The following is a 57,671-nucleotide window of genomic DNA, read 5'->3' on the forward strand; positions in this document are numbered from 1 at the left end:
GAAGGACCGGAACGAAGAGGAGGACCCTGACCGGCACGCGAAGGGTTGCGGGCTGCCGCGGCGGGTCTAGAAGGGAGTGCCGCCCGCCCCGCGCCACCGGGAAAGGCCAACAGACAAACCGCGCCGCCCGCAAGGGCGGCGGCCGTCACAGCCCGAAGGGCTGCCCACGCCAAGGGGCGAAGCCGAATGGCCGAGACCGCCTGAGCTTGCCGAAGAAAAGCGGGCTCGGTTCACGAGCACCCGGTGCGCGCTGTAAGGCGCGCGGGCACTCCTGTCAGCAGCATGAAAATGCCTGGAAACCTTCTGGTCGAGTCTCATCGACCGCGGTTTCGTCCGTGCTTCCAGATCTATTCAGAACGAGGGTTGAGTAAATCGGCCGGCTCGATTCCGAGCACTCTGGCGAGTTTTGCCACAGTATCAATACTGGCGGCATAGACCGAGCGCTCAAGTGCGCTGACATATGTTCGGTCGACGCCAGCTTCATGCGCCAGCGCTTCCTGGGACAGTTTCTTTTGTTGGCGGTGCCTACGCAGATTGCGGGCAAAGACCTCTCGGATTTCCATGCACGAGAAGCCACCCTCTTGTCGAGGATCTCACCACGGAGTATTCTCTACAAACATCAGAGGCAACAAAGGGGAGCGGCTGCACGGCATCATTTTCGCGAGGGCAAATCCCGATGAGCCGTGAACTCAAGGAGGTAAATCGTGAAGTTTGACAGCCAAACAAAGCGTAACGCCATCTACAGGTCACGTGAGCGACGCATTTGTGCCAGAAGCTCGCAAGGATCGATATCGAGAGCCTGGGTAACGTCGAGAAACTCGATTACGTCCAGCCGACGCTCACCACCCTCGTACTTGATTGTGGGCGCATCACCAACTGGGTCTGGGTGACCCCTTTGGTTTTGCGCGCCGCAATCAGCCGTTTTAGCAGCCGGCGCTGGCGAACTGATCGAAGGGATTTCGGAACCAGACGAACCGGCCAAGAAGGAACCGGCTCACCGACTAATCCCAGTTTCGGATTATCCCATTTCAGGATATTGTGCTGTGCGCGGGCGCGGAATAGGTCTTAGGCGAGACATGAAATGGTAGACAGATTGTTCCAACCTGCTGTTGCCGACGAGGTCCCATGGGCGGAGAGCCTGACCGCTTACGACGATGAGCACTTTACGACATATTTGAAGCTCTTAGACGCATGCGCCGGCAATGCCAGCGAAGAAGAGATGGCGCAGGCGATATTGGGCATCGATCCAGTGCAAGAGCCGGCTCGCGCCCAAAGGGCGGTTCGCAGCCATCTCGCGCGCGCCCACTGGCTGGTGATCGCGGGGTACAAAGAGCTGTTCTCTGGCCAAAAGGCCTGATAGTGACGATCGCTATAGAAGAAACCGCTTATACCCACCGTTCATAAGCGAGCGCTCGCGTCTGACTGCGCGGCGGACGCTGTCGCGAAGATGGTCACCGGGGTTCGGCCCAGTCCTGCTCGACGCGGGCTCTGCCGAAGAGGGCAAAGCCGATTTCGTGGTGTGGTGCGCCAGCGATGGAGCCGTCGAGCGCACGCAACACTCGGCGCAATCGCGAGCGACGGGGCTCGGCCGGAAAGAATCTCGGTGGCAGCCTTCCGGTCGACCAGAGGCCGTTCAGACATTCCAGCCCATTCAGACGCTGCTTTAGTTCCTCAGGCGACCAGAGGACGGAGGATGTCAATCGCACAGGTTCGAGGATGCTGACGCCGGAGGCAGCAAGCTGCAAGCTCCTGCCACTGTCCTCGGCCAGGAGGTGCTGATGCCCGTCCCGCGTGATGAGTATGGAAATGCGGCAGGAGCGCGGGGCGAGATCGAGCAAATCGACTCCGCGCGGCCGCGCCGCCATTTCGGCAGCAACGGGCAAAACATGCGGACATTGGCAGGGCCACCAAAAGAAGCTCGCATCAGTTCCTTTTGAGCTTGCAAAACAGAAGGCGCCACCGCGAGAGATCAACAGTGTTCGAAGCAGGCTGATAATGTCCACGGACCGGGTTCGTGCGTTCGGCACCGCGTAGCGCGTTCGCCAGATCCTTCTGGAAGTCTGGATTGCGCCTGAGGAATTCCCAGGCCCAGCCGCGGCTGGTGAGCTGCTCGACATAACCATAGGCACGATCATCTTGCCTGTCCGGCCAAGCAGGGCCAGGTCTTGTTTCGTCCATTGCAACATTTCCAGAAAGGGTTGGATTGCAGGCTCAGGCGATCTTCATGACCGGTGTCCACAGCACCGCGCCTTTGAAGCCGCCATTGCGATGGAGGGCTTGCAAGCTTTCGGTGGAGACGTTGAGATGTCCGGCAACGGCGCGCGTGTTGCCGATAGTCTGCGGATCGGACAACCGTTCGAGTGGCCAGCCAGCGCGACGCAGGATCCGCTCTACACGCAGATCCGTCAGGTGACGATGCTGCGCAGACGCGTGACAAACCAAATTCGACCATCCCGGCAAACAGCTCGTAGGTGCCAATAGCGATGCCGCCTGTTTCGGCGCGGCAGCCGGAAGATCAAGCGCAAAACGGCTGCTTTCCCAAACCCGTGGATCTTCCGGCGCCGAACGGTCTCCAAGCAGAGCGGAGAAGCTGTCGCGCAACATCGTCGGTCCGGTGGTCGGCAACAGGCGCACACAGCCGTCGATGCGCCCGGTCGGCGCCCGCAGCAACAGATAGTGGGGGCGCAGCGCATCGAAAGGATCGATCTCATAGCCACCGCTGACCGAAACGTCCCAATCAAGTCGATCCCTGAAGACGCGATGCCGCAAGCGGTGCATCTGGTTGAATTCGTCGGGGAACTCAGCGTAGCAATCCGGCGTGATCAACTGCATCATGACGGCCTTCCCTCGCATGGATAACGCCTGCGATTGAAGGCAAAGGCCGGAGTTGATACAACCTGTGCATGTGCACAGGTTGGGGAGGTTAAGTGACGTCCGATGGCCTGGATAGTGCCAGCCGAACAGCTGCCTGAATAGTTGTTGGCGCGCCAAGCTTAATCCTGGCGTTGTCACGATGATAGGCTGCGGTGCGCTGACTGATCCCCAGGATGCGGCCGATCTCCCACGCCGTTTTGCCGCGAGCCGCCCACTTCAGACACTCGATTTCCCTTCGGGACAGGACAACGCCATCTATGATCCTGCCGTCGCTCAGCTTCCGACGGGCATGGAGATGGAAGAAGATCGCGATGAGCTCGAGCGCGCGTTCATATCGGTCGATCACGCGGAAGAACAGTGGTTGCCTCTCATCGGAGGCGAAGGTCAGTGCTGCAAACAGGCCGCCGCTGTCATGGATCGGGATCGTGAAGCCGCAGCGAATGCCGAATTGCGTCGCCTCATCCATCAATTGTCGCTGTAGCGTCGTCAGTTCGAGATCGCTGCCGTGCGCATCCCAGCTGAATGTTTCCTGACGACCACGCGCCTGATGGATCACCGGGTCGAGCTTTTCATACCGACTGTGAAGGTAGTGAGATGTCCAGGGTTGAGGGTAGGTGGAAATCAGGCGCACCTTGCGGCCCTTGCCAGGCGAAGGGAAAAGATAGGCAAAAGACGGCAAATCGAGCGAAGAGGCAATCTCGCCCAGAGCGTTGCGCAGGTCCGTCGCGTCGGCGCTGTCTGCGATTTGCTCCACAAATCTATGAAAAACGTCTTGCATAGCCAAACTACTGTGAACGCGCCCACAGCCTCTGGCCGCACATAACCGAGCGCAGGCGGCTCGATCAAAGCGCACCCATTCGGGGAAGAAGTGCCCGGCAGGAGACTGAGCTCGCTGCCGGGCCGGTGCGCCTTGGGAGGGCGATATTGCGGGCCTCTTGGAGACCTATCATGCATGAGAAGCTCAGTCTCACGGTTGGTCACTTATCAAGCGGCGGTCGGAAGAGCGTCTCCTTTATGATTTTTGCAGCAGGCCGGCATTCTATGTCGTCACCATCTCGATCGCGAAGGCGGTAATGCGTTCGAGATTGGCGTCGCATTTTGCGGCATCGCGTCGCACACCCTGACGCAACTGCCGTAAAAGCGATGCGGGTCGCTTCGGGCGGCGCCAGTTCATGACGCCATAGGGATCTTGCTCCTGGACGGCATATCCTGGTCGACCCGAATGGAGGGCGTTCATCCGTCACGTCAGATCATATCGCGCCCTCGGCCTTCAGCGCGCGATAGGTCGTATCGACCGATTTCGCAGTCGCATCGACGATGATGTCGATCTCTTTTCGGGTAATGATCAGAGGTGGGGCATAGCCGAGAATATCGCCGTGCGGCATAGCCCGGCCGATGACACCATTCTCAAACAGAGCAGCGGCGGCGCGCACGCCGACCTGAAGTCCGGGTTCAAATGGCACTCGCCCTTTAGGATCCCGCATCAGCTCCACGGCGGATAGAATGCCGACGCCGCGAACCTCGCCAACGATGGGATGTCCCTCCAGTTCGGCTTTCATGCGGGCATGCCAGTACGGTCCGACATCCCGAACATGTTCCAAGATATTTTTTTCCTTTAGCAATTTGATATTGGCAAGCGCGGCCGCCGCGCAAAGCGTGTGACCGGAATATGTCCAGCCATGGCCGAGTGGGCCGTGCTTCTCCGTTCCTTGTTCCAAGACCGACCAGACGCGGTCGCCGATAATTGACCCGGAGATGGGGAGGTAGGCGGAACTCAAGCCCTTGGCGATGGTCACGAAATCCGGACTCATGCCATAAAGATGGGAACCGAATTTCTCACCGGTTCGAGCAAAGCCGCAGACCACTTCATCGGCGATCAGAAGGATATCGTACTTGTCGAGCACCTCTTGAATCTCGGTCCAGTATCCCTTCGGGGGCGGAACGATGCCTCCGGTCCCAAGTGCCGGCTCTCCGATGAAGGCTGCCACCGTCTCTGGGCCCTCAGCAAGAATAAGGGCTTCAAGTTCGTTAGCACAGCGCCTGGAGAACGCTTCCTCGCTTTCGCCATCAAGCGCCTGGCGGTAATGGTGGGGCGCCGTCGTATGGCGCACCAAATTCAGAGGCAGGTCGAAGAAATCGTGAAAAAAGGGAAGGCCTGTCAGGCTCCCGGTGACCAGCCCGGACCCGTGATATCCGCGATGCCGCGAGATGATCTTCTTCTTTTCAGGGCGGCCGAGGATATTGTTGTAGTACCAGACCAGCTTGATGTTGGTTTCGTTGGCGTCGGAACCGGAAAGGCCGAAATAGACCCTTCGCATGTTCTGGCCGAAGTATTCGACGACCGCCTCCGCCAAGACGGCAACCGGCGCCGTGCCTTGGCTGGCATAGACATGCGCGAACGGCAGTTCATGTGCTTGCCTGGCAATGGCGTCGGCTATCTCGGAGCAGCCATACCCCATATTGACGCAATAAAGCCCGCCGAAACCGTCAAGGCTCTTTCGGCCTTCCGTATCCCAGATGTAGACGCCTTCTGCGCCGGCCATAATCCGGTTTGGCGTTTCGCCGCGACTGTGCTTGGCCAAATGCGTGGACGGATGGAAGACGAAGCTTCGATCCTTCTCCCGGATTTGCTCGGTTCCCAGATTGCTCAAGCGCATCGTCCCTCTTCTTCTCGCGACCAGGCGGCGGAGAACACTCGGCCAGCCGCCTCTTTAGCAATCAACATACCGGCAAACACCTCTTGAGTTTCACGGAAATTTACGTCTTTGGCCGATGAATTCGCGGAATCGGCACCAATCGCCGTGGAAACCAAGGCTTCGGGAGTTTACCGTTGTCGTAGTGCGGACAAGGGGATCGGTGAATTGGATTTCACTGGTTTTGTCACGACAAGGCTGTAGTATTGATCGATACCCAAGCCTGCCTGCAGCAGTCCCTCCATGAAATCCTGATACGCAGCCATAGAAGGGGTTGAAACGCGCATCAGATAATCGATGCGCCCTCCTATAGCCCAGCAGTCGAGGATTTCCGGCAGGTCTTTGATCGCAGCCTCGAAATGTCGTTGGTCCTCGAGACGGTGACGATCAAGAACCACCTCCACCATCACAAAAACAATGCCCCCTACGAGGGCTGGACTTAATCGCGCGTAGAACCCCTCAATGATCCCTGCGGCTTGAAGCATACGAAGCCGCTCCGAACAGGCCGAAGCCGAAAGGTGAACACGTTTTGCGAGCTCGCTTTTCGAAATCCGACCATCTGACTGAAGCTCTGAGAGAATCCGGACGTCCCAAGCGTCTAGTCGCATAGGGTCGGGCTTCGACTTCATGACCTTTGCTCTCAAGCCGTGGTCGACAGCGCAATCAGTGCCAACCAATTCTATCATTAATTCAAGTGATCGAATGTAGTGGACGGCACCATTCTCGGCCCGCAATGCGCCAGATCGTTCGAACCATGGAAAGGCTGTAGAAGCATTGGCTATTCTCCGTCGACTAACGGAGGTGATGCAGCTGGAGAGGTAGAGTCCGCTTTCGGCGGCGACCTCGTCGTAAATAGATAACGCACTTTTTTTGAATCTCCGCTGCTTTACCTGATTGCCACCCTCGACAGCACCCGAGCATCGATCGCGTGAACGGCATGGTCTATGCAGTGTTTGCATCGGCGCATTTGGCTTCGGATAAATTGAAGGCCTTGAGGAGCCTGTGCACCGCAAATGCCCCTCGTGTTGCCGCTACTGCCAAAAGTCCGGGCGCCCAGCCCGATGTCGCGACATGGCGTATGGCCGGATCGCCCGGCCGGGAAGACTCAAACGCCGATGTTGCGTGCGATGCTGTCCGCCGCCATGCGCTTACGCCACTCAAGAGGCCCGGAATTGTGAATGCAGTTTCCCTCAACATCGACGGCCATGATGACCGGCATATCCTGCACCTCGAATTCATAGATCGCCTCCATGCCTAGATCTTGAAAGGCAACGATCCGCGCCGCCTTGATCGATTTTGAAATCAGGTACGCAGCGCCACCCACCGCGGTGAGATAGGGTGTCTTGTGTCTGACAATCGACTCTATGGCAGCCGGTCCCCTCTCCGCCTTACCCAGCATCGCCAAGAGCCCGGTCTCGGCGAGGATCTTTTCAGCAAAAGCGTCCATCCGGCTGGCGGTTGTTGGGCCAGCCGGTCCGACGACCTCATCCCTCACCGCGCGGACTGGTCCGACGTAGTAGATCACGCGTCCCCGCAGATCGACCGGGAGCGGCTTGCCGGCATCGATCAGGTCGACCATTCGCTGGTGGGCGGCGTCACGGCCCGTCAACATCTTTCCGGACAAAAGGAGGGTTTCCCCGCAGCGCCACGATGCCGTCTGTTCCTTCGTGAGCGCATCGAGATTGACCCGACGGACGCCGGTTGCATGCAAGTCCTCATGACCGATTTGGGGCCATTCGGAAAGATCGGGCGGTTGGAGCTGTACCGGTCCTGTGCCATCCAAGGTAAACTTCAAGTGCCGGTTAGCGGCGCATTGCGGGATAAGTGCCACAGGCTTGGACGCCACATGTGTAGGATAGGTCGCAACTTTGACGTCAACCACTGTCGTCAGACCACCGAAGCCCTGGGCGCCAATGCCGAGCGCGTTAATTCGCTCATAAAGCTCGATCCGCAGTTCCTCCTCCGGGTTTGAAGACCCCCTGGAAAGCAGTTCCGACATGTCAATCGGCTCGTTCATGGCCTCCTTGGCAAGCAGCATCGCCTTTTCAGCGCTACCGCCGATGCCGACCGAGATCAGGCCGGGTGGGCACCATCCGCTGCCAAGGGTCGAAACAGTGTCGACCACCCAGTCGGCAACGGACGCGCTGGGGTTCAGGGTGATGAAACGCGCCTTGTTTTCCGACCCGCCGCCTTTTGCGGCGATGGTGATCTCAATCTCGTTACCGGGCACGAGGTCGATGTGGATGACCGCCGGCGTGTTGTCACGCGTGTTCACCCGCCCGGCAAGCGGATCAGCGACGATCGATGGCCTAAGTGGGTTGTCGGGGTCCAGATACGCCCGACGGACGCCCTCATTCACGAGGTCGGCGAAACTAACCGTTGATTTGATGCGGGCGTCCATGCCGACCTTGGCAAAGACAACTACGAGACCGGTATCCTGGCAGATCGGACGCCGTCCGAAGGCGGCCATGCGGGAGTTCAGCAGAATCTGCCCGATGGCGTTCTTCGCCGCCGGGCTCTGTTCGCGCGCATATGCCTGCGAAAGGGACCGGATATAGTCGGGAGGATGGTAAAACGAGATGTACTGAAGGGCGTCTGCGACGCTCTTTGTGATAGCCTCCCCGGCAATGGTCGATCTTGTCCTATTCACGAAATTCTCATCCGAATGAACCGAACCCGTTGACCAGTTTCAGGCTCTGGAAGCTCCGCAATCCCTGCTCGCCCCCCTCATATCCATAGCCGCTTTGTTTGACGCCCCCATATGGTGCATCCGCGGAAACTCCTTTCAGGTAATTTACACTGATCGCGCCTGCCGCAAGACCGCCGATGAGCGCCCGTTTGGTATCGTCAGCGCCAGTGAAGAAGTAGGCGGCCAAGCCATAGTTAGTGGCATTGGCTTCTTCGATCGCCTCTTCGATCGTGTCGAACGGTGCCACGGTGAGGATCGGGCCGAACGGCTCGTCATGAAGCACTTTCGCATCCTTTGGTACCCCTGTCAGGATGGTTGGTGGCCAATAAAAGCCCGGCTGGTCGAGGCGGGTGCCACCGATTTCGACGCGGGCGCCGCGATCGACAGCATCCTGGATCAGACGCTGCATGGCCTCGAGTCGCCGCGCGTTTGCCATTGGGCCCATCTCCGTCGCTGGGTTCTCCGGCGGGCCGATCTTGATCTTGCGAGCAGCTTCCGTCATCCGGGACAGAAATTCCTCATAGAGAGGCCGCGCGACGAGGATCCTGCTGGGCGCATTGCAGCTTTGGCCCGCGCACTCGAATTTGTACTCCGTGAGCGCCGGTATAGCCGTTGCCAAGTCAGCATCCTCGCACACAACGACCGGGGAGTGCCCACCGAGTTCGAGGATGCACCGCTGCAAGTTATTCGCGGCGAGCTTGGCGAGCTGTTTTCCAACCTCGGTGGAGCCCGTGAAAGTTAGGACCTTGACGATCGGCGAGCTGAGGAGATGCCGGGATATTTGCACCGGAACGCCAAACACCAGATTGACCACGCCGTCCGGGATACCCGATTGTCGCAAGGCTTCGACGAAATGGACAGCCGCGCTTGGTGTCTCTTCAGCCCCTTTGAGGATCACCGGGCAGCCTGCCGCCAAAGCGGGGGCGAGCTTGCGGGCGATGAGAACGGCAGGATAGTTCCAAGGCGTTAAGGCTGCAACGACGCCGAGGGGCTCCGGGACGATCATCCGGTTCGGGCCCATAGGAATAGGGGCTGTCAGCTCTTCGGCGTGGGTGCCGTTCCACTCCAGTGTTTCGACGGCGCGCGCGTACTCACCTGTCGCTTCGGCAATCGTCTTTCCCTGTTCGGTCGACAAATCCTTCGCTGCGTCTCCCACCTTTGTGGCAAGGATCCTTGCGGCTGCCACAAGGATCTCACCACGATCTTTTGCAGACCGTGAGGACCAAGCCCGGCGGCTTCGCTCCGCAGAAGCGAGAGCCTCATCCAGATCGGACGCCGAAGCCGCAGCCACCGAGCCAAATACCCTCTCTGTCGCCGGGTTGGTCACGGGCACAGTAATTCCCTCACTACCGGCTCGCCACCTGCCGTTGATGAAAAGCTGGTAGCTGGTGGCGTTGGACATTGCATGCTCCATTTGAGTGAATTCTTGCCAGTGCGAGGCCAGCCGGTATCCGGACCATGAGCTCGCTCTCTGCAATTTCATCGCTATGGTCGGGTCCGGTCAAATATTGAATATCGCCCAAAACCATCTGGAATCCAGATTGATACGGCTTAGCCAGCCGCGGAAGAGTGGAAGCACAACTTGGCTTGAAAGATGTGCCTAAGGCCGGTCCGGAGCCGTGGCTGACCAGTGCTTGCTCTCGATCAATGTTTTCACGACCTTGGGGATCAGCTTGCGGACGGCAGAGACGGCTGGAGAGCGGTCGTCTTTCGGGTTGACGGCAAGGACAACGGAACGGGTGATCACTGGATCAATGATCTTAACCGTTCGGACTTGGCCTTGAGACGCCTCTTTCTGAATGGCCGATGGGGTAAGGATGGAATACGCCTTTCCTTCCATGACCATATTGATGATCGTAGAAAGGGAGTCGACTTCGAATCTGACGTCCAGCACACAACCGTGTTGCGCAACGACATCAGCCACCGAACGCCGGACATTGTTGTTGCGCATTGGAACCGCCAGCGGGAACGCGTGCAGGTCGGCGAGCGGTATCGAATCTTCGAAAGGCGGTTCACCCGGCGGCACCACCAAGCAAAACTCTTCACGGGCCAGCAACGTCATTTGCCCCACGCTCTCAGCAGTGCGGTATAGGACAGCCAGATTGAAGCGGCCAGCAGCCATCCACTCCTCCAGCGGTCCCGTCATGCCCTCGATCATCTTAAGCGAGATCCTTGGCAATTCGCTTCTTACCGATTCAAGCAGGGGACCGCTAAGGACGCGAGCGGCTCCGGACGGAATGCCAATGGTCACCTCTCCGGAAGGAGCAGCCACCGAGTTGGTCAGTTCCGCCTCAGTGAGCTGAATTTCCTTCAGGATGATCCGCGCGCGCTCCAGCAGCTTGCCCCCGGACGCCGTGACGCTAATGCCGGTTCTGTCGCGTACCAGCAGCTGGGTGCAGAATCCTTCCTCCAGTTGACGCACATGCAGGCTTAGAGCGCTTTGAGCAACGTTGAGGGTCGCAGCTGCCTTCGTGAAGCTGCCGGCTTCGACGACGCCGACAAAGTACCTTAACTGCCTGATGTCCATGATGACCAACTCTAACCGGGTCATGTTCCCCAGTGCTTTCATATCTATCTCGAAACGAGATGGGAGGCAAGTAACAAACCGTCGGTCAATGGCTCGAAAACCAGCCTGTCCGACCGCTGATTAAAGGCTCAGCTAATGTTAGCGAGAGCCAGGATCTCGTGGGCGCGCCGCACCACTGGCGGATCAACCATCTTACCATTCAACGAGAATGCAGACAGTCCACGCGTGGCGGCATCATTCTCCGCCGCAACAACGCGATCGGCCCACTCGACTTCCTGTGCGCTTGGCGAGAAAGCCTCATTGAATATGGCCACCTGTGTCGGATGGATCGCCAAAGCTCCGGCAAAGCCAAGCCGCCGCGCATGCATCGCGGCTTCACGAAGTTTATCAGTGTCCGAGAACTCACCGATGCTTCCTATGAAGCCTAGCGGGAGCAAGCCGGCCGCGCGGGCGGCAAAAAGAACAGAAAGGTTTGGCGTTAACAGAAGGTCGAACTCCGGGGAGCCGCCAACAGAGGCACTGAAATCTTCAGGACCCAGCGCCATTGCGACCATCCTTGGATGCGCCGACGCAATGGCCGCGAGCCTTTGCAAGGCGCCAGGGGTCTCGATCTGTGCAAGGAACCGGATGCGTCCCAGCGGAAGATTTCTTTCTCGTTCAAGTTCCGAAACCGCATTCGCGATCTCTACTACCCACTCTGCAGAATCCGTCTTCGGAAGAACCAGTGCGTCGACACCCGCCATCACGGCTGCATCGAGATCGGCCGCCGTGGCGCGAAAACCACGATTCACGCGGACCAAAACAGATGCGCCCTTGCGCGCCACCTTTACCACGGATTCGGGAAGCTGCCGCCGTGCCTCGCCCTTCTGATGCTGGGGGACGGAGTCCTCAAGGTCGAGTATGACACCATCTGACCCGCGCTGATGAGCCGCCAACACAAAGCGCGGAATGTGAGCGGGAACGAAGAGCAGCGATCTCCAGCGCGGTACGGACATCGGGCTTTCAACGGCGGGAACGGTGCCCCTGATCATGGAGTCGCCTCTGCAATCGATCTTAGCGAGCGTGGCGGCAGTGTGCATGCCGGATGGCCGATGCGCTGAGATGACGCGACATATTCACGCTCGCTGTACATCGCGAGCGCACTCACCTTACCGACAAGACGCGCGCTCACGCTGACGCAGCTCTTTCGCGCAACAGCCTCAGAACCTCTTCGCGGACAGCCTCGGTGTGGGCGCCAAGAGCCGGAACTGGGCGTAACGAGGGATGTTCCGAGTTGAAGATCGCCGCCGGCGCTATCGTCTCGACCGTTCCTTCAGGTGTGCCAACCTTAACCCTACGAATGTGTGGATGCCTTGAAACATCCACCACTTCATTCAGTCGGCCATATGCCAGGCCGGCCGCCTCAAGCTCCTGCATTGCTTCGTGGCAGGATAGTTCAGAAAACCGCCGTTCAATGATCTCATCGAGTTGCGCGCGATGACCGAGGCGCTCCATATTGTCAGCAAAGCCAGGTGCGCGTGTAAGCCCGGGCTGCTGCAGGAATTTCTCGCAGAAGTTTACCCATTCGCGGTTATTCTGAACTGAAAAGATGACCTCTTTGCCATCGGCACAACGGTAGGCGCCGTACGGGGCAAGCGACGGGTGTTTCACGCCGGCGCGTACCGTGTGGTAGCCGCTGTAGTCGCTTTGCAAAACCGGAACATTCATCCAGTCGGCGACGGCATCGAACAGTGACACCTGGACGCTGGTGCCTTCACCGGTGACCTCGCGGTGATACAGCGCCTGAAGAATGGCGCTATGTGCTGTCATGCCCGCCGAGATGTCACAAACCGAGACCCCTACACGCGCGGGCCCTTGTTGGGTGCCGGTGATCACGCACAGGCCTGCTTCGGCCTGGACGATGAGATCATAAGCCTTCAAATGGGAATACGGCCCTGTGTCCCCGAAACCAGAGATGTCGCAGGTGATCAGCCGCGGATATCGTCGACGGAGATCAGCAGACGCGAAACCCAGTTTTGCGATACTGCCCGGCTTCAGATTCTGGATAAAGACGTCAGCACTGGCAATGAGCGTGTCCAGGACAGCGCGATCCGCCCCCAACCTCAGGTCCAGACAGACCGACTCCTTACCACGGTTGAGCCAGACGAAGTAAGCGCTCTGTCCCCGCACCAGCTCGTCGTAGTTTCGGGCAAAATCACCTTCGGGCCTTTCGATCTTGATCACCCGAGCGCCGGCGTCCGCGAGGCGAGACGAAGCGTAAGGCGCAGCAACGGCCTGCTCCACGGCGACGACGGTGATCCCCTCAAGAGAGTTCTGCATGCGACACCGTGTTTTCATCCAACTTTTTCGTTTTGAGCCCGACGACGGTTCAGCATCGCCAGCAACCGGTTTTGTTCATTCCCAACAATTGAGAAGGCCTCGTCGACACCCATTCCGGGCTTTGCAAGCATCATGTCGGCCTGGGTTGCCACCGATACGTGGACACAGGTCTGGGCGGAGAGATCAGTCTCGGTACAGCTTCCCCCGACATACGCTCCGACCTTGTTTTCCTTGCAGAGGAGAACTGCCCGCGCTGTATCGGCAATTGAGCCGACATCGGGCGTCTTGATTTGGACGAGATGGGCGGCCTTCGCTTCGGCAAAGAGTCGGATATCCTCAAGCGTATTGCATCTCTCATCCACGACAATGCGCGCGCTGGAACCCCGGTTGTCCAAAATCGATACGATCTTGGCGTAGTTCTCAATTTGAGCTTGCGTCGAACCAAAATCCGCTGGGGATTCGATGTTGAGCGTGAAATCTGGGACGGTATCGGCAACCTTGCAGATAAAGTCGGCGATGCGTTGCGGCTCCAGGCCGATTTCCTCGCCGATCCAGCCATAGACATCGAAATGCAGCACCGGGTGATACCCCGGGCGGCCGATTTCGCGCGTGCGCGCCGCAACCCACTTCACGAATTCCATGAAGGTCAGGCCGCCGGCGCCGAATTTCTGCCGAGAGTTGATCAGGCCGTGGGGAAGGATGTCCACCGCTTTCAGGATCATTTTGTCGACGTTAATTTCGCGAGCGTCACCACTCTGGCAGTAAATTGGGACGCGGCACGTCGGTAGCGGCAGATCAAATTCCGCGCATATGATCTCCGCTATTGTCTTGCGCTGAAGGTGGGCGGCTGCGCGAAGAAGAGCTTGGCTCACGCCATACTCAACAGCCAGAGGTAACCGCAAATGCTCGACGGGTTCAAAAACCCTCGTGCAAGAATCACGAAACCGAGAGGCATCGACATCAAAAAGCCGCGGCGCGACTACGCATGACGTTAGATTTGAGATTTGGTTGGTGTCGAACAGAGGATCGCGTCCACCGGCACCAGAGTACTGCACATTCATCATGTCGCCCCAAACAACGGTCTCGTCCGTAAAGACGAGCCCGATGCTGAGCGAGGATGCCGGAATACGAATGGACTTAAACCCGGGCGTTTTCGGTGCGCCGACATAAATGAAGCCGTCCTGGATTGCGCCGGACCTAATGGCTTCCTGATCGTCATAGAAAAATGCGCCATTGCCAGGCGCAAGGAGGACGTCTTTGATCTGCACTTCACTTCGCTCGATTCATCTTAGAGCCATTGACGGGCGACGCACTTCCACCGGCTGCCCGCCAAGTATGTGCCATTTGGCGTTGGGTTCGCCAATATAATGTCCAGGACGGAACTATCGCGTTTTGAGATGGCCGGTACCTTCGCATACGGCACCGCGGCATCGGATGCGCTACGTCTCTACAGCTCTGTGGTGATGTCCGTGCTGCATAAGGGCAATGGACAGTCCGCGTCAGGCTCGCAATTTATGACGCAGTAGTACTAAGATGGGGTAACGTGATTCTCAGCGATTTAGCGGTCGCCCAAGGAGCACTATACATTCGTCGACTTTGACATAACCTCCGGATCGAATGCCGCAGACGACGGATGTGCCAGGCGCACGGATATCAGTGGAATCGGCCGACAGCGATTCCATCGGATGCACAATACCGATGAGATCTCCCTGCTTAACTACATCCAAGATCGAGCAGCGAGGTTCGAAGATGCCACTCGCAGGCGATTTCAGTTCATCGGACGGGCGCCGCGTTTCAAGGGTCTGGCTGGACTTCTGTTGACGGAACGTCGGAAACTCGGCTTTTCCGTCGACGAGTCCGAGCGCGATGAGTGCGTTGCGTACTCCAGCTTCGTATATCGCAAGAGCTTCGGCGCCGATCGGTCCGCCGCCGAGTTCAGGACAAACGAATACCTTGCCCTGGTTTTGGGCTAAGGTATCGAACATTCCAGGCGTTTCTGGATGTTCCCAGACCAACGTCATGGGTAACTTGAACGCTTCTGCCATCTTGATTGTCTTGGCCATGAGCTCGGGATCAGCAACGGGATGCGTCGTGGTCGCCGGTGGAAATTCCCACCCTGGTCCGTAGCTATGAAGATCAAATACCGTGTCGGCCATTGGCAACAATAGGCGCGAAACTGCATCCGCGATTCGTTCGGATAGCAACCCGTCGGCGCGGCCCGGAAACACTCGATTGAGATTCAACCCGTCGACCGGCGTATTGCGGCTGCATGCCTGCACGGCCGGTGGATTGAGCACGGGTACGATGATAACTCTTCCACAAGTTTGCGCTTCGGGCAGCCACTCGACAAGCCGTCGCGCAACAATCGGCCCCTCCAATTCATCGCCATGACATCCGCCCGTGATCAGAAGCCGCGGTCCCTCCCCTTTGTTGAGGCTGAAGACCGGGAGTGAAAGAGCTTCGCAATCGGCGCCTTTTGGGACAATAAGATGCCCTTTGCTCATCCCGGGCTTTTCGAGGTCGAACGTAAGGTGTGGTGCTTCGCTCATCGTTCAGCTTTCATTGAAATAGAATTTGCGAGACATCGTCGGCGCGTTCCGTCCAACTTGGCGCAGGGATGAAATAACCTGCGTCAAGTATTTCCTTCTCAGTGCGTAGTCTGAATTTTCTTCTCGCTGCAGTTGAACAGCGCTTATCGGTTAGATGAATACCGCGAGAACGCTCATCCGAACTATGATCCGTCGCGGCGACCGACGTCAAATTCAGTTTGCGGATCGTCGCCATCTCGTTTTGAGATAAACTCAGAGCGGCCGTAACTCCTTAGGGGAATCGCCGGGCCTGTGTCCGCCTGCGGTTGAGCGGCGCGAAAAAGGGGCGGTTTAGGCTTGAATGGGTGGGCCGTTCGGCTTCTGGTTCGCCAAAATCCTGCCCGTAGACTATTGCCAAACCCGCCATTGATATCCGCAGTCCGAATCTGCATGACCATGTGCGCACCGTAGACCCCCGCGCATCCGATGGTCGGCAAGCGAACTCACCACCGACACGGTGAAAGTGGGCGCAACGCGAACCCCGGCTCGATATCTGTCCGACAGAGCATCCGCATTGCTTCTGTCCAAGAAGAGCGCACGCGACGACGATCAGTTGACAAGCTTGACGGCGCTGAAGATCGCTAGGGCAAAGCAACTCCCGATCTTCGCGTCCGTGCGCTCGTGCTGTCGGCAAACGACGTCGAGTTCGTTATCCCGAGGAAGGGAAGCAGTACCCGGTGGATTTCGATTGATTGGGCGCGAGCATCGCATTCTGTTTTCATTGCACTTTTCATTGCACTGCTTGGGGTGAGGCAGCGGCGGGAAATGGTTACTCACAGACAGCTTTGCCTTTTCATGTGGCAGCAGGTCCCGGACACCTCGATGCGCCCTTCCACCGAGACATACGGCAGTGGGTCAGATTCGGTTGCCGATCGACAGCTCATCTCGATGAAGGTTCTCGTCAAGCTAGCGTGGTCGGCTACGGGTAGCAGGTTTCAAGGCCACTTCCGGATCTTACAGCGCAGACGATGGACGTAGTAGGCGCGCGAATGTCAGTGGAATCAGCTGACAGCGAATCCATCGGATACAGGATGCCTATGATATCTCCCTGCTTCACTTCATCCAGCAGCGAGCAGCGATGTGCTGGCGACTTCAGTTGCTCAGACGAGAGCGTGTCAAGTGTCTGGCTAGATCTAATTGACGGAAGGCCGATACTCGGCTTCTTCCGCACAAGTCCTAGCGCGATGAGCGCGTTGCGTATTCCAGCTTCGTAGATCGCGAGAGCTTCGGAATTGACCGTGCCGCCGCCAAGTTCCAGGTGTGTCGTCGCATTCCCAGACCGATATCATGGGAAATTTGAATGCTTCGGCCATTCTGACCGTCTTGCCCATCAAATCGGCAGCAGCAAAAGGATGCGTCGTGCTCGACGATGGAAAATGCCACGTTGGTGAGCTATACAGATCACATAAGGCGTCAGCCATTGGCAACGATAGGCGCGAAACAGCATTCGCGATGCGTTCGGTTACCGATCCGTCAGCGCGGCCCGGAAACACCCGATTGAGATTCAAGCCGTCGACGGGCGTATAGCGGCTCCATACCCGCACGGCCGGCGGAAATGAGCACTAGAGCGGAATGAATTGAGGCTGAATCGGCGGGGATTCCCTTAGGCTTGCAAATCTGATTCAACCTGCTGGCTGGGTCTGGAGGCCAGCATGGATGGGCAAGCCTTATTCGATGGATCTTCGCGAACGGGTTGTTGCGTCAGTTGAGCAGGGTGGCCTGTCGCGGCGGCAGGCGGCAGTACGCTTTGAGGTTGGGATCAGTACCGTCATGAGATGGGTAAGCCGGTTGCGCGAGACGAGCAGTTTTGCGCCCGGCAAGGTGGGTGGGCACAGACCGAAGAAGATTGCCGGAAAGCATCGGGAGTGGCTGCTGCTGCGCTGCCGGGCTGCGGACTTCACGCTACGCTTGTGGCCGAACCTGGCGATCGCGGTCTGAAGGTCGAGTACCGTTCGGTGTGGGAGTTCGTCCACGCCGAGAAGCTCAGCCACAAAAAAAGACGCTGATCGCGGCCGAGCAGGATGGCCCGGATGTAGCACGCCGGCGGACACAGTGGGCAAAGTATCAGGATCGCATCGATGCTTCTCGTCTGGTGTTCATCGACGAGACCTGGACCAAAACCAACATGGCCCCGCTCAGGGGATGTGCGCCACGCGGCGAGAGGATCAAAGCCAAGGTACCGCATGGCCATTGGAAAACCATGACCTTTCTGGCAGCGCTGCGCCACGACCGTGTCGAAGCACCATGGCTGATCGACGGACCGATCAACGGCGAGCGCTTCCGCTCTATGTCGATGAGGTTCTTGTCCCAATTCTCAAGCCCGGCGACATCGTCATCATGGACATGTGTGGACGCCCCCATCGATGCAAGAAGAATCTTCTACAAAGACATCGGAGCGTGGTCGGGTGCTGACATGTGTCCGGCCTCTGATGCGACGTTCGACATGCCGCGGGCCCGTATGGGAGTTCGCGGAGCGGGTCCAATTCAATCTCGCGTGCTCAACGCACGTATCCATGATCTGGTTTTCCCGATCCCGTCTCGTTGACCCTTGCGCCATACTCTCGGTTTGACCTTCTCACACTTTCGAGGCCTTCTGGCCGAGCGGAACTAACCCGCCACGGCTGGCGCCCGATAAGTTCCGCCTTTCGCCTTCAGTGCCCAGACGATGCGTGCAGTTTTGTTGGCAAGCGCGAGGATCACCAACATGGGCGGCTTGCGGCCCAAGATGCGCATGAGCCATGGGTCCGCAGATTTCCCCTTCCGCATTGCCCAGCGGTACGGCCGCGCTGGCCCCTATGAATCGCAGCCTGCGTAGCGTTCGCTCGCCCATCCGAGACGTCTCGCCGAGCTTCTGCTTTCCGCCCGTGGAGCGTTGCAGCGGCGTAAGGCCAAGCCAGGCCGCGAAGTCGCGCCCTCTCTTGAAGGTCTGAGCCGACGGAGCCAACGCGGCGAGAGCTGTCGCGGTGATCGGCCCTATACCGGGGATCGTCATCAGTCGCCTGGCTTCCGTGTCTTCCTTGGCGCGCCGGGCGATCTCGCGGTCGAGCAAAGCCATCTTCTCGTCCAACGAGCGCAATTGCTCCACGAGCAGGCGCAGGATCGAGCGGGCGACTTCGGGAACAGCGGAACCCTTGTCCTCTATCGCGGCCAGAAGCTTGGCCAAATGGAAGAGGCCTTGCGCGGCCACCATCCCGAATTCGGCAAGATGGCCGCGTATTGCATTGATGGTTTGGGTTCGCTGCCGCACCACGAGATCGCGGCCGCGAAAAACAATGGCCGCAGCTTGCTGCTCTTCGCTCTTCACCGCCACGAACCGCATGGTCGGCCTCTGTGCGGCTTCGCAGATCGCCTCCGCGTCAGCCGCATCGTTCTTCTGCCGCTTCACGAAAGGTTTGACGTAGCCCGGCGCGATCAGCCGGACGCTATGCCCAAGCCCTGAAATCTCCCGCGCCCAGTAATGGCTGCTGGCGCAGGCCTCCATCGCAACCGTGCAAGTCGGCTACTCGGCGAGGAACCGAAGCACCTGATCACGACGCAATTTCTTGCGGAACAGGGCGCTCCCGATGGATCCGCACCGTGCGCCTGAAAAACGTTATTCGCTAGATCCAACCCGATTATGTTAACTTCCAACATGGACGCCTCCTTCAAGTGATGATCAACGACACCACTTTGGCACAGCGGATGCCGCCAGGGGGCGTCCACCCCATCAATCTCGGCTCGCATAAGGGCAAGGCCGTGCGCCGCGCCATCCGCTCGGCCGGCGCCAGACTGTTCTTGCTGCCCAAATACTCGCCCGACCTGAACCCCATCGAGAAGCTCTTCGCCACGCTCAAGCATTGGCTGCGCAGGCCGCAAGCCGAACAGTTGAGACCGTCTGTGACGCCATCGGCCAAATTCTCGGCACCGTCACTTCAACTGAATGCAGAAATTACTTCACTGAGGCCGGCTATGCCCCAACCTAAATTCATCCCGCTCTAGTCTAGTAGGATGATGACCGTTCGACAGGTTTGCGCTTCTGGCAGCCACTCAGTAAGCCGTCACGCGACAATTGGCCCTTCCAATTCATCGCCATGAACATCCGCCAGGGATGAGTAGACGCGGTCCCTTCCCTCTATTGAGGCTGATGACCGGAAGCGAAAGAGCTTCGCTGTCACTGCCTGACCGCAAGATACCCCTTGCTTATGCCCGGTTCGTCGAGGTCGAACGTAAGGTATGATGTTTTGCCCATTGCTCCAGCCGCCCTTCCAGCCGAGCGCACGGAGCACAAGCAGATTGTCGAGGCATTCGCGGCATATCTCACGTATCAGAGAGGACTCGCGCGGGTACCACAACATGGCAACAGATCGTTCAAATAGCTTTACAGAATCTTTGCAACCGCAAATCGCTGACAATGATACCTTCACCGAAAGGGTCTGAGGTTAGCTAGGAATAAGAAGCCGACTCCTGTTTACGCTCAGACCACCGAACAGCACGCAACGGAGAGTCCACAGCCAATGGCAAGAAGAGCGCTCATCCTGGTTGAAGGCCATAGTCGTATTGGTCTGCTATACGTGAAAGCAGCCCAGCGCCTTGGTGTTCATCCAATTACGCTGTCAGCTGATCCAGCTCGGTACGAGTACCTTGCGGCGGAAGGGAGTGAGGCAATCCGTGTAGATACGGACAATCTCGATGCGCTGATCCGCGAATGTTCGCGGCTACGTGCGACGTATGACATTGCTGGCATTACTGGCTTTGCGGGCGATGACGAGTTGATCTATGCGACAGTTGGCGAGCTCTGCCGGTATTTCGGTCTACCGGGACCGAACCCCGCATCGATTGAACGATGCTGCAACAAATTTACTCAACGTCAGATCCTGGCGGAGGCGGGCGTTCCAATGCCTGCTTATCGTTTGGCAGCGAATGCAGCGGAGGTTGAAAGCGCTGCCGCGCAGATCGGCCTGCCGGTGGTTCTTAAGCCAGTCCTAGGCAGCGGCAGCATTGGAGTCCGATTGTGCCGCAACGTCGATGACTTAGCCGAACATGCGACCTATCTGTTGAGCGGGAGGCACATCTGGCGGTCTTCGCTGCGGATATTGGTCGAAGAATTCGCACAAGGCCCACACTATAGCGCTGACATAATGGGAAATGAAGTCATTGGGATTGAGGCCGCTGAATTCGGCCCCCCACCGCATTTCATCTTTCGTGAGTACACCCATCCAGCCCCGCTGACTGATGAGGAGTATAGACGCATCGCCGATGTTTCACTGAGCTGTTTGCAAGCTCTCGGCCTTGGATGGGGGCCATCCTTCGTTGAATTCCGGTGGACGAAGCGTGGGCCAGTCGTCATTGAAGTCAATCCGCGTATTGCGGGTGGGGCCAATCCTCAGCTGGTTCAGCTGGCTTACGGTGTCGATCTCGTCACCGAGCACATCAAGCTTGTCGTCGGCGAGGCATGGGATTTGCGCAAAAGGCATTCGCAAACTGCGGGCGCGCGGTTCCTAATCGCAGATCGCGATGGCACCCTAGATTGGATCAGTGGCGACAGTCAGGCGGCTGCCTTACCGGGTGTCGTCGAGGTGGAATTGTATGCTAAATCCAAGACGCCGATCGTCAGAAAAGGTGATTATCGAGACCGCATTGGGCATGTCGTCGCTGCTTCACTTAACCGTGCTCCGATCGCGGCGATACTTGAGCGAGCCGTCGACTTAGTTAGTTGGTCGATCACACCTTTTCCGACCCCCGGCGAACAGGAACAATCTGAAGCCCCTCCCCCCGCACCAGCGGTGGTGACGCTACGCAACAGCTGATCGTCGCCAAGCAACAGCTGATCGTCGCCAAACATTGGCGCACTCGAGAGCAGGGGAGTTGCAGGTCAGATGACACTTATCTTCGTTTCTGGGCACCTCCATACTCTCGAAGCACCGCGGTAACGGGTTCATTGCGTCCCCAGCCGTGCCGGCGAGTCGCCCGACTTGTCTCAAAAGCCCAAATTTGAGTCTGGAACATATTCCCGTAAGCAGTGAAGCTATTGGGGTGCGCGAGGCAGCCTCGAAGCTCGCGCGCGCACGTGGAAGCGGCCCCGCTGGGGTTGGGGCTGGGGCCGGGGCTTGAGCACGCTGCCACGCATTACGCCATGAATTTGCGGCACCCGTGGCCGCCTTTACTATCGGCTCGACACTCGTAGCGGTAATCCTCCAGTTGCTCATCCCCCAGCTTCTCGGCCGGGCCATCGACTAGACCTAGACAGCCATCGGGGGCGGTATCTCCGGGGCGGCCGCCGAGGATCGCCACGCCATGCTGTCGCATGGAGCGCGGTGGCGTCGAGCTTGGCGTGCCCGAGCAGGACCTGGATGACGCGGATATCGATGTTCTGCTCCAGCAGATTGCAAATTCCGACGATTAACCGGACACCGTTCCGATCAAAACCTCGCGGTCGGCGAGCAGGCAGCGGATGGAGGCGGCGGGAAACAGGCTAGATAATGGCGCATCAGCTCGCGCATGGTCGCTCGCCACGCTCTTGCGGCGCAGGCGGGCCCGATGCGCAACCCTCGTCGGGCACATCAACGGCACGGCAAGCACCACGCGCGAGCCTCTTCGTCTTGCCGCCAAACGCCTTGGCAATGGCGAATGGCTGATCGTGGCCACCAATCGCCCCGATTCCAAAGCAAGCCCTCAACGACTATCGAAAGAGATGGGGGATCGAATGCCTGTTCGGCGATACCAAGACACGGGGCCTCAATCTCGAGGATACTCACATCACCAACCCTGAGAAGCTCGCAAGCCTCATCGTCGTCGTCATGCTCGCAATCACATGGGCCTATCGATGCGCCACCCAGACCATGGGCATGAAGGCCAGACCGCGCAAAAGCCACGGAAGACGGGAGAAGTCGTGGTTCCGTATCGGTCTCGACGCGCTGAGGAACTGGATACTCAACAGCCCAAAAGCAGCTGCCCAAGCATGGCTCGATAAAGCTCCCCGAAGAGCGAGTACGGTCTCAAAACGAGCCTGAGTCGTGTACTGTGATGCAGGATTGGACATCTCGGTGAAAGAGACGGCGGTTTGCATTGTGGACGAAACAGGCACGGTTGCCGCGAGATGAAAGTCCCCAGCTATCCGGATGATCTTGCGCGGGTGCTCAAAGATCCCGCCTGGCGGCTTGAACGCGTCGGGCTTCAAGCCGGGTCGCTGTCGCAACGGCTGTTCAGCGGGTTGGCGGAAGTCGGATTACCGGTGGTCTGCATCGAAACCCGCCACACCAAGGCGTTCCTAAAGCACAGGTGAACAAATCCGATCGAATTGATGCGCGCGGGATTGCGCAGATGATGCGGGTCAATCTGTTCCGCCCAGTGCATGTGAAAGACATTGATGAGTCAGAAGCGCCGGGCGCTTCTGACCGCGCGGAAGCTGCTACAAGAAAAGGCGATTGCCATTGAGAACGACATTCGCGTGCTGCGCCGAGATCATCGAACCGCTTCTCGACGCTCCCGGCAAGCTGCGGCAGCACATTGCCACCCTTCACCGCAAGCTTCTGGCGATCGTCCGGGATGATGAGGTTTGCCGCCGGCTGACGACGATCCCGGGCGTGGGCCCGGTCGTGGCGCTGGCCATCGACATTCTGGCCCGCTTCCGCAACTCGAAAGCGGTCGGGCCAGTTTTGGGCTTGACGCCGGTGCTCAATGAGTCGGGCGAAAGCCGCGGTGTCGGCCGCATCTCGCTATGCGGTGACGATATGATGCGAACGCTGCTCTACGAAGCCGCGCAGGTCATGCTGACGCGCGTGACGAAGTGGTCCTGGATGAAGGCCTGGGCGATGAACATCGCCAAGCGGCGTGGCCGGCAGAGGGCCATCGTCGCGCTCGCACGTCGGCTGGCGGTGATCATGCATCGCATGTGGAGTGATGGCACACAGTTCCGCTTGACCAGGAAGGAAATCATGCCGGACGCAGTCTAACTTGGTCCGTTAAGAGAAGAAGGAGACAACAGAGTTCCACTTGCCAGTGGAAAGATGTCCTTCGCGGGACGATGAATGAGGTGAGTTCGTACATCAGTTAGTACCGGTCGCACACGCCGCGATCAGGACGACACGCAGATTGTTCCACCTCGTTCTGCGGATTCCCCATACTGGGAGGGCCGAGGCGCCGATCCCGAAGAGAAGCAAGACCCGCGAAAGACGTCAGATGCTGGCAAAGCGGAAAGCTCGAAAGCGCTTGACCTCAACTCGCCGAATAGAGAAGCGGATGTAGTCTCGGCGCGCGTCCTCGGTGAAGCCACTCACGTTCATGTCTTCGATCATGCGCTCGCGCAGCGCGCTGCTGGACGGATGCAAAGGGATCGGTGATCATCGGATGCTCCTCTCAAGCAGAAGGTTGACCCTTCATGCTCGGGAGCGGATCACCTTCCGTCACCCCTAATCATTCGCAGCCTCACCAACGCCGCCGTCTACGCGCCAGCCTCGAAACTCGCGCCCTCCCGCGCGAGCGGGTTCCTTCATTGACCCGATTGAGACGTAGAACGCTCCACCATGGTGTCATTCGAGCCGATGCCGCCCGGCTCGGTCGCACAACTTCGGGGCGCATGGCAACGAAGCACCCAACGTCATGATCTGGGCCGAGAGGCGACAGTCCGCTCTTCGGCAGGAATCGGCGAAAGCTAAAAGTTCTCTGCCGAGTTCTTCAAGCGACTTGGACGTGAACATGGCGTGAAAATACGCGAGTCTGCCGATTTGGCGTCATGACCGATACGCAGGCGCCACCAGCAAACCTGTCCAGATACCGCTTTCCGTCCATGTCAGTGATGTACATGCCGTCACCCCTGCACACGATCAGAAGTTTACGTCTGGGAAGCCGACGAAACACGCCTGTCATAAATCGTCTCCTTGACTTTATGCATTCGCATGACATTAGCAAGAGATAATCCTGCGGGGAATATCTTCTCTAGCATGTGACGACCGAAAGTAATTTATGTTTTTGTGCAAACAGTTCTCTTGAATTGCCGATACGATCGAGCGACTGCGCCAAAATACTTGCTCTACTTTCTTCGAGATGCTTCCTCCACTATTACGGCTGAAGCAGATCTCGGTTTCCAGAGAGCCAGGTTCTCAATCCAGCATCGAATTTGAGGCATGTCGATAATCCCGTCCCCATCGGGCCTCGGTCGAAGACCATATGGTGCATCGGAACCACCAAATCCCAACTCATCTGTTCTGCGCAACGGCTTGCCCTCGGGCGTGCCGGCGTCAACAATTGTGGCAAATTCTTCTAGTAGTAAGCTGAAACCGATCAGTACACAGCACTACCGACTTGTAACTTGTGGTTCTGCGTAATCTACAACAAGTAAACTCTCGATTTTTACAGCCGTCTCTGGAGTAACCTCAAAAACCATCCTCGTCGTGTTATCGTAAATTCTGTCCTCGACATAGAAAAATCCGATCTTCTGATTTTTTCGAAGCGAACGCTTGTTTGTTGGGCGAATGAATCCAGTCACTTTCTTTAGCTTTAAACGATCGAAAGCAAATTGCACTACTGCCCTGCCGGCCTCGACCGCGATCCCCTTCCCCGAGGCCGCAAGGTGGAGGCAGGTTACGATTTCCACGTTATTCGGACCTTCGGGCAGATACGGGCCGCTGCACTTCAATCCACAATAGCCAGCGAATTTTCTGGCTTGGCCTTCATCCTTGACGAACACCATCCAAAAGCCGAAACGATTGTGCTGCCAATGATTGATGAACTGAAGCAGTGCAGCTTTTGACTGCTCTATCGTCGGATAGACTCCATCCCTGATGGCGTTCACCACGAATGGGTCGCTATGAAGTCCATGTAGAAGAAGCTCGTCGCCATGAGACGGCGGCCTTAGGATCAGGCGCGGCGTTTCCAGGATGTGCATGAGCAGATTCCTTTTCTGAGCGGCACCTACAACAAATGTGGGGCTACGATCTCACAGAATACGCGGTCCTTGGGTTAAAGTTTTAAGAAATCTCCCATAATCTTGTTTCCGGCGTGCTAAAGGTTCTTTAATTTCGCTGAGAGGCGCGGCCATTGCACCAAGAACCGCGCCTGATCAGCCCAACCATCTCGACCGGTCCATCCGCGCTCGCCCGGGCTGCGCAACCCTGACCATCTGCGCCCAGCGAGCGCTGACCGACGCGCTACACAAAAGGGGGGTCAAAATTGGGCTCTGACGCACTTTTGGTGGTGATGGAGCCTACGCAGCGCCGATGAGGCGCGCCTAGAGTAGGTTGAGTTTTCCTCGGCCGTACATTTGGCGTTTCACGAGCTTGAGTTTGGTGATCTGCCCCTCAGTTTGGCCATTGGACCAGGGCGATGTGATCGCCGCGCTCACAGCCGCCCGGTCCTTGACGATGCCGTTGGCGAAGGCGGCGACCAGGCCCGATCGAGCTTGCTCCAGCCATGGTTCAAGATCGACGAGAGACTTCTTGCGGATCATGGCCTGGAAGGCGACGATGATTGCTCGGGCGTCGACCAACTGGGGCACGCCGCCCTCAATCGCCGCGACAAGGATGGTTTCGGACTTGGAGAGGTTGTCGCGACCGATGGTCATCAGCCGCGCTATGGTCCGCGCCGAAGGCGCCCGGCTCAAGGCGCGCCATCGACCTTTTCCGCCTTCCGACGGCGCGTGGCCCACTCGGTAACAACCCGAAGACTACCATGGAACCCTTGGCCTTTGAGCCGTCGCCATAGCTCGGCGCCGTTCCGCCGTCCGGCCGACCACTGGGCGTCGAGTCATGGCAGGTGCAGTTCGAGCGAGCTCTCGCGGACACGGAAGATATCTGAGCGTTGACCGCGCATCACGCCACGGACCAGACCGCGGCTGTACCTGGTCCGGCGAACGATCTCCTTGATCGTCACCCCGGTCTTGGCTAGGCCGAGAATAGCGGCGTTGGTGTCTTCACGGCGAAGATATCCCTCATATTGGATCCGCTCAGCAGCGGTGAGCAGGTCGGGATTGATCGTCGCTGCGCCGATCGCGGACCGAATCTGGCGCATGGATTTGCGCACGGCGTCGAGGAAGGCGCGACTGGCGTTCTCCAAAAAGCCAACGGTCGGCCACCTGAATCGCCTTCGGCAGAGCCTTGGCTGCGGCCATTGCGTAGCCACCGCCAGGGTCGCGGGCGATGATGCGATCTGAGGCTGGTCTGATAGCCAGGCCCGAGCCGTCGCTGGTTCCCGGTCAGGCAGCAATGCGATGGTCTTGCGCCGCTCCAGATCGCAGATGAGGGTTCCATAGCGCTGGTTGCGTCGCCACGCCCAGTCGTCGATCCCGATGCGGCTGGTGGAACGAAGCGCGGGCTACCGCGCCGCCGCACAACGCGCAGCAGGGTGTCGTTGCTCACTGGCAGCATCAGTCTCTGGGCGAAGCCCGCTGCCGGGCGCCCGCCCAGAACAAGCCCAAGATGATGGACGATATCGTCGAGGCGAGCGGTTCGCCGCGCCAATGGCGCCATGACGTCCTCGTCAAAACGCTCGGCGAAGATTCGCCGGCCGCACAGAACCGCTTCGCAGTGGAACCGGCGCACCAGAACGACCAGCCGAACAGGCTTTCCAGCCAACGGCAGATCTGCCAAGCGCCGCTGATACCGGCTGTGGATCCGCTCCGATCTCGTTCCGCAGCCCGGACAGCACTCGCCATGCTCAAAGGACGGACTGTGATGAAAGTCGCCTTGGCCTCACTGGCAACATCATCAACGACAAAGCCGCGAGGGACGAGGGTCGAATGCGGCGCGGCGATCAGGATGAGATTCGGCGTCAATCAGGATGAGACTCTGCGGCGGGGGTGTGACGTAGGGAGGGCGTAGCCCGACCGGAGTTACACCCCCGCCGCGGCGTCATTTTTCAGCGTCTGTGATCGCGGTCGGCCCGGTAGCTTCGTGGTTTTCCGAATGGAGATCACCTTTGTGCCGGGTCGCCATGTAACCGATCATCAGACGAGGCTTTTTATGAAGTACCGACAGAACAATTCCATCGAGGCCGCCGCCGCCAAGGCGTCGATCAGCAGGGCGACAGCCTATCGTATCGAGCACCATCCCCGGCTTCCCTCGCAAAAGAAGCAGCCCCGTGAGCGCCGTCGCCCCGATCCGCTTGAGCATATCGTTCCGCTTTTGAAGGCGGCGCCTGGCATTCGTGCCGTTGCGATTTACCAGGAGATACTGCGGCGGCACCCAGACCTGAGCGAGGGCATTCGCCGGACCATGGAGCGGCGCATTCGGTGATGGCGCGCCATCCATGGCGAAGAGCAGGAGGTTATCTTCCGTCAGCTTCACGAACCCGGCCGGCTCGGTCTGTCGGATTTTACCGACATGAGCAGCCTGGGCGTGTCGATCTCGGGCCAGCCGCTCGATCATCTGCTCTACCACTTCCGGCTCGCCTGGTCGGGCTTCGAACACACCCATGTCATTCTCGGGGCGAAAGCTTCGTGGCCCTGGCCGAAGGACTGCAGAACGCGCTCTGGTCACTTGGCGGAGCGCCGCTCTATCACCGCAGCGACAGCCTGTCGGCGGCTTTCCGCAATCTCAGCGCCGATGCGAAGGAGGATCTCACGCATCGCTACGAGGAGCTCTGCGCCCATTATCGCATGACGCCGACCCGCAACAACAAGGGCGTCGCCCACGAGAACGGAGCGATCGAAAGCGCGCATGGCCATCCCAAGGGCGCCATCCGTGACGCCCTTCTGATGCGCGGCAGGAGGGACTTCGACGATCTCGGCACGTACCGCGCCTTCATCGACGAGATCGTCAGCCGGCACAACGCCAATCATGGCAAGCGCATTGATGCCGAGCGCCCTCATCTGCAGGAACTCCCCGATCGGCGGACCAGCGACTTCGAGGAGGTGGTCGTGACCGTGTCGCGGACCGGCGGCTTCACCTTGCGCAAGGTCTTCTACACCGTTCCCTCCCGCCTGATCGGACACCGGCTTCGCGTCCGGCTGTTCGACGATCGCCTCGACATCTTTGTCGGAGGAACACGTCTGATGACGCTTCCCAGAGGCCGCGGACATGCGGATGGAAGGCACGATCAGGTCGTCAACTACCACCATGTCATCCATTCCCTGCGCAGGAAGCCGATGGCGCTCCTCCATCTTGTCTATCGCGACAAGCTCTTCCCGCGGCAGGAATACCGCAGGGCCTTCGATGCGCTCGTCGAGCAGCTTCCCGATAAGCAGGCCTGCAAGATCATGATCGAACTGCTGGCGCTTGCCCACGAGCGGAGTTGCGAGCGCGAACTTGCCGAGCAACTCGCCGACCCTCGACGCCGGCGACCTGCCCGATATCGCTGTCTTGCGAACACTCTTTGGTCCGGATCCCGCGCGGCTGCCGACCGTCTCGGTGCAGCTTGCTTCCCTCAACGGCTATGAAGCCCTGATCGGCACGGCCTATGCGGGAGACGTCGCATGAAGGACGCCCACATCATCGACGAAGCCCGCCTCGGCATCATGCTCAACGAACTCAGATTCCCGACGATCAAGACCCTGTGGCCGCAATTTGCCGAACAGGCCGATCGAGAGGGATGGCCCGCCGCCCGGTTCCTGTCGGCCATTGCCGAGCATGAGTTGGCCGAGCGCGATCGCGCCGGATCGAACGACACCTGGCCGAAGCGCATCTGCCGCCTGGAAAGACACTCGACAGCTTCGCCTGCGGGCGCAGGTCATGGCCATGACGCCGGCGACAGCTGGCTCGCAAAGGGTGCCAATATCCTGTTGTTTGACCCGCCTGGCGGCGGAAAGTCGCATCTCGCTGCAGCTATTGGGCTCGCCCTCATTGAGAACGGCTGGCGCGTGCTGTTCACCCGAACCACCGATCTCGTTCAGAAGCTGCAGGTCGCGCGCCGCTCGGCGTGCCATTGGGCTGTCGTCGCCCGATACTCCAGGCCACCGCTGCGCGTTGCGGCGGTGCGCAGTAACTCTCGCGAGATCGTCGATGCCGATCGACCAAGACGGCGCCCGATCTCCCGCCTCGAAACGCCCTGGACGCGAAGAAGTGCAATCTCTTCGCGCTCCGCAAACGAGAGATACCGCCCGGAAAGCGGTATGGCGGAAGACCTGAACATCTCTGGTGGCATGCCGCCCGCCTCACGGAACGATCTGGTTCCGACAGGCTGCGACATACCCGCAGCCAACGCAGCATCCTCGCTGGTCAATCCCTTCGCAATACCCGACCAGAACCGCTGAAGCTCAATTCGCCCGGCAACCGGCGGCCGTCCCAGTGACGACAATGCCGCTCGTCCCGACTGATGTGATCGTCGCTTTTGAATGCCATCGCAACTTTCCTCCTTCAGGTGTTGCGACGACCGTTTGAATCCGCCCAGTATGTGCCTGGGGTTGGTCGCGGATACGTCTCTGTCCGGCGTGACATAACCTTCCCGCCGCAGCAGCACGTGCAGGCGGCGATAGCCGAAGCGCCGGCGCTCATGCGCGATCACCTTCATCCGCTCCCGCAGGTCACCATCGTCGCCACGGCTCGCCTTGTGGCGAACCGTCATCCGGCAGCAGCCGATGGTCTTGCACGCCCGCCGCTCGCCCATCTCGAATGCCGTTCGAAGATGCGCGACAGCCTCTCGCTGGGCAGCGGGCGTCAGCATTAATGGGATGGTCCGCCCCGTCCTCACGCAGCATCATCTGGGCAGTTACACCAAAGGAGGTTGCAATGTCCCCACGCAATGCGCCGCGCCCTGCGGCAGTCTATGGAGTCGATATCGGCAAGAACATCTTCCACGTCGTCGGCCTAGATGGCGTTGGCGAGCCCATCCAGCGAGCTCGCTTCCGACGCGACACGCTGCTGCAATTCTTTGAACGAGCAGCGCCGGCGATCGTGGGGATGGAATCGTGCGCAGGATCACAATGGATCGCCAGGAGACTGCATGCTCTGGGGCACAAGGTTCGCCTGATCCCAGCGCAGTTCGTGAAGCCCTACGTGAAGTCGAACAAGAGCGACATTATCGATGCCGAGGCCATCGCCGAAGCTGCCACTCGGCCGACGATGCGGTTCGCAGCAACCAAGAGCGAGGAACAGGCTGACCTCCAGGCGCTGCATCGGGTGCGCGACCAGATGATCGGCACGCGAACGCGTCTGATCAATCAGATGCGGGCATTCTGCCTGGAATACGGCATTGCATTGAGACAGGGAGCGGGCCTGTTCAAACTCGACCTGCCACTGGTTCTGGACGACGTGTCGAACGACCTCTCGCCGGCGATGCGCAAACTGCTCACGGATCTGTTCGCCGACCTACGCCGGCTGGAGCAGCGCATCGACGACGTGACGAGGGAGATCGCTGGGATTGCAGAACGAGAAGATGTTGCCCGCCGGCTCATGACGATCCCCGGCATCGGAGCACTGGGCGCCGCCGCCCTTCTTGCGGCCGTCGGCAACGGACGCCAGTTCCAGAAGGCCCGCGATCTGGCTGCATGGCTGGGCCTTGTCCCGCGGGAACACTCGGCCGGGGGCAAGCAGAAGCTCCTCGGCATCAGCAAGCGCGGGAACCGCTACGTCCGCAAGCTCCTCGTTCATGGCGCGCGATCCTGCTTCAGACATCTGGATCGAACCCGGGATCGCCTTGGAAGCTGGCTCGATGGGCTGCAGAGCCGAATGCATCCGAACAAGGCCGTTGTCGCACTCGCCGCCAAGATGGCACGTATTGTCGGGTTGTTCTGACCAAGCCGGGAGCGCTCTACGAACGCAGGGATCCTGCATTCGCCTGACGCTTCCGGCTCGATTGCAAGGCTCGGGAATAGTGATGACGAAACAGTGCATCAGCATGCCGTAAGCCCTGTGCAAGAAAACGGGCTTCGTGCCCGAACCATTTATTGGGAACGGCGTGCGCGGATCTCATCATGGCCTGGCTGCAACAGCAGCCCACTCGCGAGAGGCCGGATACATTTATGCAACTGGAATCGTCATCGGCGATGTCGCGAAGACGGGGCGGACCATACATTTTTTCCGAGAAGATCTTTCAAAGCGGCATTGTCGAGCATGGCGTCCGCCAGGAGCCGGCTTCAGACGAGCGTTCTCATCCTCCAGCGTCTTCAGCCGCTTCGCTTCCGACACGTCCATGCCGCCATACTTCGCCTTCCATTTGTAGATGCTGGCGTCGCTGACCCATGCTTGCGGCACAGATCGGCCACCGAAACTCCGGCCTCGTGCTCCTTCAAAATCCCGATGATCTGCTCTTCACTGAAACGGCTGCGCTTCATTCTCTGGTCCTCGCGTTGGGCCAGAGCGAACTTCAAACCGGAATTAAGCAAAAGGGGCAACGTCACTGGCAGCCACTCAGTAAGCCGTCACGCGACAATTGGCCCTTCCAATTCATCGCCATGAACATCCGCCAGGGATGAGTAGACGCGGTCCTTTCCCTTTATTGAGGCTGATGACCGGAAGCGAAAGAGCGTCGCAGTCGGCGCCCTTGGGACATCAAGATGCCCCGTGCTCATGCCAGGCGTGTCGAGATCGAACGTAAGTTGTGGTACTTCGCTCATTGTTCTGCTTTGATTGATGTGGAGTTTGCGAGACTATCGGCACAATGTTCCGCGCAGTTTGGCGCAGAGATGCGATAACCTGCGCTAAGCATTTTCGGTTCATGAAACGTTGGCATACGGGAGGTCGCGACGCGACTAATTCAATGCGCATCGCAACTTCCGGGCTTTGCCGTCTTCATCGTGATCCGTCGGGCAGCTTTATCACTCCGACGTCGTTCTCAAGTGCGATTTCAGTCCCAAACGGCTCTGAGAGCTTCTGTAGGCGTTCCAGAATGGCCTTAGCTTGCGACCCGGTAGCCAACTGCGGGATGCCACGATTGGCAAATCTCTCCGCGTAGCCGAGCTCAACTGGATATAGCCGCAATTCAGCTAGATGATTTTCCTCAAATCGGCTGACTGTGATGATGCTCTCATAATAGATCGGTGCGGCGAGCGCGCCCACAAAGCCGTCTGCCTTAGGGTATCCTTTCGTCTCTTCGTCGACCGTCACCTCGGCATCCGTGTCGGTTCGCGGATCCTTGCCGTAGAGGGCGAACATATCAGCACCCACGGGCGTCCGCAGGTCGTCGTAAAAGAAATTCCCGAGGCTATAGAGGATCGGCCGGCCCTTGTAGATCTCAATGCCTCGCAACTGGTGCGGCCCGTGTCCGACATATGCATCGGCTCCCGCGTCGATCATCTTACGCGCAAAGGATTGCTCGTAATCCGCCGGTTCCTGGCTCCAGTTTCCGGGCTCGTGACAATGGTTCGTGACGATGCAGAAGTCGGAAAATTGCTTCCCCCGGCGAACGTTTCGCAATATATCAGCGACATCGCCCGCGTCGGGTTCGTAGCTGTAGCCGGCCTTCTCGCCCGATTTGAACGTTACTCCAGCGAGCCCAACCCGGTTCAGGTCCGTATAGTCGGGACTTGTGTTGGGCAGCGAATCCCGCACTTGACGCAGATTTTCGAGCATCATCGGCGGCACTACGATGCTTTCTGCCAAACGAAGAGCATAGAGCCCCGGCCTGCCCGGCGCCTCGCCGGCGGGATCGCCCGCCCGGGACATCGGCGTGAAGGACGTAGCAAATGACACTAGCGCTACCCGACCGCGTGCCGTCTCCAGAAAGCGGGCGGCGCCGGCTTCTGAAAGGCTCTCACCCGCACCTGCATGGATGACTCGGCTTTCATCGAGGATACGGCCGGTCTCGCGCATCCCTTCCAGGCCCCAGTCAAGTGTATGGTTATTTGCACGCCCCATGATGTTGAAACCCATCGCCTTCAGATCGGGTCCGACATCTGGAAGACTGATGTGATACGCACCGCCATGCTCGGCCTGTGGGCTTCCCTTGAACGACCGGATATCGAAGATTAGCGTCTCCATGTTGCCGAACGTTGCATCGCCCTTGCGAAGGATCTCGGTAACAGCGTCGAAGCCGGGGTGCCGGCCTTTCATCAGCGGCCGGGCCACGATGAGGTCCCCAACTGCGACCATCGTGAAGCCGTCTGCAACGTTGGTTTCGATCGAACCGACCGTATCGTAACCATCAGCCCGCCGAGCCGGATGAGAACCGTTATCGTGTGAAATTTCTTCCATCGCTTCCTCAATAGGTTGCCTGCTTACTAATCGCCGAAACGGTCGCAACCTGGGAATTAGCCTCCGCAGCAGGCTGGCCTCGGAGTTCTATGGCCGGAGCGCGGACATGACAGGCCACGACGCGCCCGTCGGGCATCGGTACCAAAGGCGGTAGCTCGTTGCGGCAGCGTTCGACCGCGAGCGGGCAGCGCGGGTGGAACGCGCATCCAGCCGGCGGATTGATGGGGCTCGGCACCTCGCCCTCTACGGGCGCCTCCAACCGAATCCGCGTGGGATCTGGCACCGGAGCTGCCGCGATCAGCGCCTCTGTGTAGGGATGGACCGGGTTCGCGAAGAGCGCCTCGCAAGGCGCGAGTTCCACGATCCGCCCCAAATACATGACCGCAACGCGATGCGCGATATGCTCCACGACCCCGAGGTCATGTGAGATGAAGACGAAGGCGATGGCCATCTGCTGCTGGAGATCCAGAAGCAGATTCAGGATCTGAGCCTGCACGGAGACGTCAAGGGCTGACACCGCTTCGTCGGCGATGATGAGGGAGGGGTTGAGCGACAGGGCGCGTGCAATGCCGAGCCGCTGGCGCTGACCGCCCGACAATTCGGACGGCAGCCTGTGCATCATTTCGGGCGACATTCCGACTTTTCGGAGAAGGTCAGCGGCAAGTGCGTTGCGCTGCTTACGGCTGAGACGCTCAAAGTTCTCGACAGGCTCCATGATAATTTGACCGGCCGTAAGGCGCGGGTTCAGCGACGAGTAGGGATCCTGAAAGACCATCTGCATCCGACGGCGCCACGCGTGAAGCGCGTCCTTCCTGAGACCGGCAATATCGGTCCCGTCGATCAGCACGCGTCCACCCGTCGGCTCAACGAGCCGCATCAAGAGCCGCGCGATAGTCGACTTGCCGCAGCCGGATTCACCGACGATGCAAAGCGTCTCGCCGGCCTCAACGGAAAAGGATACATCCTCCACCGCGCGGATCACCGGAATGGTCTTCCTCAGGAACCCTGCACCCAGCCGATAATGCTTGGTGAGATTCTCGACTTTCAGCAGAGGACCGTTCATGCGCCCATCACCTCGTCGGCGCGCCAGCAGGCCGCGGCATGGCTCGACCCGACATCACGCAGGGCGGGCGTCTTCTCGCGGCAAATATCGATAGCGAACGGGCAGCGAGGAGCAAAGCTGCACCCGACAACGGGCTCGCGCAGACTTGGCACGATGCCGGGAATTTCTGGAAGGCGGCGCTGACGGCCGCGCCGCGGATCCGGCACCGATCGCATGAGGCCCTGGGTGTAGGGGTGCGCGGGACGCGCGAAAAGATCAATTACAGTCGCTTGCTCTACGATCCGGCCAGCATACATCACGATCACGCGTTGGCATGTCTCGGCGACAACGCCCAGGTCATGCGTGATGAACATGACGGCCGTTCCCGTGCGCTCTTTCAGATCGATGATGAGCCGCAGGATCTGCGCCTGGATAGTAACGTCAAGTGCAGTCGTCGGCTCGTCGGCGATCAACAGTTCCGGCGAACAGGCCAGGGCCATGGCGATCATCGCGCGCTGGCGCATGCCGCCCGACAATTCGTGAGGATAGTTGTTGACGCGACGCTCGGGGTCCGCGATGCGGACGAGACGGAGCATCTCTTCGGCCTTTGCCATGGCCACCGAGCGGGACGCATTTGTGTGGATCTGCACCGCCTCGGCAATCTGATGGCCGACCGTATAGACCGGGTTCAGGCTCGTCATCGGCTCCTGGAAGATCATGGCGATCTGGTCGCCGCGGATCTTTCGCATCTCCCGATCGGACAGCTCAAGGAGGTCGCGGCCGTGAAAGCAGACCTGGCCGCCGACAGTCCTGGCGCCCAGCTTCGGCAGCAGGCGAAGGATGGAGAGAGCGGTGACACTCTTCCCGCATCCGGACTCGCCGACGACACCGAGCGTCTCGCCTTTCTTCACCTGAAAACTGATGCCGCTGAGCGCGCGAGTGACGCTCTCTTCGCCGTAAAAGTGCGTCTCGAGGTCTCGCACATCGAGCAGCACGTCGCCCCCTGCGGTTTGATGCATCTGCATGCTAGCGCCTCCGCTTCGCGCGGGGATCAAACAGGTCGCGCAGACCGTCCCCGAGCAGGTTGACGGCAAGGACCGTCACGGCAAGGCAGATACCGGGGGCGAAGATCGTCAATGGAGCGATGGCGAGATACAGGCGCGAACTGGCGATCATGTTGCCCCAGCTCGGAATCTCGGGCGGCACGCCCACGCCGAGGAAACTCAACCCCGCCTCCGTCAGGATCGCGCTGGCGCAGACAGTAGCGCCCTGGATCATGAGCGGCGGAATGGTGCTAGGCAGGATATGCCGCCACAGCACCTTGGGCAGGCGCGCGCCGCCGCAGAGCGCGGCCTCCACATAGGGACGCTCGCGAACTCCCAGAACCACCGAACGAACCAGCCGCGCGACGGCTGGCGTCTCGGGGAGCGCGATGGCGACGATGAGAATGCCGATCCCGGGGCCGGTTAGAGAAATAAGCGCGATCGCGAGCAGAATTGTCGGGATCGACATCAGGCCGTCCATGACCCGCATGACCACGTTGTCGAAGCTGCGGCTGTAGCCGGCGATGACACCGATCAGAACCCCGGCAAGAGCCGCGCATGCCGCCGACATCAATCCGACCATGAGAGAAATGCGGGCGCCGAAGATCGTTCGGGCGAACACGTCCCGGCCCAGATTGTCGCTCCCGAACCACATCTCGGCGGAAGGCGGCTGGAGGCGCCTGAACGGATCCATGTTCACCGGATCGCCGGCGTAGAGCGGGGCAACGATCGCCAATATGATCAGGAGCGCCAACAGCCCTCCGCCTGCAATGACCAGCGGATGCCGCCTTGCCAGACGGGGAAGGTCAGAAAGTCGCGGCCGACCGATCAGCGCGGCTTCGAGTGGTGCGGAGAGGAGGGACATATCAGTACCGGATGCGGGGGTCGATCAGCGTATAGGCCAGATCGACCGCGAGATTGATAAGGACATACAGACCCGAAGTCAGGATGAGTACGCTCTGAATGATGGGGTAGTCGCGGTTGTTGATCGCATCCACGACCAAGCGACCGATCCCGGGTATGTTGAACACCGTTTCCGTGAGGACGACCCCGCCGACCAGATAGGCGAAGCTTATGCCGATAACGGTGAGGATCGGGACGCCGGCATTCTTCAAGGCATGGTGAAAAAGCATGGCATAGGACGAAGCGCCCTTGGCAGCGGCCGTTCGCATATAGTCTTCCGACAACACCTCGAGCATGCTCGCCCGCGTTACCCGGGCGATGAATGCAATGTAGGCAAGACTAAGAGCCACGGTGGGCAGGACCAGGTGCACGAACCATGGTCCGGGGCCACCATCGATCGGCGCATATCCCTGCACCGGTAGCCAGTGTGTCCTGATAGCGAAAAAGTATATGAAGAAATAGCCGATGACAAAGACCGGGACTGAATAGCCAAATGCCGAAAAGGCCGTAAGGAGGCGGTCGAAGAGACCGCCAGATCGCCATGCGGCAAGGATGCCGAAGGAGACCCCGACCGTCACCGAAAGGATCATCGTCAGGATCGACAGGGAGAGGGTCGGCTCAAGCCGCTGCAACATGAGGTCGAGAACCGGTCGTCCGGCAAAGATCGAGGTGCCGAAATCTCCACCGAGCATGTCGCGCACCCAACGTATGAACTGAACCGGCAGGGGATCGTTCAGTCCCAGCTGCTCGCGGATGCCTGCGATCATCTCTTCCGTGGCCGACCTGCCGGCGATCATGGCCGCCGGGTCGCCGGGCGCCAGCCTCAGCAGCAGGAACACGAAGATCCCAACCATCGCCATGACGCCGATGGCCGAGATCGACCTGCGAATGATGTAGGCGGTCATTGCGCCTCAGGCCTTCTGCATGTTCCACATCGGCATGAGGGACGGCATGCCGATAAGGCCAGTGAGCGTCTTGCGGCGCGCGATTGGCGAGACAGCTTCACCCAGCAGAACGGTGCCCACGAAATTCCAATATTCTTGTTGCATCTTGCGGGCCAGTGCCTTGCGCTCTTCAAGCGTTTCGATACCCGGCCATTTGGCGCGAAGAGCCTCATATTCATCGCTCTTCGGCCAGCCATACCAACCCTTCTCGCCTGTCGCGTTTAGAGTGGGATTACCAACCGGATCGCTGCGTTCATAGTCGGACTCGCTCGTGATGAATATGCTCCAGCCGCCGTTCTCAACAGGGCCGTTGTTTGCTCGGCGCGCGACAAGCCCGCCCCAGTCGCTCGGCGCAAGCTCGGCATTGACCCCAATCTTTCGCAGCGTAGCCGCCAGAAGCTGCGAGGCATTGCTGGCCTCCGCCCAATCCGTGGATTGGAGAATGACGACCTTCTCGCCGGCGTATCCGGCCTCCTTGAAGAGCTGCTTGGCTTTTTCCGGGTCGCCACCCTTCTTGAACCAACCGGTATTTTCGTCGTTGGAATAGGGCGTATGGTTTCCAAATATCGAAGTGACGGTGCTGATATATTCTGGGAGGAAACTGGTACGCATGAATGCCTCCTGATCGATCAGGTGGAGCATCGCTTGGCGCGCCTTGACGTTGTCGAATGGCTTTTGCAGACAGTTCATGCGCATGAAAAATACACTGCCCGAGTTGTTCAGAACCTGCAGTGCAAGGTTGGGATCGCTCTCGATCGCCGAGTAAAGATCGGCAGGTGGCCCTGAGACGAAATCGACCTCCCCCGACTGCAAGGCCGCAAAAGCAGTCTGCTGATCGAAAATATTGTCCCAGATGACGCGATCGACGTTCACGACCTTCCCGCCGGCCAATCCGTCGGACGACTCGCTGCGCGGTACATATTTCTCATTCCGATCATAGGTGAAGCTCGCGCCCGGCTTGGCGAGAGATTCATTGAACCTAAACGGCCCCGATCCGATATTCGCAGTCACCTGTTCTGTCGCAGGGCGACTCGCATCCTTCTCGCGCATGATGTACAGGCACGGCGTAGACACTTTCGCCAGGATGTCGGTCAGCATCCCCAGCGGCTCCTTGAGCGAAATCGTGAAGGTCTTGTCATCCTTCTTCGAGATATCCCTGGCTCGCTCCATGATCAGCTGTCCGCCGACCTGGCCCCAACGACGAATCGAGGCGACACAGTCCGCCGCAGTGACGGGGGTGCCGTCGTGCCACCCCAAGCCATCCCGGAGCTCGAACGTATAGGTCCTCTTGTCGTCGGAAACGCCCCATTTCCCTACCATTTGCGGCTGCGGCGTCAACTTGGAATCAAGGGCAAACAGCGTGTCGTAAACCGCCAAGCCATGGTTGGCGGTGATAGTTGCGGTCGTAACGACCGGGTCGAACACACTGAGGTCACCCATCACCATCCGGACCGTTCGCGCTGCAGTTGGCGTTGTCTGTGCTCGCAGGACAGAAGGGATCGATAAGACCGTTCCGGCGGCCAAACCCATCTTGATTATTTCGCGTCGAGAGATTGTCATGCTTCAATTCCCCTTTTTTAGTTTGTGGCGCAAACGATCCGCGCCTATCTTATGGAGCGGCTTTCAGTTCGAGGTCGTCGATCGGATCCTCAGCGCACGGCGTGGACCGGCGTCACATTAGCTTCAATGTCACCTTTCCCTGTCACCACAGTGTCAACGTTCAGGCCTTATGCAAGGATCGCGCCGAGCCCGGGCGGAGTGCGGCTCATGAGTCCCGACGGCAACTGGCCAACATTGATGCGCCTGCGGTTCACGAACTAAGCCCATCTTCTCCTCCACTTTCCAATTGCTTTGCTTTTTAGGTTGGTCGATTTTCAATTGCCGAAGGGCTTGCGTCAAATTCAGTGTATGTATTGAGGTCATCTGGTTTTGAGATGGACGCAGGACGGCACAAGGCCGAATACGGCACGGGGGACCGCTCGGTCTGTATTGTATTGCACCGGTGGCCGGCTGCAGCGGAAAACGCAGGCTCAGCTGCCGGCCGGCCTTCCTGCCCATCCATGTCCTCTCCCGCGCGGCTTGTTCCTCGAGCGGCTCCAGGCGGCCTATGCGGCTGGGCGACTGCGCTTCTCCGGCACACTCGACGGGCTCGGTCAGACCCATGCCTTCACGGCCGCGATCCGGCAGCTCGTCGCAAGAACTGGATCGTCTATGCCAAGCCGTTCGGCTCGCCCGAGCAGGTCCTCGCCTATCTCGGCCGCTATACCCCCCGGTCGCCATCGCCAACAGTCGCCTGTCAGCGCCGACGAGTCCAGCGTAACCTTCCGCCTGCGCGATTGTCGTCACGGCAACGCGCCCAGCTGATGTCATTCCAAGCGAAATAATCAGTACGGAAATTGAGTGCAAATTCCGACGATTAACCGGACACCGTTCCGGTCAAAAACCGGACGCGATTCCGAGAATTAACCGGACGCGATTCCGATTAAATACCGGACAGTTTTAAAGCCTAGATAGTGCCTTTGGGTCAGCAACCTGCGCATGCATTCCCTCGACGGTAGAGGAGAGGTGCATACCGAAGAGAAGAAAGCTGACTATGAGACAATTGAGACAATTGCTACGGCTAAGCGCGGACGGCATAAGCCTTCGTGACATTGCACCATGCTTGGAATTGCCCGCAGCACGGTGCAGGACAACATAGAGAGAGCGACCGCCGCCGGTCTTTCCTGGCCGTTACCAGCGGAGCTGACCGACGATGTTCTCGAACATCGGCTCTTCTCCGACAGGGCGTCAAACAAGGACTGCGCCGGCGCGCCGAGCCCGACTGGGGCGCGCTGGCGGTCGAGCTGAAGAAGCCGGGCGTGACGCTGTCGATCCTGTGGGAGGAGTATCGGGCCGTTCATCCTGACGGTTACGCTTACAGCAGGTTCTGTGATCTCTTTAGAGGCTTCGAGCGGCGGCTGACGCCGACGATGCGCCAGGTGCAGTGTCGCTGGCGACAAGGTGTTCGTCGACTATTCCGGCAAGAAGCTGCCGATCGTAGACCGCAAGACCGGCGAGATCCGCGAGGCCGAGATCTTTCTCGGCGTGCTCGGCGCGTCGAGCTACAGCTTCGCCGAGGCGACCTGGAGCCAGACCTTGCCGGACTGGATTGGCTCGCATGTGCGCATGTTCCGCTTTTTTGACGGCGTCCCACGCCTGATTGTTCCCGACAATCTGAAGTCCGGCGTGAATCGGTCGAGCTTCTACGACCCCGACATCAACCGCAGCTTCGGCAGGATGGCGTCGCACTGCGGCGTCGGCGTTCTGCCGGCGCGACCGAAACGGCCGAAGGATAAAGCCAAGGTCGAAAGCGGCGTCCGTTTCGCGCAGAGCTGCATTCTCGGCCGGCTGCGTAACCACACGTTTTTTTCCCTGGACGAAGCCAATGCCGCTATCCGGGAGGCTGTCGAGCGGATCAACACCCACGTCATGCGCCAACTGGGCCAATGCCGTCGCGACCTGTTCGAGACGATGGAACGACCAGCGCTCGCCACGCTGCCGGCCGAGGAATACGAGTTCGCCGAGTGGCGGCTGGCTCGTGTATCGACCGACTATCATGTCGAGTTCGAGCGCTATTTCTACTCCGTGCCACACGGCCTCATCCGAGAGCAGGTGGATGTCCGGGCAACGAGCCGAACGATCGAGGTCTTCTTCAAGGGCAAACGCGTCGCTGTCCATCAGCGTCGCTATGGTGGGGCCCGTTTCGGAACCGATCCGGACCACATGCCCAGTTCGCACCGCCGCTACGCGGAATGGTCGCCCGAGCGCTTCCGGTGCTGGGCCCGCTCGATCGGTCCACAGACCGAGGGGCTCGTGATCGCCATCCTTGCCAGCCGGCCGCATCCGGAACAGGGCTTTAGAACATGCCTCGGCATTCTCAAGCTCTACCAGGCGATCGACACGGCGCAGGCGGAAGCCGTGTCAGCCCGCGCGCTCGAGATCGGTGGCCTGAACTGCAAAAGCATCACCGCTCTCATCAAAACCCACAAGGCGTCCAGGCACACCGCCGAACCTGCCGCCGTCGGCGAGCACGCCAATCTTCGTGGCCCCGGCTACTTTCATTAAGGAGACAATCAACGATGCTTATCAACCCCACCATCGACATGCTGCGCGAACTCCGTCTTTCCGGCATGGCATGCGCTTTCCAGGAACTGGAGGCGCAACCGGAGGCACGAGCTCTCGAGCACGGCGAATGGCTTGCCCTCCTGCTCGAACGGGAGGCGACGGCGCGCCGGCAGAAGCGCTTCGAGGCCAGAGCGCGAGCCGCCAGACTCCGTCATGACGCCCAGATCGAGAACGCCGATTTCCGCGCAACTCGCGGTCTCGATCGCAATCTCTTCATGAAGCTGACGACATGCGACTGGATCAGACAGCGCCATAGCTTGCTCATGACCGGACCAGCCGGCGTCGGAAAGAGCTGGCTGGCCTGCGGGCTCGGCCACAAGGCATGCCGTGAGGATCTTGCGGTCGCATACCACCGTGTACCGCGCCTCTTCGCAACGCTCGCCCTTGCCCGCGGAGACGGCCGTTACGCGAAGCTGCTCAAGAGCCTGGCCAAAACGGATTTGCTTATTCCTGATGATTGGGGGCCTGAGAAGCTCAACGACGAACAACGCCGCGATCTCCTGGAAATCGTCGAGAATCGCTACGAGAAGCGTTCCACCATCCTCACAAGTCAAATTCCCGTGGATCACTGGTATGACATGATCGGAAATCCGACCATCGCCGATGCCGTTCTCGAATCGCCTTGTTCACAACGCCTATCGCATCGAACTCTCCGGCGAAAGCATGCGCAAACACAGGGTCCTGCCAGTCGCAGACGCAACTGCCGCTTGACCGGAAATGACTTCGTCGACAAATATCAAAAATGACCCTGAGGCGCTCTAAGCCGTCCGGCTTCGCCTCGGAATCGCGTCCGGTATCCTATCGGAATAAGCGTCCGGTTTCGTTTTGGAATCACTGTCCGGTTTCATTGGAATACGCAAATTGAGCGGCTAACCTCGCAGTTCGTAGTGCAAGCGCTATGCCAACTGGAAGAGAGTTTGGTTCAATACTTTGGCTATTCGCGTCCGTGCGAGCGGCTGGCCTGGAATTTGACCAGTTCCTTCAGATCGTTCGCCGAGCGCTGGATGTTCCGGAGTGCGTGCTGAGATCCCGCAGATAGGCATGTAGCACTAAGAAAGTGGTCAGCACGAACGCGACGTCACCTTGGGTCGCCTGGCCGCTCAATCACAGAAACAGGTAAAGCCCGACGCCGGTCTAATCGTTGCTGCGGGGAACGAGACAGCCGAGCGTATAGCGCAACATATGTGGAACGGCCAGCGGGCAACCGCATGGGGGGTGTCTGCCGTGCAGCGGCGGCGAGGTCGTCCTGATCGCTGGCGTGCGCACCATGAGTGGCCAGCATCGCCGCGAGGCAGGATTCTGCGTCGTGCTTCGAGAACGCTACCCGCAGCTTGCTTTCGTCACCGTCTTGGAATGTGAGAAGGATGCCGCGAAGGTCGCCTGGCTGATGCGCCAAGCGCTCGCTGATTGGCACGGGCATCTATAACGCTGCGGTCGGCTCGTATGAAGTGGCTGGGCGCTGAAGGCCGCGGGCCGGGCGCGCGAGTTGGTCGTCATCACCCATGAGCTGACTGAGGAGCGGCGGCGCTTGCTTCGAGAGGCGCGATTGATCACCGTCGACACCAGAATCTGAGTTCGCCGTCCGCACTGCTGTGGCAACGATGGCCCGGCTTCTTGGGCGTGGCACGGCGCAAGAGTTGCCCCATTTCGCCGGTGAACATCCGCTTGATCGAAAACGCCTGCTGAGCGACGACTTGGCGAGGCCCTGCAAAACTTTCCTGTCTGATATCCGACATTGGTCAGACAAAGTGCCAAATCCCCCAACCCGTTTGTTTTAACAAAATTTCCTTTCTGGCACAGTCCATGGATTGTGGCGTGCGAACGCATCCCCAAGACGTCGTCCCGTGATCACGCTCACCGAAACGTCGCCCCGTCTTAAAGACGGTGTTTCCCAAACCGCCGAGCCGGCCGAAAGCCTGCGCATCATGGTCAATGTGGGCTGCGCCGGCTCCAAATACCTGATGGGCCTGGAAAGCGTCTCGCGCGAGGGCGATGCGATCATCAAGAGAGACGGGGTCAACGTGTTTGTGGACGCCGGCTTCCAGCCCCACGTCGCCGGCATGAGCTTCGACTTCGTCACGGGGCTCAAAGCCTCGGGCTTTGTCTTCGACAACCCCAACGCGCGGGGCAAATGCGCGTGCGGCAAGTCCTTGGGCTAGCCACATCACGACAAGGATCGGCCCCGTGTGGGACTACAGCGACAAGGTCAACTTCTTTAACTCGACGAACGCCGGCGTTTTGGAGACCGCCGATACCCTCGGAGAGATCGGTGCGATCGCTTATGGCGATGCGCTCAAACTGACGATGAGCATCGACCCGAAGACTGAGACGATCACCGCTGCGACGTGGCAGACATTCTGCTGCGTCTTAGCGATCGCTGCCTCCGCGGCGTTAGCGACCTCATCGTCGGCAAAACCATCGATGAAGCCCTTCAGAGCACCAATCAGGACATAGCGGACTTTCTCGGTGGCCCGCCGCAGAGGATGCACCCCTCGGTCGACTGCCTCCAGCTGGAGCGCGACCTGAAGTTCATGAGCGAGTTCTTTCAGGCCGTGAAGCAGGCCTTTAAGGAGACACCAGGGTTCTCCCGCAGTCCTCGTCCATGAGCTACGCGATAAGGATCGCCGATGCTCCAGCTCGGCGTATAGAGCGTGCGGCTTTCAGGCAGGTAGGCTCATCAAGGGCCTTCTCCACTCTGAGCCCTGCTTGGATGGTCGTGGCACCGATCAGCTCGACGAGGGCCATGCGGATCGTCAGCATGGCCGAGAAGGCCGTTCTTCTCCGTTTCTTGTTCCAAGACCGACCAGCTGCGGTCGCCTATGACCGACCCGGAGACCACCGGACGGGATCCCTTTTCTCGCGCTCAGTCGTGCGCCGTAATCTCAGACAGCCAGCGCCGTCTCGACCAGGTTCACCCAATAGCCAATGCCATAAGGCAGCGCTTCGTCGTTGAAATCGAACGCCGGGTGATGCACCGGAGCGGTCGGGCCGTTTCCCAGGTAAATGTACGCCCCCGGACGCGCCTCAAGCATATAAGCGAAGTCCTCCGACCCCATGCCCGGCTTGATCTTATCGTCAACGGCTGCAAGGCCAACAAGGCTGCGAGCAGCCTTGACTGCCAGATTCGTCTCCACAGTGTGGTTGAACATGATGGGTTCAAGCCGCCGATACTTGAACTCAATTTCCGCGCCAAAACCCCGGGCGATACCTTGCGCACACGCCTCAATCTGGCATTCTGCCAAGTCCCGCAGGGAGGGTAAAAGGGTCCTAACGGTACCGGCCAATTCAGCGTGCTCTGGAATGATGTTGTATGCTGTGCCGGCGTTCAACTTGGTAACGGTGATTACGAGGGACTCGGTTGGGTCCGTGTTACGCGACACCACCGCTTGCAGGCCGACAATAATTTGGGCCGCAATAACAATAGGATCGATAGTTCGATGCGGATAAGCAGCGTGCCCACCCCTGCCTTTTACGATAATGTCGAACTCATCCAACGCCGCCGACATAGGGCCTTCGCAAAGGGCAAACGTCCCGATCTCCATCCCAGGCGAATTGTGCACGCCAAAAACCTGCGAAATGTCGAACCGCTCCATGATCCCTTCTAGGACCATCCTCTGGGCACCGCGTCCATCTTCTTCTGCAGGCTGGAAGATTAGGGCAACTGAGCCCTTGAAATTGCGAGTACTCGAAAGGTACTTGGCGGCGCCCAACAGCATGGCCGTGTGACCGTCATGGCCGCAGGCATGCATTTTGCCCGGTATGGTCGATAACCAGGGTTTTTTTGAATCTTCCAGGATCGGCAGGGCGTCCATGTCGGCCCTCAACCCGATCGTCGGCCCGTCTCCGCCTTCACCCTGAATCAATGCAACGATACCGGTCTCAGCTATCCCCGTTTCGATGTGATTGATACCGAACGAAGCTAGTTTCTCGGTCACGAACATCGCTGTGTTTTGTAGCTGATATCCGAGCTCAGGATGCTGGTGCAGGTAGCGGCGCCATTCGGTTGCTTCGCCCTGGAGATCCTGGAAAGCCTCAACACTTTGCATATTTTGTTCCCAATTATAGGTTCTTGTGGCGGCTTCGCGCCATCATCTCTGTCTTATGCTTGATGCTAGCCACATGGCGCAAGCACAAACCGTGCAGCTTATGATCTGACCCTGTTAATGGTGATCGGTCAGCTTTCATTGTCGCTCACTCCCAATCGAGCATCATTTGCCGCGGCGCGTTTCGTCAAATGCAGTTTGTATATTGTCATCATCTAGAAGCGAGATGGGGTGAGATGACAAAAGGACGCTGGGCCGCATAGTGGTTGGCTCCCTTGGTGGACATATCAGGCTGCAGTTTTGCCCGTCTGCCGAACGTATCGATCCTCAAAATGTCGCGGACTGAGATATACCACCGCCGAATGCACTCTGCGTTTGTTGTAATTCTCTGCGATGAAGCGAAGATGCTCAACGACATCCTCGTAGAATTGCGAAAGCCATCGAGGATACGGCTTTCACCTTGAGCGTCTTCAAGAAGCTCTCTGCCTGGCCGCTGTCGTACGGATTTCCTGCTCGTCCCATCCGGTCGATCAACCCTGGTCGACAAGGAGTTGCGATGGAGCCCGCAGCGTACCGCGATCCGCGATCCGAATTATGAATGCAGCGTGGTGATGGCTTTCTTCGCTCGATAGTCACCTTCAAGGTTGCAACTATCAGCCGTGCGTCGAGCGACCGCCCGAGCTGACCGGCGGTCAAACGCGACCAAGCATCGAGAGTGTTGGCAACGTGGCGAAACGGCCTGGCAGCGCCATGTAGGTTATATCACCAACCCAGAGTTGGTGTGGCCCTGTCGGGATAACATCCCTTGCTAGGTTTGCGAAGATCGAAGTCAGCGGTGGCGATGAACCGCCGCCTGCTCACGCATGAGATGCCGGATTTTTCTTGGTGGATTACGACGAGACCCAGCGTTGAAGGGCATCGGGCAGGAGTTTGCCGCCGTGCTGTGGACGGAGGGCCTGTCGCGGCACTACGACAACCGACGACAGCTGGCCGCCTACGCCGGCCTGGCGGCGACCCCCCTGGCAAAGCGGCTCCGTCTCACACGACCAGGGCGTTTCGAAATCCGGCAATCCAAGGCTGCGAACTACGCTGATCCAGCTCGCGTGGCTATGGCTGCGCCATCAATCGCAATCGGCGCGCTCCTTGTGGTTCAAGGAGCGGGTGAAGCAGAACGGCGGGCGCCGGTGATGAAGAGCGCCTGATGCCGATTGCCGCTCACCCATGGAATGTGAACTAAGCACTTCTTCCAGGGCCTGATCAGTCCTGGCGGATCCAGGTGGACGAACCGAAGGTTGGGATGGCCTGAAATGCCCCGCCACAAGAATGGTCCCGTCCTCCTGAGCCCGTACCCGCCGCAAGCCGGATGTTGGTGCCGCTGTTTCGAGCAGCGACCGTTATAAGTTGGATTGGGCTCGGATAAACGGGCCGCGTCATGCCATCGGGCTCAGACCATGGATTCCGCAACACATCGAGAAGGTGAAGAAATGTTGCCCTGACACACCCGTTCCGTCTTTACTTTCCTCATATAAGCTCAACCTGACCACTGGCAGGAGCGGCATGATCCTCGATCTGATGATCGAGGCGGGCAATCCGCGCGACAGCGATCGATTGCTGCCGATGCTGGAACGCCACATCGCCTTCTATGGTCACGCGCCGCGGCAGGCGGCGGCCGACGGCGGCCGACTGCGGCTTTGCCAGTCGTGACAATCTGGCTACTGCGAAGACCTTGGGCGTTCGCGACATGGCATTCCACAACAAAGCCGGCCTCAGGATCCAGGACATGGTCAGAAGCAATTGGGTCTATCGCAAGCTGCGCAACTTCCGTGCCGGCATCGACGCCGACATATTATGCCTCAAGCGCGCTTACGGATTGGCGCGCTGCAACTGGCGCGGTCTTGATCCCTTCAAGAGCTACGTCTGGTCCTCGGTCGTGGCTTACAATCTCGTCCTCTTCACGCGCCTCAAGCCGACCTGATGCCGCCACTATTGGAATTGAAGTCCCACCGGCCAAAGCCGGCCTCGCGGCGTGCTCGTGATCGCGCCCACAACGCCTTTCCGTTCGACAGCCAGCCCTCGATCCTGTCCTTGACGCTTAAAAGCGTTCCCGTCGAGGGCAAGCGATTGTAACACTACAGAATACGTGCGTTTGTCGACGGAAACTAGACTAGCCCATTTGCCGATCAACCGCAGGAAGCGCCGGTCTGCAATCGGTGTTCAACGAACCGCGTCATCTCAGCCGTGGTCGATTGTCGTTGAGTCGCGAAATCGGTAACCCTGGTGTGCCGACGCAGTGCTCAGCGACCACTTGATGGATTATGTCGCCCTTTCCAGCGACGTCAATGACGCCAAGGCTGAGGCTGACTGACTGGCTTGCGAACATGGCATTCCTTGAACATGCAACCACCCTGCGAAACCGCAGGTAACCAAAACATCATAACAGATCCTTTAAAGAACTTTACAGAATCTTTGCGACTGCAGATCGCCGAAGATGGTACGTTCAACGCAAGTCTGACGTCAGGCACAGCAAGAGCTGTTGCCTTGTCGACGTACAGACGGCCACACATCACGCAAAGAAGGTCGATGCCAGTGGCAAGAAGAGCGCTCATCTTGGTTGAAGGTCATAGGGGTATTGGTCTGCTATACATCCAAGCAGCCCAGCGTCTTGGTCTTTATCCAATTACTCTGGCGTCTGATCCACATCAGTACGAATATCTTGCGACGGAAGGGATTGAGGCAATCCATGTCGATACTGACAATCTCGATGCGCTAATACACGAATGTTCTCGGCTACGTGCGAAGTATGACATTGCTGGGATTACCAGTTTCACAGATCTTGACGAGTCCCTTTATGCGAGAGTTGGCAAGCTCTGCCGGCATTTCGATTTACCGGGACCGAACCCCACATCGATTGAACGATGCTGCAACAAATTCACCCAGCGTCAACTCCTCGCGAAAGCGGACGTTCCAATACCTGCTTATCGCTTGGCAACGAATGCGGCGGACGTAGAAAGATCTGCCGCGCAAATTGGTCTGCCAGTGATTCTGAAGCCGGCCGCAGGCAGCGGTAGCAGCGGTGTCCGATTGTGCCGCAATGTCGACGAGTTAACCGAACATACGAGCTATCTGTTGGACGGGAAGCATACATGGGTGTCTTCGCCGACGTGTCATCGCCGTTTCACCCAGCCGTGCTCGGACCGAGGCGATACTTCAGCGTGCCGTCGACTTAGTCAGTTGGTCGATCACACCATTTCCGACCTCTGGCGGAGAGGAACAATCTGCAGCCCCTCACCTTCCTGCGCCAGCGAAGGTCGCGCCAGTTAAGAGGTGATCGTCGCCGAACATTGGTGCCATCTAGTGGTTTCCGCTTAACACAAGAGTCCGGCTTGGGATTCCCTTTGGCGAGTGCGCGTGCGAGTTTGGCGCATGCGCACAGGAATATCCCTCACCGTTTCGCCGATTGATCGCCAGCGCCTGAGCGCGCTGATCAGGGATCGCAATGCGCCGCAGAAGCATGTTTGGCGCGCCGAGATCATTCTGTTGAGCGGCGACGGTGTGGGCACCGTCGAGATCATGCGGCAAACCGGCAAATCCAAGACCTGCGTATGGCGTTGGCAGGAGCGCTTCGCCACGGAAGGCTTCGAAGGACTGTTGCGCGACAAGACGCGACCCTCGCGCATTCGCCTCTCGGGCCTGAAGTAGCCGAGCGTGTGGTGGCGCTGACGTTGCAGGATCCGCCTGGCGAGACGACGCACTGGACCGCCGACATGATGGCGGCCCCGGCCAGCATCAGCCCGGAGTGCGGTGCGTCGCATCTGGAAACGCACGGGCTGCAGCCCAACCGCTGGCGCCAGTTCAAGCTCTCCAACGATCCGCAGTTCGTCGATAAACTGCGCGACGTCGTCGGCCTCTATGTCGATCCGCCTGCTCACGCCATCGTTCTGTCGGTCGACGAGAAGAGCCAGATTCAGGCGCTCGACCGCACCCAACCCGGCCTGCCCATGAAGAAGGGCAGGCTCGGCATCATGACCCACGACTACAAGCGGAATGGCACGACCACACTGTTTGCTGCTCTCAACGTGCTCGACGGCACCGTTATCGGCAAGAACATGCAGCGACATCGCCATCAGGAATTCATCCGCTTTCCCAACGCCATCGACGTCGAGGTGCCAACCAGCAAGGCCGTCCACGTCGTCCTCGACAACTACGCCGCTCACAAGCACCCCAAGGTGCGTGCCTGGCTCGATCGCCATCAGCGCTTCACCTTCCACTTCACACCGACCTCTTGCTCGTGGCTCAACGCGGTCGAGGGCTTCTTCGCAAAACTCTCGAAGCGTCGGCTCAAACGAGGCGTCTTCCACTCAGTCGTCGACCTCCAGACGGCAATCAACCGCTTCCTCCAAGAGCACAACCAGCAACCCAAACCCTTCTCTTGGACCGCCGACCCCGACAAGATCATCGCGGCCGTCAAACGCGGGGCACCAAGTGTTAGACTGCATCCACTACTCTAGCACCAGTGTGCGCTCACCCGTCTCGGGGTGGACGCGTACCACGGGATGCTCGGTCTCGATCCTCGTTCCGGTAAGGGTCCCTGCCTAACGCCCATAATGAGCTCCGGGCCAGATGTGAACAGCCCACAGTTCGTCTGCAAGCCGTTGCAGCGGCAGCGGTAAATCGAGATATGCGGTCGCCGTGTTTGACCACACTGTGTCACCGCCGGCTTGTGGGATCACAACACCACGCAGCACCGCAATCTTGGGGTAGGCATCCATGCAGGACCAATCGATGTGCCAAATGTCGGCCCCGATATCTCTGCGTGAATCAATTTCGAAAATCGGCGTCGTTCCCTCCGGATATGGCGAAGGCTTCCCGAAACGAAGAGCAAAGCGCTCCTGCTCAGCGTCGTCGAGATGACCCTGGTCGCGGAAGAAGATAACCTTGTGCTCAAGCACCAGGCTGTTTATCGCAGCGATGGCTTGGTCCGGCAAATCGGCCGACAGCTTGATGTTCCTGATTTCAGCCCCGATGCGCGCTGTGCACTTAACAACGCAGTACGTGAAATGAAACTATCGACCAAATCCATCTCTCTCATAGCGAGATTCTCCCTTTTCGATGTAAAGCTATCCGACCGTGAAACAAAGCATTGGTTGATTGTAACCGATCGATCCCACACCCGATTCTGCTATCGCTTGTTGGAAGATCTTGAGCGCCTTATGAATGTCACTCTGGGGACCGGAGAACGGTCCAACATTCTCAATCAGTGGCACTCTTCCGATATTGTACTTCAAATGCGCCGCGGGATCGATGATTGGGGCTAATTGTAGAAGCGCGCCAACCCGGCGCTTTGCCAAGTACATGTATATCATTCGATCGGGCATTACGGCCAGAGGCTCTCGCGGGCTCGAGCTTGCATACTGTTGCCTCCTGTTCGCTGGGGGTAGTGTTATCGTGTTTACAGTTGCACCGCATCCTACCACTCCTGGTGGGTTGATCTCACCCGGGCGAGATCGGCGTCGACTCGGCTGATGTCATGGATCGTGGTCGAGTAGCTCAGCCATTGGGCTTTCGCCCTCACCGATCCGGGCGGGCGGATTCCCCGCACCCGACTCTTCCCGAGGGTACCTGCGTCATATGCGTGCTTGCGCCCAAGTTCGAGTGATGCGCGGAGTTGGCAGGGGGAAGCGCGCCGTCAGGGTCTCGAACTCCGTCCAGCCCGTGCGCCGGCTTTTCTGGCTGCGCCGTCTCAGACCCGTAGCAATATCCGACGCACTTGCCGCAATGGCGCCGCCGTCGCTCAAGCCGGGTCGCTTCTGGGCTCCCGACAAGCTGCTGGCCATGCTGGCGTCCATCAGCCGATCGGCAATTATGTCGAGTGATCGCTTCTCAAACACCGCAGTCGGCAAGTAATTGCCGCTGCGGACTCAGCATAATCCTGCGCTCCACATATTGCGCAATCCCTATAGCCAGTGGCAAGCCACACCTTCGCCGCTCGGGATCGATATCATCGCCGCTCCAGCACATCCAGGATCCGGCCGAGCGCCTCGCTATCGATGTCACTCTCGATGAGCAGCTGACTGGCACCGCCAAGCTCGATCGTCCGCGTGCTGCCCTTCTTGCGCTGACGCGACAGCTGTTGTTCGAGTCTGCGTCGGCGAGGCTAAGGTGGCCCCATGGTCAAAGCTCTGGAGCAGCCCGACGGCACAGGTCAGCAACACATTCTGGAGTACCCCCCGCTCGACAGGGTAGCCAAACACCCGCAGGGAGGCCCGCCAAGTTAAACTGACGACGCGGATATCCGATCGTCGCTGATGCGGACTACGTCAATCCTCGCGGACCTTGGAGCCACGGATGAACCGACGTCCTTCTTTGGCTCCGCTCAATCCGAAATCGCCTCGACCGAGTTCATGATGGAGCGTGTCGTGTCGGCTGCTGTCCGGCCGCGCCACTACCGGCCGCTGGTCGCGCAGATCATCGCCCAGACCGAGCGGCGGGGCTGCATGGTGACCAGTGAGAAGCCGGTGAGCCTTTTCGAGCCGCATGCCGACATCATCGTCAGGGCCAGCCGCGACATTCAATATGGCCATAAGCTCAACCTGGCCACCAGCAAGAGCGGCATGATCCTCGATCGAAGCCGGCAACCCGGCCGACAGCGAGCGATCTCGTGACCGGCGAAAAGATCGAATATGTTGGATTGGACGGTGCGTTCTTGGCGCATAGTCGGCTCCGGCGATGGCGGATTTGGCTTTAGAGTCAGTGGCTTGATCTAAAGCTTACTTAAAACCGCCGGGCCTTTCCCGCAGAAAAACTGCGATTTCTTCAATTCAGAAGCTTGCCGTTAAGACGAAATCCTGGAAGGCCAGAAAGCCGCGTTCGCGCCCGTGGTCAAGCCGAAAGTTGATCAAGGTGCAGCCCGGCTCGCCTCCGACATCCCTAATCGGCAACCACGTCGAAACGGTCGCAGAGATGCAGCGCGCACCAGAAACTGAAGCTATTCGGTGCGAACTCTGGTTCGCCATACGGAGGTCAGGGATAGCTGCATCGCCCATGACGCCAATGCTAAGGCTGACTACCGGCTAAACTGGCCTTTCTTGAACATCGCAACCCTCGCAAGCGTCAAGACGCACCTTGCCGAACCGCAGGTAGCCAAACGTCGTAACATACCCTTTAAATAACTTTACAGAATCATTACGACCGCAGATCGCTGCCAATAGTATCTTCCCTGCAAGTCTGAGGGTAGGCACGACTAAACAAGCTGATGCCCTTTGACGTTTAGACCGCCAGACAACACATAGAGGTCGATGGCCAATGGCAAGAAGAGCGCTGATTCTAGTCGAAGGTCATAGGAGTAGTGGTCTGCGATACGTCCAAGCGGCCCAGCGTCTAGGTCTTAACCCAATTACCCTGTCGGCTGATCCGGCCCAGTACGAATATCTTGCCGGGGGAGGCGTTGAGGCAATTCGTGTTGATACAGACAATCTCGATGCGCTGATCCGCGAATGTTCCCGGCTGCGTGCTACGTATGGCATCGCTGGCATTACCGGCTTCGCGGGGGAAGACGAGTCGGTCTCCGCGACAGTTGGCAAGCTCTGCCGGCACTTCGATCTACCGGGACCGGACCCCGCATCGATTGAACGATGCTGCGACAAGTTCTCTCAACGTCAACTCCTCGCGAAGGCCGGCGTGTCCGTACCTGCTTATCGCGCTGCAGCGAATTGGATGGAGGTGGAGAACGCTGCCGTCGAGATCGGCCTGCCGGTGATTCTTAAGCCAGCCGTCGGCAGCGGCAGCATCGGTGTCCGATTGTGCCGCAATGTCGATGAGTTAGCCGAACATACGAACTATCTGTTTGGCGGGAAGCACACGTCTTCGCCAAGGATACTGGTCGAAGAATTCGCACAAGGCGCCTTTTATACCGTTCATATGATGGGAAATGAGTTCATTGGGATTGAGGCCGCTGCATTCCACCACCCACCGCATTTTGTCTTTCGGGAGGGCACCTTCCCGGCCCCGCTGAGTGATGACGAGCAAAAGCGTGTCGCCGAAGTTTCGCAGAGCTGCTTGCGAGCTCTCTTCCTTGGTTGGGGGCCAACGGCCATCGAACTCCGGTGGACGAAGCGTGGCCCAGTCGTTATTGAAGTCAATCCGCGCATGAGTGGCGGTCCTCAAGCGGTTCTGCTGGCTTATGGTGTCGATCTCATCACTGAGCACATCAAGCTTGTCATCGGCGAAGAATGCAATTTGCGCAGAAGCCATTCGCACGTTTCGGCCTGGCGGTCCCTGCTGCCTGATCGCGACGGCATCCTCGATTGGATTGATGGTGACAGTCGGGCGGCTGCTGTACCAGGTGTCGCCGAGGTCAAATTCTACATTGAATCCAAGACGCCGGTCGTCAGGAAAGGCAATTACCGAGACTCCATGGGATATGTCATCGCCGTTTCACCCAGCCTTGCTCAAACCGAAGCGATACTTCAGCGTGCGGTCGACTTAATCAGTTGGTCGATTACACCATTTCCGACCGAATAGGAACAATCAGCGACCCCCTTCACCTCTCCGGCATCAGCTCCCGATCTCTACATGCCAGTCCCGACCAGCCCGCCAGAAGCGCCGAAAATCCCCTTGCCACGCAGAGCACGTCATAAATGCCACTGAACTCTGTCATACAGAGTCGATTAGAGTCTCGGCAGTTTCTGTTAGGCCATCGGCCCGGTGTAGCAATAGGTGGAGGCGCGGAGCCTTCGATCAGCGCAGCGTTGGAGCCGGTGATGACCGCGGCATAAGCCGCCGTGTCTGGTAGCTGCGCGAGGAACGCGGCTTGGCGGTGTTGAAGTCCTCCCTCCATTCCGAGGTGGCGCTGCGGGCATGGTCGAGGCCGAAGAACCTCTCGTTCAGGAGCCGTCGCGCATCCCGCGGTTGAAGCGCTCGATGTAGGCGTTATCCGGCATGTTGTTCTCGGTGCCATCGTTTGTTCGGTCGTCAGGTTTCGTTAAGCTTGGCACATCCGGCCTCGGGGCACCGGGAGCACGCAAGTGCGGGCAGGCCGTCGTATGCAGATGAACTGCGAGTTCGAGGAGGTATCTGGCCGCCCTACCACTCGCCCGGATGCGCCGCGAGCGCGGATCCGTATTGTCGTGTTGCCCGCCGGCTCACTGTCTGTGACCAACGATGGAGGGAACCGTGCGTATTATTGGCATGGACATACACCGCGCGGTTGCCGAGATCGTATCGTTACTCGACGGCGAGATTGTCAAGCTCGGCCGAGCGCTGACGACCTTGTTGAGCGAGCGCGGGATCACCCATTACGAGCCGCGACCGATATTCGTCGGCGCCCGCAACGACCGCCTGACTCGTTTCGGAGCGACCCATATGGTGCGGCGTGCGGCCGCCCAGGCCGTAACCATCAGGCCGGCGTTGGCCGACAAGCCCATATCGCCGCACATTTTCCGGCACTCCCTCGCCATGAAGCTTCTCATGCCGACCGTCAAAGTGACGGAGGACACCGCGGCAGGCAGAGCGCGCTACTGGGATCGCATGGCTGGTCGTGTGTGTTCCTGCCTATGCGCTACGCCGATGATTTTGTGGTGCTGGTGTCCGGTACGCAGGAGGATGACTTCGCGGAGAAGACCGCGCTGGCAGACTCCTTACACCGGTCCACAGGCCCTGAGTTGTCGCCGGAAAAGACGAAGGTGACGGCCATGACAAGCGGGTTCGAGTTCCTCGGATTCCGCTTTGTCATGCACTGGGATAGACGCTAGGGCTACGGCCCACGCGTCGAGATTCCCAAGACAAAGGCCGCCGATCTGCGTTGGAAGGTCTAGGCACGTACCCGGGTACGAGTTCCGCCCGGTGCAGTCTGGCTTCCAAGCTTCAGGAGCTCAATCCCATCCTGCGCGGGTGGGCGAACTACTACCGTCACTGTGCTTATGCCGGTCGGATGTTCACCAGTCTCGACTGGTACACTGGCATGCGTATAGTGCGATGGTTGCGGAAGAAACGCCCCAAAGCGCGGTCGTGTCACATCTGGGCCGCCTATCAGCCCAGCAGTCGCCGGCCGACGAGACGGCTCTGGCGCGAGGGATTGGTCGAGCAACACATGCTCGCCTGGACTCCCGTCTACCGCTTCCGTCTCGCATGGATGGATATGCCTAACTTGACCATGTCTTCTGGAGAGCCGGGTGCGTAACGAAAGACGCATGCCCGGTTCGGGGAGAGGCGGTGAGAAACCGGTCGCTGCAAGGCGGCGCGGCGCTTACCGCCTACTCAACTGTCGATGAAAGTGACGGCAGTGTCGATCCGCCGTGAGGGCGAACGGATCTGGCGCCGCGGGAAGTGCGCATCTGATCCCCGGACCATTGCCGAGCTTGTCCGCAAGCGGGCGCCGGCCGCAAGGCGCGTCGTGTTCGAGACTGGACCCCTTTCCGTCTGGTTCTATGACTGCGCCGCGCGCCGAGGGATTGCCAGCCATCTGCATCGATGCGCGCCATGCCAAAGCCGCTCTCGATATGGCGGCGAACAAGACGGATGCGAATGACGCCGATGGTTTGGCGCGTCTTGCTGAAGCAGGGTTCTTTCGCGAGGTGCGCGTGAAAGGCTTCGACAGTATGTTGCCTGTAAAAGTTTAAACTTTATCTGACAGACGGTGTCTTAGGCTGAAGCTTGAGCCAAGGCCGGGCCCGGAGTGGTCAGGGTTCGCAGCGCCCGGCCTCGGCGTTAGAAAGGACACTGACATGACCAAGAACCAAAAGATCATCCGCGCCAAGGTGGGGCTGCTGGAGCTGGCCAAACAACTCGGCAATGTCAGCCAGGCCTGCAAGATGATGGGCTATTCGCGCGACAGCTTCTACCGCTTCAAGGAGCTTTATGAGACCGGCGGCGAACTGGCTCTGCAGGAACTGACGCGCAGGGAGCCGCTGTTGGCCAACCGCACGCCACCGGAGATCGAGGCATGAAATGCGCAAGCTCAGCCACTCAGTCTCGCCGTCGTGGGCGTGCCCGGGGTGTGGCAGCGCCACGATCTGTAGACGATGAAGAAGCGACTGAAGGCGTTGCAGGTGAGGGTCGCCCAGGACGGCATCGTGCTCACCGAGAGCCAATTGGCGGCGCTGGAAAAGGCCAAGCTGGACAAGGAGGCGCATGGTGAGTTCGAGAGTGAATGCCCGGGCTATTGCGGCGGCCAGCACACCTTCTATGTCGGCAACATGAAGGGGGTGGGACGGTACTGTCAGGAATTCTGTGCGTGAGGCCATGATGATGGAAAGGAGAGAATCATCACATGGCAATCGAGAAGGAACTTCTGGACCAGCTGCTTGCCGGCCGCGAATGAGGTGTTTGCCAAGGACGGGTTGCTTGACGACCTGAAGAAGGCGCTTTCGGAGCGGATTCTGAATGCCGAGCTCGACGAGCACCTGGAGGATGAACGTGTCGAGGGCGGCACCAATCGCCGCAACGGCCATTCGAAGAAGACGGTGCTTGTCGAAGATGACGCTATCGATCCCGCGCGACCGGGGGGGAACGTTCGACCGAAGCTGATTGCCAGGTACCAGCGCCGCTTTCCCGACTTCGACAGCAAGATCGTGTCGCCATACGCGCGCGGCGTGAGCGTGCGCGAGATTCGCGGCCATCTGGAGGAGCTTTACGGCATCGACGTCTCGCCTGATCTGATCTCGGCCGTGACAGATGCCGTCCTGGAGGAAGTGGCCGAATGGCAGAACCGGCCACTCGATGCGGTCTATACGCTCGCTTCTTCGACGCGATCCGGGTCAAGATCAGGGACGAGGGCTTCGTGCGCAACAATCTACATCGCGCTCGGC

Annotated in this window: 37 protein-coding genes and 20 pseudogenes (1 of these 57 running past the window's edge); 26 read left to right on the forward strand and 31 right to left on the reverse strand. The window is 59.1% G+C overall.

Annotation, left to right across the window (positions count from 1 at the left end; translation table 11 throughout):
• Positions 1–347 precede the first annotated feature (347 nt).
• Positions 348–563: a helix-turn-helix domain-containing protein gene (locus tag NKH95_RS29560; protein ID WP_352894079.1), complete on the reverse strand. Its 216-nt coding sequence runs from the start codon at positions 561–563 to the stop codon at positions 348–350.
• 518 nt (positions 564–1,081) lie between these two features.
• Here NKH95_RS29560 and NKH95_RS29565 point away from each other — a divergent pair.
• Complete coding sequence (locus NKH95_RS29565; RefSeq protein WP_352894082.1) at positions 1,082–1,357, forward strand: DNA -binding domain-containing protein; 276 nt, start codon at positions 1,082–1,084, stop codon at positions 1,355–1,357.
• Between the two features lie 94 nt (positions 1,358–1,451).
• Here the strand turns inward: NKH95_RS29565 and NKH95_RS29570 are convergent, their stop codons facing one another.
• From NKH95_RS29570 to NKH95_RS29635, 14 genes are all read right to left on the reverse strand, one after another.
• The gene (locus NKH95_RS29570; protein WP_352894085.1) at positions 1,452–2,003 is read right to left on the reverse strand and encodes a DNA -binding domain-containing protein; all 552 of its coding nucleotides are present in this window, start codon (positions 2,001–2,003) and stop codon (positions 1,452–1,454) included.
• Positions 1,924–2,178 carry a transcriptional regulator domain-containing protein gene (locus NKH95_RS29575; protein WP_352894088.1) on the reverse strand — a complete coding sequence of 85 codons (255 nt, stop codon included), beginning with the start codon at positions 2,176–2,178 and terminating at the stop codon, positions 1,924–1,926. Before NKH95_RS29575 ends, NKH95_RS29570 begins: the two co-directional genes overlap by 80 nt.
• A 33-nt stretch (positions 2,179–2,211) precedes the next feature.
• Positions 2,212–2,832 carry an acyl-homoserine-lactone synthase gene (locus NKH95_RS29580; protein WP_352894091.1) on the reverse strand — a complete coding sequence of 207 codons (621 nt, stop codon included), beginning with the start codon at positions 2,830–2,832 and terminating at the stop codon, positions 2,212–2,214.
• Between the two features lie 91 nt (positions 2,833–2,923).
• Positions 2,924–3,652, reverse strand: coding sequence for a LuxR family transcriptional regulator (locus NKH95_RS29585; RefSeq protein WP_352894094.1), 729 nt, complete (start codon positions 3,650–3,652; stop codon positions 2,924–2,926).
• A gap of 472 nt (positions 3,653–4,124) precedes the next feature.
• Entirely contained in the window at positions 4,125–5,531 is a 1,407-nt protein-coding gene (locus tag NKH95_RS29590) for an aminotransferase (protein WP_352894097.1), read from the reverse strand.
• A 167-nt stretch (positions 5,532–5,698) separates the two neighbouring features.
• Positions 5,699–6,526 carry an Lrp/AsnC family transcriptional regulator gene (locus NKH95_RS29595; protein ID WP_352894099.1) on the reverse strand — a complete coding sequence of 276 codons (828 nt, stop codon included), beginning with the start codon at positions 6,524–6,526 and terminating at the stop codon, positions 5,699–5,701.
• A 146-nt stretch (positions 6,527–6,672) separates the two neighbouring features.
• Positions 6,673–8,217, reverse strand: a complete 1,545-nt coding sequence (locus NKH95_RS29600) for a fumarate hydratase (RefSeq protein WP_352894101.1) — start codon at positions 8,215–8,217, stop codon at positions 6,673–6,675.
• A 7-nt stretch (positions 8,218–8,224) separates the two neighbouring features.
• Positions 8,225–9,658: an aldehyde dehydrogenase family protein gene (locus NKH95_RS29605; RefSeq protein WP_352894104.1), complete on the reverse strand. Its 1,434-nt coding sequence runs from the start codon at positions 9,656–9,658 to the stop codon at positions 8,225–8,227.
• Positions 9,659–9,856: 198 nt separating this feature from the next.
• Positions 9,857–10,783 carry a LysR family transcriptional regulator gene (locus tag NKH95_RS29610; RefSeq protein ID WP_352894159.1) on the reverse strand — a complete coding sequence of 309 codons (927 nt, stop codon included), beginning with the start codon at positions 10,781–10,783 and terminating at the stop codon, positions 9,857–9,859.
• A 128-nt stretch (positions 10,784–10,911) separates the two neighbouring features.
• Positions 10,912–11,814 (reverse strand): HpcH/HpaI aldolase/citrate lyase family protein, encoded by a 903-nt coding sequence (locus tag NKH95_RS29615; protein WP_352894106.1) that lies wholly within the window; start codon positions 11,812–11,814, stop codon positions 10,912–10,914.
• Positions 11,815–11,950: 136 nt separating this feature from the next.
• Entirely contained in the window at positions 11,951–13,102 is a 1,152-nt protein-coding gene (locus tag NKH95_RS29620) for a CaiB/BaiF CoA transferase family protein (protein WP_352894109.1), read from the reverse strand.
• A gap of 14 nt (positions 13,103–13,116) precedes the next feature.
• Positions 13,117–14,370 carry a methylaspartate ammonia-lyase gene (locus NKH95_RS29625; protein ID WP_352894111.1) on the reverse strand — a complete coding sequence of 418 codons (1,254 nt, stop codon included), beginning with the start codon at positions 14,368–14,370 and terminating at the stop codon, positions 13,117–13,119.
• 282 nt (positions 14,371–14,652) lie between these two features.
• On the reverse strand, positions 14,653–15,651 hold the full coding sequence (locus NKH95_RS29630) for a succinylglutamate desuccinylase/aspartoacylase family protein (protein WP_352894114.1): 999 nt from the start codon (positions 15,649–15,651) through the stop codon (positions 14,653–14,655).
• Between the two features lie 1,172 nt (positions 15,652–16,823).
• A complete protein-coding gene (locus tag NKH95_RS29635; protein WP_352894116.1) occupies positions 16,824–17,234 on the reverse strand; it encodes a M14 family metallopeptidase in 411 nt (136 codons plus the stop codon).
• Between the two features lie 112 nt (positions 17,235–17,346).
• Between NKH95_RS29635 and NKH95_RS29640 the strand changes: the two are divergent.
• Positions 17,347–18,042: pseudogene (locus tag NKH95_RS29640) on the forward strand (IS630 family transposase); the annotation flags it as partial.
• A gap of 255 nt (positions 18,043–18,297) precedes the next feature.
• On the opposite strand, the pseudogene NKH95_RS29645 reads toward NKH95_RS29640, so the two are convergent.
• Positions 18,298–19,323, reverse strand: a pseudogene (locus NKH95_RS29645) (IS110 family RNA-guided transposase).
• A gap of 75 nt (positions 19,324–19,398) precedes the next feature.
• On the opposite strand from NKH95_RS29645, the pseudogene NKH95_RS29650 reads away from it, so the two are divergent.
• Positions 19,399–19,652: pseudogene (locus NKH95_RS29650) on the forward strand (transposase); the annotation flags it as partial.
• Between the two features lie 531 nt (positions 19,653–20,183).
• The gene (locus NKH95_RS29655) at positions 20,184–21,476 is read left to right on the forward strand and encodes an ATP-grasp domain-containing protein (RefSeq protein ID WP_352894118.1); all 1,293 of its coding nucleotides are present in this window, start codon (positions 20,184–20,186) and stop codon (positions 21,474–21,476) included.
• A 592-nt stretch (positions 21,477–22,068) separates the two neighbouring features.
• On the opposite strand, the gene NKH95_RS29665 is transcribed toward NKH95_RS29655, so the two are convergent.
• Positions 22,069–22,314, reverse strand: coding sequence for a hypothetical protein (locus tag NKH95_RS29665; RefSeq protein ID WP_352894119.1), 246 nt, complete (start codon positions 22,312–22,314; stop codon positions 22,069–22,071).
• Positions 22,315–22,325: 11 nt separating this feature from the next.
• Here NKH95_RS29665 and NKH95_RS29670 point away from each other — a divergent pair, with 11 nt between their 5' ends.
• On the forward strand, positions 22,326–22,679 hold the full coding sequence (locus NKH95_RS29670; protein WP_352894162.1) for a transposase: 354 nt from the start codon (positions 22,326–22,328) through the stop codon (positions 22,677–22,679).
• A 3-nt stretch (positions 22,680–22,682) separates the two neighbouring features.
• Positions 22,683–23,621, forward strand: a pseudogene (locus NKH95_RS29675) (IS110 family transposase).
• Between the two features lie 1,340 nt (positions 23,622–24,961).
• On the opposite strand, the gene NKH95_RS29680 reads toward NKH95_RS29675, so the two are convergent.
• A complete protein-coding gene (locus NKH95_RS29680) occupies positions 24,962–25,552 on the reverse strand; it encodes a GNAT family N-acetyltransferase (protein ID WP_352894120.1) in 591 nt (196 codons plus the stop codon).
• 342 nt (positions 25,553–25,894) lie between these two features.
• Positions 25,895–27,421: pseudogene (locus NKH95_RS29685) on the reverse strand (ISL3 family transposase).
• A gap of 160 nt (positions 27,422–27,581) precedes the next feature.
• On the opposite strand from NKH95_RS29685, the pseudogene istA (NKH95_RS29690) reads away from it, so the two are divergent.
• Positions 27,582–29,078, forward strand: a pseudogene (gene istA, locus NKH95_RS29690) (IS21 family transposase).
• Positions 29,079–29,116: 38 nt separating this feature from the next.
• Positions 29,117–29,494 (forward strand): annotated as a pseudogene (locus NKH95_RS29695) (ATP-binding protein); the annotation flags it as partial.
• A gap of 17 nt (positions 29,495–29,511) precedes the next feature.
• Here the strand turns inward: NKH95_RS29695 and NKH95_RS29700 are convergent.
• A pseudogene (locus NKH95_RS29700) lies at positions 29,512–29,934 on the reverse strand (helix-turn-helix domain-containing protein); the annotation flags it as partial.
• 96 nt (positions 29,935–30,030) lie between these two features.
• A pseudogene (locus NKH95_RS29705) lies at positions 30,031–30,261 on the reverse strand (IS3 family transposase); the annotation flags it as partial.
• A 65-nt stretch (positions 30,262–30,326) separates the two neighbouring features.
• Here NKH95_RS29705 and NKH95_RS29710 point away from each other — a divergent pair.
• Positions 30,327–31,331: an IS110 family RNA-guided transposase gene (locus tag NKH95_RS29710; protein WP_352894122.1), complete on the forward strand. Its 1,005-nt coding sequence runs from the start codon at positions 30,327–30,329 to the stop codon at positions 31,329–31,331.
• 254 nt (positions 31,332–31,585) lie between these two features.
• Here NKH95_RS29710 and NKH95_RS29715 read toward each other — a convergent pair.
• Positions 31,586–31,870, reverse strand: a pseudogene (locus tag NKH95_RS29715) (transposase); the annotation flags it as partial.
• On the opposite strand from NKH95_RS29715, the gene NKH95_RS29720 reads away from it, so the two are divergent.
• Complete coding sequence (locus NKH95_RS29720) at positions 31,778–32,011, forward strand: hypothetical protein (protein ID WP_352894164.1); 234 nt, start codon at positions 31,778–31,780, stop codon at positions 32,009–32,011. The pseudogene NKH95_RS29715 and the gene NKH95_RS29720 sit on opposite strands and share 93 nt — an antisense overlap.
• 316 nt (positions 32,012–32,327) lie before the next feature.
• Here the strand turns inward: NKH95_RS29720 and NKH95_RS29725 are convergent, their stop codons facing one another.
• Genes NKH95_RS29725 through NKH95_RS29750 form a run of 6 tightly spaced genes read right to left on the reverse strand, consistent with a single transcriptional unit; the run spans position 32,328 to position 39,220 of the window.
• Positions 32,328–33,728 (reverse strand): CapA family protein, encoded by a 1,401-nt coding sequence (locus tag NKH95_RS29725; protein ID WP_352894123.1) that lies wholly within the window; start codon positions 33,726–33,728, stop codon positions 32,328–32,330.
• A 7-nt stretch (positions 33,729–33,735) separates the two neighbouring features.
• Complete coding sequence (locus NKH95_RS29730; protein ID WP_352894124.1) at positions 33,736–34,791, reverse strand: ABC transporter ATP-binding protein; 1,056 nt, start codon at positions 34,789–34,791, stop codon at positions 33,736–33,738.
• Complete coding sequence (locus tag NKH95_RS29735) at positions 34,788–35,795, reverse strand: ABC transporter ATP-binding protein (protein WP_352894126.1); 1,008 nt, start codon at positions 35,793–35,795, stop codon at positions 34,788–34,790. Before NKH95_RS29735 ends, NKH95_RS29730 begins: the two co-directional genes overlap by 4 nt.
• Before the next feature lies 1 nt (position 35,796).
• Positions 35,797–36,678 carry an ABC transporter permease gene (locus NKH95_RS29740; protein ID WP_352894127.1) on the reverse strand — a complete coding sequence of 294 codons (882 nt, stop codon included), beginning with the start codon at positions 36,676–36,678 and terminating at the stop codon, positions 35,797–35,799.
• 1 nt (position 36,679) lies between these two features.
• Positions 36,680–37,621, reverse strand: a complete 942-nt coding sequence (locus NKH95_RS29745) for an ABC transporter permease (protein WP_352894129.1) — start codon at positions 37,619–37,621, stop codon at positions 36,680–36,682.
• A gap of 6 nt (positions 37,622–37,627) precedes the next feature.
• A complete protein-coding gene (locus NKH95_RS29750) occupies positions 37,628–39,220 on the reverse strand; it encodes an ABC transporter substrate-binding protein (RefSeq protein WP_352894131.1) in 1,593 nt (530 codons plus the stop codon).
• 463 nt (positions 39,221–39,683) lie between these two features.
• Between NKH95_RS29750 and NKH95_RS29755 the strand changes: the two are divergent.
• The 5 genes and pseudogenes from NKH95_RS29755 to NKH95_RS29775 form a co-directional block, all read left to right on the forward strand.
• Positions 39,684–40,018, forward strand: a pseudogene (locus NKH95_RS29755) (transposase); the annotation flags it as partial.
• A 642-nt stretch (positions 40,019–40,660) separates the two neighbouring features.
• Complete coding sequence (gene istA, locus NKH95_RS29760; protein ID WP_352894136.1) at positions 40,661–41,764, forward strand: IS21 family transposase; 1,104 nt, start codon at positions 40,661–40,663, stop codon at positions 41,762–41,764.
• 14 nt (positions 41,765–41,778) lie between these two features.
• Positions 41,779–42,535, forward strand: a pseudogene (istB, locus tag NKH95_RS29765) (IS21-like element helper ATPase IstB).
• Between the two features lie 1,133 nt (positions 42,536–43,668).
• Positions 43,669–43,983, forward strand: a complete 315-nt coding sequence (locus tag NKH95_RS29770) for an iron-sulfur cluster assembly accessory protein (RefSeq protein ID WP_352894139.1) — start codon at positions 43,669–43,671, stop codon at positions 43,981–43,983.
• A gap of 25 nt (positions 43,984–44,008) precedes the next feature.
• On the forward strand, positions 44,009–44,278 hold the full coding sequence (locus NKH95_RS29775; RefSeq protein ID WP_352894141.1) for an iron-sulfur cluster assembly scaffold protein: 270 nt from the start codon (positions 44,009–44,011) through the stop codon (positions 44,276–44,278).
• 428 nt (positions 44,279–44,706) lie between these two features.
• On the opposite strand, the gene NKH95_RS29780 is transcribed toward NKH95_RS29775, so the two are convergent.
• Complete coding sequence (locus NKH95_RS29780; protein ID WP_352894142.1) at positions 44,707–45,870, reverse strand: M20 aminoacylase family protein; 1,164 nt, start codon at positions 45,868–45,870, stop codon at positions 44,707–44,709.
• Between the two features lie 905 nt (positions 45,871–46,775).
• Between NKH95_RS29780 and NKH95_RS29785 the strand changes: the two are divergent.
• The 4 pseudogenes from NKH95_RS29785 to NKH95_RS29800 form a co-directional block, all read left to right on the forward strand.
• Positions 46,776–47,049: pseudogene (locus NKH95_RS29785) on the forward strand (transposase); the annotation flags it as partial.
• Between the two features lie 342 nt (positions 47,050–47,391).
• A pseudogene (locus NKH95_RS29790) lies at positions 47,392–47,842 on the forward strand (ISNCY family transposase); the annotation flags it as partial.
• Between the two features lie 611 nt (positions 47,843–48,453).
• Positions 48,454–49,026 (forward strand): annotated as a pseudogene (locus NKH95_RS29795) (ATP-grasp domain-containing protein); the annotation flags it as partial.
• 264 nt (positions 49,027–49,290) lie between these two features.
• Positions 49,291–50,364, forward strand: a pseudogene (locus NKH95_RS29800) (IS630 family transposase); the annotation flags it as partial.
• Between the two features lie 8 nt (positions 50,365–50,372).
• Here NKH95_RS29800 and NKH95_RS29805 read toward each other — a convergent pair.
• A pseudogene (locus tag NKH95_RS29805) lies at positions 50,373–50,956 on the reverse strand (TauD/TfdA dioxygenase family protein); the annotation flags it as partial.
• A gap of 1,348 nt (positions 50,957–52,304) precedes the next feature.
• On the opposite strand from NKH95_RS29805, the pseudogene NKH95_RS29815 reads away from it, so the two are divergent.
• Both NKH95_RS29815 and NKH95_RS29820 read left to right on the forward strand, forming a co-directional pair.
• Positions 52,305–52,521, forward strand: a pseudogene (locus NKH95_RS29815) (ISNCY family transposase); the annotation flags it as partial.
• 648 nt (positions 52,522–53,169) lie between these two features.
• Positions 53,170–54,387 (forward strand): ATP-grasp domain-containing protein, encoded by a 1,218-nt coding sequence (locus tag NKH95_RS29820; protein ID WP_352894146.1) that lies wholly within the window; start codon positions 53,170–53,172, stop codon positions 54,385–54,387.
• Between the two features lie 216 nt (positions 54,388–54,603).
• Here the strand turns inward: NKH95_RS29820 and NKH95_RS29825 are convergent, their stop codons facing one another.
• The gene (locus NKH95_RS29825) at positions 54,604–54,753 is read right to left on the reverse strand and encodes an integrase core domain-containing protein (RefSeq protein WP_502895384.1); all 150 of its coding nucleotides are present in this window, start codon (positions 54,751–54,753) and stop codon (positions 54,604–54,606) included.
• Positions 54,754–55,418: 665 nt separating this feature from the next.
• Here NKH95_RS29825 and NKH95_RS29830 point away from each other — a divergent pair.
• The 5 genes and pseudogenes from NKH95_RS29830 to NKH95_RS29850 form a co-directional block, all read left to right on the forward strand.
• Positions 55,419–55,616, forward strand: coding sequence for an RNA-dependent RNA polymerase family protein (locus tag NKH95_RS29830; protein WP_352894148.1), 198 nt, complete (start codon positions 55,419–55,421; stop codon positions 55,614–55,616).
• 50 nt (positions 55,617–55,666) lie between these two features.
• Positions 55,667–56,044, forward strand: a complete 378-nt coding sequence (locus NKH95_RS29835) for a group II intron maturase-specific domain-containing protein (RefSeq protein ID WP_352894151.1) — start codon at positions 55,667–55,669, stop codon at positions 56,042–56,044.
• An 87-nt stretch (positions 56,045–56,131) separates the two neighbouring features.
• Positions 56,132–56,468 (forward strand): annotated as a pseudogene (locus NKH95_RS29840) (IS110 family transposase); the annotation flags it as partial.
• 120 nt (positions 56,469–56,588) lie between these two features.
• Positions 56,589–57,089: pseudogene (locus NKH95_RS29845) on the forward strand (helix-turn-helix domain-containing protein); the annotation flags it as partial.
• A gap of 96 nt (positions 57,090–57,185) precedes the next feature.
• Positions 57,186–57,671, forward strand: the 5' portion of a protein-coding gene (locus NKH95_RS29850) for a transposase (protein WP_352894154.1). It continues 159 nt past the right edge of the window; the window shows 486 of its 645 coding nt (coding positions 1–486); the start codon lies at positions 57,186–57,188; its stop codon lies beyond the right edge, outside the window.

Source organism: Mesorhizobium sp. M0848 (assembly GCF_040319805.1).
Taxonomy (GTDB): domain Bacteria; phylum Pseudomonadota; class Alphaproteobacteria; order Rhizobiales; family Rhizobiaceae; genus Mesorhizobium.

Bases quoted from the DNA above. Each gene is read 5' to 3' on its own strand.
- NKH95_RS29560 (WP_352894079.1), bottom strand. From the start codon at position 563: ATGGAAATCCGAGAGGTCTTTGCCCGCAATCTGCGTAGGCACCGCCAA.
- NKH95_RS29565 (WP_352894082.1), top strand. From the start codon at position 1,082: ATGGTAGACAGATTGTTCCAACCTGCTGTTGCCGACGAGGTCCCATGG.
- NKH95_RS29575 (WP_352894088.1), bottom strand. From the start codon at position 2,178: ATGGACGAAACAAGACCTGGCCCTGCTTGGCCGGACAGGCAAGATGAT.
- NKH95_RS29580 (WP_352894091.1), bottom strand. From the start codon at position 2,832: ATGCAGTTGATCACGCCGGATTGCTACGCTGAGTTCCCCGACGAATTC.
- NKH95_RS29585 (WP_352894094.1), bottom strand. From the start codon at position 3,652: ATGCAAGACGTTTTTCATAGATTTGTGGAGCAAATCGCAGACAGCGCC.
- NKH95_RS29590 (WP_352894097.1), bottom strand. From the start codon at position 5,531: ATGCGCTTGAGCAATCTGGGAACCGAGCAAATCCGGGAGAAGGATCGA.
- NKH95_RS29595 (WP_352894099.1), bottom strand. From the start codon at position 6,526: ATGCAAACACTGCATAGACCATGCCGTTCACGCGATCGATGCTCGGGT.
- NKH95_RS29605 (WP_352894104.1), bottom strand. From the start codon at position 9,658: ATGTCCAACGCCACCAGCTACCAGCTTTTCATCAACGGCAGGTGGCGA.
- NKH95_RS29610 (WP_352894159.1), bottom strand. From the start codon at position 10,783: ATGGACATCAGGCAGTTAAGGTACTTTGTCGGCGTCGTCGAAGCCGGC.
- NKH95_RS29615 (WP_352894106.1), bottom strand. From the start codon at position 11,814: ATGATCAGGGGCACCGTTCCCGCCGTTGAAAGCCCGATGTCCGTACCG.
- NKH95_RS29620 (WP_352894109.1), bottom strand. From the start codon at position 13,102: ATGCAGAACTCTCTTGAGGGGATCACCGTCGTCGCCGTGGAGCAGGCC.
- NKH95_RS29630 (WP_352894114.1), bottom strand. From the start codon at position 15,651: ATGAGCGAAGCACCACACCTTACGTTCGACCTCGAAAAGCCCGGGATG.
- NKH95_RS29655 (WP_352894118.1), top strand. From the start codon at position 20,184: ATGGCAAGAAGAGCGCTCATCCTGGTTGAAGGCCATAGTCGTATTGGT.
- NKH95_RS29680 (WP_352894120.1), bottom strand. From the start codon at position 25,552: ATGCACATCCTGGAAACGCCGCGCCTGATCCTAAGGCCGCCGTCTCAT.
- NKH95_RS29710 (WP_352894122.1), top strand. From the start codon at position 30,327: ATGTCCCCACGCAATGCGCCGCGCCCTGCGGCAGTCTATGGAGTCGAT.
- NKH95_RS29720 (WP_352894164.1), top strand. From the start codon at position 31,778: ATGCTTGCGGCACAGATCGGCCACCGAAACTCCGGCCTCGTGCTCCTT.
- NKH95_RS29725 (WP_352894123.1), bottom strand. From the start codon at position 33,728: ATGGAAGAAATTTCACACGATAACGGTTCTCATCCGGCTCGGCGGGCT.
- NKH95_RS29730 (WP_352894124.1), bottom strand. From the start codon at position 34,791: ATGAACGGTCCTCTGCTGAAAGTCGAGAATCTCACCAAGCATTATCGG.
- NKH95_RS29735 (WP_352894126.1), bottom strand. From the start codon at position 35,795: ATGCAGATGCATCAAACCGCAGGGGGCGACGTGCTGCTCGATGTGCGA.
- NKH95_RS29740 (WP_352894127.1), bottom strand. From the start codon at position 36,678: ATGTCCCTCCTCTCCGCACCACTCGAAGCCGCGCTGATCGGTCGGCCG.
- NKH95_RS29745 (WP_352894129.1), bottom strand. From the start codon at position 37,621: ATGACCGCCTACATCATTCGCAGGTCGATCTCGGCCATCGGCGTCATG.
- NKH95_RS29750 (WP_352894131.1), bottom strand. From the start codon at position 39,220: ATGACAATCTCTCGACGCGAAATAATCAAGATGGGTTTGGCCGCCGGA.
- NKH95_RS29780 (WP_352894142.1), bottom strand. From the start codon at position 45,870: ATGCAAAGTGTTGAGGCTTTCCAGGATCTCCAGGGCGAAGCAACCGAA.
- NKH95_RS29820 (WP_352894146.1), top strand. From the start codon at position 53,170: ATGGCAAGAAGAGCGCTGATTCTAGTCGAAGGTCATAGGAGTAGTGGT.
- NKH95_RS29830 (WP_352894148.1), top strand. From the start codon at position 55,419: ATGCGCTACGCCGATGATTTTGTGGTGCTGGTGTCCGGTACGCAGGAG.